We start from the raw sequence: 57,671 nt of genomic DNA, 5'->3' as shown, positions 1-57,671 counted from the left end.
TTCATACATACACCATCCTTTTTCATTCTTTCAATTTTTTGATCGTTCTATTAACTATAAAGACGTAACAGCAAGGCACTGTTATCAAACGTTCATTACATACCCCCTTGTATCATTTAATAATCCCACACGGTACACTTCTATATTGCAATAATCATGCCATAAATTTGAAACGGGAGTACATTAAAAAAGACAGAAAATTATAAATATTAGCTTTAATTCTAGCTATTATAAGATATAATGAATTAAATTCGTTTCAACCGATTCAGAAATGGTTCATTCTTTTCACTAACTCACATCTAATTTGAACCGCTTATGGTTCAAATTAGATGTCTTTATAGGAGGATTCACGTGATGTACGACATTCCTGTCCAAATTGAAAGCAAATATCTTTTAAAAATTCTCGATAGTCTTGAAAGCGGGATGAATATTGTTGACAAAAACGGAACGATTATATGGGTAAACCAAGCATGTTGTAAGATTTTTAATAAAAGGAAGGAAGATTTAATTGGTAGGAATATTTTCGTTCTAAAAAAGGAAGGTGCGTTCACTCCATCGGTAATCGAAATGGCTTTACAAAATAAAAGCACTGTAACTACTGTGCAAGAAATTATCGGTGGAAATAAGATGACAGTAACAGGGGAAATTATTTTGGACGAACAGGAGAACCCTCTTTATTTTGTAGCACATGGTCATGATATAAGAAATTGGATAAAGAATATTTCCCAACTAGGGTGGGAAGAATTAGCTCCAGTATTGAAGCAGCATTTACTAGAAATTAAAAAAATAAATACCCAGTATATTATAAGCAAGGATGAGCAATTCTTTATTGGCCATGGCAAAGTAAATCATTTGCTTGCTGAAATCATAGACAGAGTGGCAAGTGTTGATTCAACTGTTCTCATTAACGGAGAAACAGGAGTTGGAAAAAACGTAGTTGCGAAGCGTATTCACGATTTAAGTGAACGAAACAATCAACCTTTTGTCCACATAAATTGTGCAGCAATTCCTGATTCGCTTCTCGAATCTGAATTGTTCGGCTATCATAAAGGAGCCTTTACAGGTGCTAATTCAAAAGGTAAGTCCGGGCTAGTGAAAATAGCCGAAAAAGGAACGATTTTTTTGGATGAAATTAGTGAACTTCCGCTACACCTTCAGCCTAAGCTCCTTCAATTACTGCAGGATAAAACCTATATGCCAATTGGCGGTTCGCAGTTGATAAAGGCTGATATTCGCATCATTACAGCAACAAACCGTAAGATTGAGGACATGGTACAAGAGGGAAAATTCCGTGCCGACCTATATTATCGACTACATGTCTTACCAATAAACATTCCACCATTACGCGAGCGGAAAGAAGATATATTTCCGTTTCTTCATTTCTATTTACAAAAATATAACAAGAGATTTAACCAGACACGTACCTTATCGAGGCAAACAATAGATGTTCTACAACGTTATCAGTGGCCAGGCAATATACGCGAGTTAGAACATACTGTTGAGCAGCTTGTTATTATGGCTAAAAAGGAAGAAATTTCAATTCATGATTTACCAGAGCGTTTTGTCTCAGTAAACATAGAGACAGAGGCTTTAGAGTCTCTGAAAGAAGGTAACAATTTAAACGAGATTATCGAAAGGATAGAGAAAAGAATGATTGAACAAGCAATGAAGGAAAACAAAACTACACGTAAAACTGCAACAGTTCTTGGAATTACTCAAACCTCGCTAATCCGTCGATTAAAAAAATACAATATCCGTAATGAAAAGGAGTAGCTACATATACACATCTGGATTTGTGATTCCAAAATATATCACTTTCTTTCATAACTTTCTAGAATCAATATAAACTTTCCGTTATATCTTTAAAAGTGAAAAAAGTGTCACGATTAATCGTGACACTTTTTCTTGTCCTTGTATAAAAAAGTTCTTTACTAATAAGTAGTGTAATTACTGCGTTTTCAAATTAGTAAAGAACTTTTTTATCTTTTATTTATATAGCTACATTCCGTTTCGAAACTTCCTTAAGTAAAGAACTTTTTTATTTCGACTCAATTTTTCGAATTTCATCAAGATGTTCATAACTATATAATGTTTCTTTTATTATGCAAGTATATCCTACAGAGTGTACTCAATATTTTAAATAAAAATTAATATTTAAGATCGTTACTGTATTCATATCGATAGAAACGAAATAGCCATACAGTCACATTCAAGAGGTTGTAGATTCCCATTCTTAATTAATAAGCTGACTGAACCTACATTAGAGAACTAACCACCTCTTTATAGATTTTACATCTCTTTCAGACAAAACAACATCGATTAGTTTTTATTCATTATATCCGCATTATTCTTTTTCAAGGCCCCCCTGTAACCTATTATGCGATTTGACTTGCTCTTCTAGATAGTTATAAACCTCTGAATCCAATGGCCTCTGATAAAGGCCTGCTATCATTTTTATTTTAGAAACAGTAACTATTTCAGTACTGAATTTATTATCTAATAAATGTTTAATTCTCCTTTTCTGAAAATCCTCCCTAGTTTCTAAAACAGAATCTACAAATGCCCTAAACATAGGATATTTCTCCCCTCTTTTTGATAACACCTCACGACTTGCACCTATTTGGGTTAAAAGAGAATTCATCGTAATTCTCTTTAAACAACCCTTCTCTTTCTCAAATAAAGCCCAATTTAAGATAACTTTTTGAGCTACTTGTAAAAACTTATTGTCCATTTTTGTATAGTAGTTATCGGTGCATCTATACCCAAAATTCGCCGGTGGTATATGTTTTTCTAACCATGTCCTATCATATTTTCGTATCCAATGGAATGCTGCCTGGTTTAATGCTTTTAGTTGAGTACGACTTAGGTGGGGGGTTTTCTTAAAAATAATTTCCCACTCTTCTTTATACTTTTGAGTTTTCTCTTCCTTGGCAAGTTCTTTATTTCTTCTCTTAGTACGAGTATATATATTTTGTTTACCACTAATAATGCGTTTTTTTATTTCACTCACTGTCCTGCGGCTCATTTTTGTAATTCGGCTGATTTCTGCTATAGATACATTTTTTGATAATAATTTTTGAAATTCATTGTCCCATAAATCCCCTCTGTCAATAATACGCAAAGCAAATTTAGTAACCTCAAAAGGAGTTTGTTCAGGTAAAATCAATCTATATTTGAATCCGCAACTACAAGTAAAATCCCCCTGCAATCTTCTATAACTCATATGAGAATCAGTTTTTAATGTTTCTACACATTTTTCTAAATAATGGTCTGCTAAGGGATTCATACAAATCCACGGCCCTGAACCAAATGGTTGATAAACATAATTATTCTCATAGAATTCTCTCGCACTACCGCATAGCAAACGCATTATTAATATATGCCTTACAGGATGTAAGTACTTAATACTAGCCGGCTCGGTAATATATCGTGTCCAAGGGGGAGGGTTACCAGGACTTATATATGAATTAAATAATTCTAAAACTTCCTTAGGATAAAAATCTAGTAACTTCTCTACTAACAAATGTTTTCTTTTAACTATCGGATAACCAATTCCACAAATTTTTAAGAGCTCCATGTATTTATCATGATAATAATGAAGTGGGTGAACTGTTAATTTTTCACCAAATACATATTCAATATCCTCAGCAATAGCTAGTAAGATTTCAAGTGATTTGTTACTGACCTGTATTCCTTCTATACTTGATTGCACATCATTAATATTAGGTATAATAAAGTGATTCCATTCTTTTTTAAAGTTATATCTAGGAAGCTTGGTTAAACAAATTTTATGTTTTGTACAAACTAATACCCCTGGTACCTGATGAAATCTATTCCAGAACCCTTCACCATACATTTCAAATTGGTCTTTTAGACATTTTCTACAAAAATATATGTGTTCTTTTCTTTTTACATCGTCATCAAGTTCTCGAATTATACGCGTACCATACGAAACTCCAGATTGTCCTTTGACCTTAAGTAAAATTTTATGATAACAATTCGATTCTATAAATTGGCGAAAGAAAGGTAATATAGAATGATTTTCTATAAAATAGTCTGAGGTTAACCCTTTAGATATACCTTTTAGTTTTTCTACAATTAAATTAACTCCACTAGGAGCATCAACATCAAATTTTTTTGCACCACTTCCCAATAATCTTAGCAGCGTTTCACGTTTAGATTTATGTCCAGAGTGATAATGATAACGAGCTACAATACTATACAATAACTCATTTTCGTATGGAGTTGGAAAATAGCAAATCATAATAACTCCTTTCTAATAACATTTTTAAACTTTTTTCTTGTTAACTTATTTACAAATTAGTTGTATCCTACACTTAATAATTGAGAATTTATGTCCAATTCTTTAGAGATTGTTCAATACATAAGTTTTGACTTTGATCCAAATTTAATTTTTTGCTTTAATTATATTTTTTCATCCTGTATGTTTTCTACTAATCCATTTGATAAAGCCAAAGATGCCGATTGCTGCAATAAAAATTTAAAGCTTTTCTTTTCTCCATATTCCTCTAATACTTTTTCAACAGAAACTTTAGCAACTTCGTAGTCAATTTCCATACTTTGCAATTTTTGAATAATCCTTATCTCTAAATCATCTTTAGAATTTGGATTACATAAGGCTTCTTGCTGATCCATAAAATAGTTTACATTGACTACGTTAGTTACTTCGTTCAGTCCATAATCTAATGTATCGTCTAATGTACTCAATACTATATCTTCATACCTTGCCATATTAGATTTCTTTCCTGTTTTCATCGCTTTAAGAACTGGTTGAAGTGACTTTAAATAATTCTCAGAAACACGCTTAATGATATTAGGAGTTATGACTTCCTTTTTCTTTTTCATGGTTTCCATTTGTACCAGCATAAACAACTTCACTGCAATTGCAATAATTCCTTGGCTATACTCATACATTACTTTACTTAATTCGGGAGTTAGTTCTGTATACTCTAGATTCCATTGATAACGCCATAACCCTTTTAACAATAGCTGCCACTCTCTATCGGCCTCTTTATGATGCATCCAAATTAGATCCCCTTGTCCACACATTCTACGGATTTGTCTCAATGCTTTTTTATACAACACTTCTGTTTTAGGAGTCCCTATAAATATAATCGGGATTTTACAAGCATTGTTTAAAGTAACAAAAAAATTCAACATCATTTCTTCTTCATGATTTTTTGCTATACTTAGATGTTGAATTTCATCCACAATTAATACTCCTATACCATGTTGGACTATATGACTTTGCATAGCTATAATGAGTTTAGAAACCGTCATATTTGATTTATTATAAACTTGTTACAAGTATTCAGTTCCTAATGCAATGTCGAGTTTTTTAAAAAATGCACCTACTAAACCTTTTAATGTGCCATCATGAGGACAATCTATTTTTAGATAAACAATTTGTTTTCTGATAAATGGTCGACCTTTATATTCAGTATGCTAAATGACTTGTGGATAAGTAGAAAGTAATCTGTTTAAACTCCTTGATTTTCCAATCCCAGAAGTTCCAACAATCATAAATCCATCTCCTGGTGTTTCACAAATATTCGATAAAGATATTTCACCTTTTTGTAAATTATCATAAATTTTCCTTAGTAAAACCTTTTCTTCTTTATCCATAGGATTTCTACATAAATATCCTTGTCTAAGCGCTCTATCAAATAGATTGTAAAGAGCTATCTGTCTACCATACGGCTGAAAAAAACTATTTAAGCGCATTACATAATGATAACGAAGCTCTTTAGGATGTGATCTTTCATCTTTGTTAAAGTGCGGATAAACCACTGATATTTTATAAAGATTTTCGCTACTAATTATTGGTGGTAAAGTCTCTAGGAATGGATTCCCTTCGTACTCCTTAATTTGTTGAGGTAAATATACTGCCTCAGGATGAAAACAAATTTCTTCTATGTAGTTATGACTAACCATTTTCTTCTCCATTGTTCCTCTCCTCCATCAGTCTCTCATATAATTCTAGTTGCTCCATCTCATATTCATTCAATTCCTCATCTTCTTGTTCATACCCTGAAACACGCAATCTTTCATTTAATGTACTATTTCTTTTCTCTTTATCCTCAATTAAAAACACCTCTTGTGGTTGCCTCTCAAAATTTTCTTCTGTTCTCCTGTCCCTAATATTTTTTATTTTAGCTGCGTTACTTTCTTCAAACAGTGGGGTAATACTTTTTGTTCGTTGCTCTGCATCAGCAACAACTTCTTCCACCCTAGATTGATAAGTTAATTTTCTTTCTAAATTCTCTTTTATCTTAATCTGCTTTAGCTCTCTCTCTGTTTTTTGTAGATATTCTATTTCACTTAAACTTTTACCATAATACGCACTAGTCCTATCCATTTCACAAACTATATAACCGCTTTCATTTTCATCTTTAATATAAATAAACGTCATATTTCTCGGATCAAAAAGCAATCTAATTTTCCATCCTTTATTTCTTGCTTTTTCAAACCAATGTTCTTGTATTGCTTTTGTACATGTATATCTGATGTTTTTATATTTAATCCCTTCACCAGAAACCCTTCCTACATCTACTGACATAAAAGCAAATTTTAATTCTCCCTTCAGAAATGTCCCTAAGACACCTGAACATTTGCTAATTCCCCAATTCCAAATATTATTTGGAGTAGGAATTACTTGATCTCTTAACATCGCTTCACTTAATTCATAGTGTTCAAGGATTTTTTGATTATGCATTCTTATATATTCAATAATAATTTTTCGTATATCTTGAATTGTAAGAACTGCCTTTAAACGGTAATCTGGCGCCCCTCGTTTCCCAAAATTTTTTTCAACGTATCCTGGTAATAATGGTTTAGCATTCTGTTGGAGAAGCCCCAATGCACGCTCTACAATACCTTTCAAATCAGCTCTATATGGAGGGGTATTTTCAAGACGAATATTAATTCTATCCGCTAGCTTTTGGGCTTCTTTTCCCATTAATTCTCCTCGGTCGGCTAATAATGCTGCTGGCAAATTAGATGCTATCCATTCACCTGGCTTAATTGAAATCCCCAGGCTTTTGCAATATTCTACTTTATCGCTAACAGCACAATAAAGTGCTAATCTGGCCATCTCTAGTGAAGCAGATCTGGTATCTACATGAAAACCCACTATCATTCTGCTAAATACATCAACCACAAGATATAAAGTTGGTCGTCCTATTATTGCTTTATAATTATTCGAAGATACAACATATACGTCTGCAATTGTAGAATCAATTTGATATAAACTACCTGGTCCATAAACATTATCGTTTGATTTCCCTAGGATAGCTCTTTGGGTTAAATTATGTTCTTTTTCCCCCAAGCGTTTTATTGATACCTTATGTGAACTGGTTAATTTTTTAGCCCAATAAACAAATTGAACATATGAAGGTGGATTTGCATCTTCTTCAAACTTCAATACAGTCTCGCCACCGAATTTTAACTTATTCATAAAATTTTCCGCTAGAAACCTTTCATATGTATAACGTAGGGAATTTTCTTTTTGATTCATATAGTATTTTTGAAACGCATTAATGATAAGTTTTTTACCTGCTGAGTTATATTAATGCCTTCTCCATGAATTTCTTTATCTTTTTTTGGTCTACCAACTTTCATATGTCCAAGAATCTTTTCTTTTCCTTTTCCACCACAATTTTTATAATTAGGAACTATCGCTCCTTTATTTTGACCATTTTTCCAATACATTCTTAATAACTTATATAGAGTTGGTTTTGTATGTCCTTGCTCAATATATGGTTTTAAAATTCTTCCTCTTGCCTTGCTGTCAAACATAGCTGGAATATTCTCTTCTGATAGTAACTGTTGAATTAAGTTCCAACTTTTTTCTATTCGTACCCTTTGTGACGCATTTAACTCCTCTTCCATATATAACTTATAATAAGGATCTGATAGACTTACTCTAATCATGTCATTTTGAATATCACTTATAATATCAAGTACATTTACCTTGATNNATCAAGGTAAATGTACTTGACTTCTTGTTTAGAATCTATCCATAAAACTCTATAGTAGATTTTATCTTCATCTGTATCTTCTTCTAAAATCATATTATGGTATAAAACGGTCATAAAAGGCCTCCTTATCTACATAAAAATCATCCCTTTCTAACATATGCATTTTAAAATCTTGTTGTAAGTTAATCTTTATAACATGGTGAAAAACCAAAAAATTAAAAAATGTTAATACCGTTCCATTCCTTAAATTATTTTCTCTTGTAAAAGCTTCTAAAGAATGTTCAAGACATACCGTAGATTTATTTAGATACACTACAAACTTCTCTAGTAGATGAATCATTTCTTTAGTTAACTTAGGATAACTTATAACTATATTTGCATTTCTAATTCTTTTTAAATTATTAACAAGTGGAAGAGGTATATCTTGTTCGGTTATAATTCCCCAATCTATATTTTTTTGTTCCCAATAACAACGTTCAATTTCAAATTTCTCCTGAACACGCTTTTTTCCTAATTCATTTGAGGGTTTAACTGTCCTTGCAATTATTTTTTCACAATGATTTTCATTTATCGTGATTATAAAATCTGTACTCATGACATAAGGTGTATTGCTTCTTCTATCTGTTGGATATTTAATCTTCTTTTCCTTAGCAATCTCCATTGCTAATTCTAAATCTAGTAGTGGATATTGCTCCCGAATATCGATAACATGCTTTGAGTAATCTAAAAATAAAAAATAGTTATACTCAAGACGAGATAAAAAATGGTGCATTCTTTTTGTTTTAAGACCTAACTCCCTAGATACAATACCGTTTGATGGAAAGTCATTTACTGTTATCCAAGGCAGGTATTCTGAACCTTCTCCTAATCCTCTGCCTTCATCAATCCATTTTTTCATCTTTTTCCACGTCCACATTCTTCCTCTCTTCATGATTAAACCGTCCTCTCGTAGTAACAGCTTTTATTAGGGTTAACAATATACAAAATATTCAAACGTTTGAACCGGAAACTCTATTGAGAAAATCTATTACTTAATAAATTATGTGAATTTTTTATCCATTTAATTTAAAAAATAGAAGGCATTCGTANNTACGAATGCCTTCTATTTTTATTATTGATATAAGTTTATTAATACTTGTTTTAACTCTGGTTTTATTGCAATAATTGAGCGAACCGCCTTTACTTGTTGTTCCGCATCTTCAACATTAGAAGCATGACCTAATTCTAACAATAGTCCAGTTGCCACTGTACCAGTGCGATTACGTCCACCTGAACAATGGAAAAATACTTTTTTTCCCTGTTCAACAGCCTCTTTGACTGCTCCAATTGCACTTCTTACTGATTCATCCTGTCCTTCTATACTTTCTACTATTGGGTAAGCATGACGATTAATTTCAACTGGAAACCCTTCTGGTTCTTCTCCTCCAGCACGCAAGTCAAATACCTCTGTAATTCCATGCTTTTTTACAGCTTCTTGTATAGCGTCAACTCCACCAATATATACTTTTCCTTTTACGAGTTCGTGATAGTTAGTCATGTTTGTTTGACTCCTTAATTAGTATTTAGCCACAATTTGAACCGCCACTTATTCCAAGACCTGCACCTTGTTGATCTTCTACATAGTCTAGTGTCAATGTATTTACAATTCCAACGACCTTTGGATCCATGGCAACTTCAATACCATTTACTGTTTCTGTTACATCATTTTCTTGCGCTTCTCCTAAATTAATACCGTAGCTTGGTCCACAGCATCCAGCACCCTCAAATGTAAAACGTAATGTTGAAATACCATTTTCTTTCATAGCATTTTCAATAAACTCTTTTGCTTTATCTGTAATATTCATTTTCATTTCTCCCCTTCACAGTAACTAATTAAAAATGTTTTATTTTACTAAAGCTTTAAGCTTCTCATATCCTATAATATCTTCCGATTGCCAAGGGATGATAACACAGTTATTTTGTGATTCCTTTTGCACCGCTTGAATCCACTGTACTTCAGACTGCGCCCTTCCTCTTAACACTGGATCACTTGTATGTGTGGCATAAAAACTTTGATTGATAACCCACCATTTTGGAGTAATATCTGCACGTTTTAAGTCTCCTTGTAGGCGGCTTGCTTCATGTACTGGCGTAGCCTCCGCTAACGTTACGATGACAACACTTGTTTCCTCTGGATTACGAAGACGTGGTAATAAGTTTTTCACAGACCGTGGTACCTCACCGGAAGAGCGTGCAATCTCCTTATGATACGTTTGTGCCGCATCCAGTAACAATAATGTATGGCCTGTTGGTGCTGTATCAATTACCACAATTTCATCATTTGCTTTCTCAACAATGTCGGCTAAAGCACGGAAGACTGCAATTTCCTCTGTACAAGGGGAACGTAAATCTTCTTCTAAATAAGCTAAACCTTCTTCATCTACCGTTTCTTTTGCTTGCTCTATGACTTCCTTACGATAGTTTTCTACTTCCACTTTGGGATCAATTCGACTTATTGTAATGTTCCCTTGTTCCCCATGCATGACATAATCAATATGGGCTGCTGGGTCAGTTGTAGTTAAATGTACATGATGGCCTTTTTCAGCAAGACCAACTGCAATTGCAGAAGCCACAGTTGTCTTTCCTACTCCACCTTTACCCATTGTGAAAATAACTTTTTTTCCCGTTTCAGAGAGATTTGTAATCAATGCTTGAAGAGAAGGCATAGAAATACCTTGTTTTTCTTCATCCGAGATTAAAATATTTTCCATTGGTTTAACAAGTTTTCTCATATTCTCAATTCCTGTAACATTAAACGGTACTAATGGGATTTCGTAAGTTGGAAGGCTTTTTAATTCTTCCGCCATGTTTTCTAAAGCGTGTAATTGTCTTGTAAACAACGCTTTAGAGACAGCATCATTTTGCATAAAATCTCTGAGCATACCATTAACAAGTAGATATTGATTGGTGACCCCAATTTCTTTTAACTCTTTTGCTGCACGTTCCGCTTCTTGTAATGGAGAATTATCCGGGCGTGTAACAAGCAATAATATTGTTTGTTTCGGATTAGATAATGCTTGAACTGTTTGACTATATAACTCTTTTTTATCTCCAAGACCTGCTAATGGTCCTAAACAAGAAGCTCCATGTGTACTTTCTTCTAGAAAACCACTCCAAGCCGTTGGGAGTTGAAGAAGACGTAACGTATGACCTGTTGGTGCTGTATCAAAGATAATGTGATCAAATTTCGATGTTAATTCTTTATTTGTAAGTAACGTAGAGAACTCATCAAATGCTGCAATTTCTACTGTACAAGCTCCGGATAATTGCTCTTCCATCGTAGCAATCACCGTATCTGGCAATTTTCCACGGTATGGGCCAACAACACGTTCTTTATATTCATGGGCTGCTGTTTCAGGATCTAAGTTCGCTACTTGTAGATTTGGAACACTTGGAATTTCTTTAGGTTTATTCGTAAGTTCTATTTCGAACACATCTTGTAAGTTAGAGGCTGGATCAGTACTTATTAATAAAACTTGTTTCCCCATATCAGCTAATGTAATAGCTGTTGCACATGCAGTAGATGTTTTTCCTACTCCGCCTTTACCGGTAAAGAATAAAAATGGTGTGAATGCTATTGTGTTTGGATTGTATAAGTTTGTCATTGCCTTTCACTTCTTTCTCTATTTTTTCACGTTTAGCTTTAAACGTACGACTGGCTTTTGACTTAACTCTTCTTCTGTAATATCTGTTAACTGTGCAAGCTCTTCATTTGTAAGGTGACTTTTTTCTTTTACTACTTTTCCATCTACCAAAGTCACAGGCAACACGTCTGGTCCTTTATCCATTAATAGTTGACTGATAACATTATTATTAGCGAATGCATCTGGTTCACTTGCAAGATTATAACGAGTAACATTCATGCCTTTATTCTTCAAATTATTCACAGCAACTGAAATACGAATTAATTCTGGATCAACACTTGGACCACAAACTCCAGTAGAGCAACACATTGCAGGATCAAAAATTTCAATCTTTTTCATCTCTGATTTCTCCCCTTCTTTACAAAACAAGCCGAGAATTTTTTCTCGGCTTATTTTGTTTTCAATTATTCTCCTGTTTCAGCAAACTTTTTAATACGTCCGCCAATCTCATCACGAACCTTTTGGAATACAGACCACTCTTGACCAGCTGGATCATCAAATCCCCAATGAACACGTTTTACATGTGGAGGTGTTGTTGGACAAACATCATTTGCATGACCACAAAGTGTGACAACAAGATCAGCTTTTTCCAAAATGTCGCGATCAATAATATCAGATGTTTGATCAGTGATATCGATGTCTACTTCTTTCATTGCTTTAATTGCATTCGGATTTACTCCGTGCGCCTCAATACCAGCAGAAAGTACATTCCATTTGTCACCTAAATATTTTTTGCCCCAAGCTTCTGCCATTTGGCTACGACAAGAGTTTCCTGTGCATAAGAAGTAAATTGTTTTTTTGTTTTCCATGGTAATTCCACCTTTTTATGAATAGTTATTTTGGTTGTGTTTGAAAGTATTTACGCTGGAACCAAAGCGCCACATTTACAAGTGCTATCATAACTGGAACCTCGACTAAAGGTCCGATAACTGCTGCAAACGCTGCACCTGACTGAATTCCAAATACACCTACAGCTACTGCAATCGCTAATTCAAAGTTATTACTTCCAGCCGTAAACGCTAATGTTGTTGATACCCCATAACTTGCACCGATTTTTTTGCCCATAAAGAAAGAGACAAAGAACATGATTACAAAATAAATGAGTAATGGAATTGCAATACGTACAACATCAAATGGTACGCTAACAATCACTTCTCCTTTTAGAGAGAACATCACAATGATTGTAAATAGTAATGCGATTAAAGTAATTGGACTAATCTTTGGAATGAATACTTTTTCATACCATTCTCGTCCTTTTGTTTGTACAAAGATAAAACGTGTTAACATTCCTGCGATGAATGGAATTCCTAAATAAATAAAGACTGATTTTGCAACCTCTGCCATTGTAATATCTACAACAGCCCCTTCAATTCCTAACCATTCTGGAATAACTGTTACAAACACATAAGCATAAACTGAGAAAAATAACATTTGGAATACAGAGTTAAATGCTACTAATCCTGCCGCATATTCTGTATCACCTTTTGCTAAATCATTCCAAACAATAACCATCGCAATACAACGAGCTAAACCAATCATGATTAAGCCCACCATATATTCTGGCTTATCCTGTAAAAATATAATTGCCAAGGCAAACATAAGAATAGGACCAATAATCCAGTTTTGTACAAGTGATAATACCAATACTTTTACATCTTTAAAAACGCGCCCCATCTCTTCATAACGAACTTTTGCTAATGGAGGATACATCATTAAAATTAACCCAATCGCAAGTGGTATAGAGGTTGTTCCTACCTGTAGACTATTCATTCCATCAACGAATCCAGGTGATAGATATCCAACTCCAATCCCTACTGCCATTGCGAGAAAAATCCAAAGGGTTAGATATCGATCTAGGAAAGATAGACGTTTTTTCCCCGTGTTGCTCATCCTTCTCACTTCCCTTTCTAACTATTTATTAACAACCACACCGGAGTGTAGGATTGCTCTTCACAATTTGTTTAATTTTCTCTGTTTGGTCTGGTACATGTGCTAAAATATCTTCTAAAAGCGTGTATAAATCACTTGCTTGATTTAAAGAATAATAAATCCACTGACCTCTACGCTCTTCCTGCACTAAACCTAAATCCTTTAACTTTCGAAGATGCTGACTGATAGAAGGTTGACTCATATCAAATACTTCAAGAAGTTCACAGACACAGCATTCACGTTGTTTAAGGATTGATACAATTGTTAATCTTGTTTTATCTCCTAATAGTTTCAGTAATTGGGATGCTCTTGTTACCTCTATAACTGTTTTTTCCATATCTACACCTACCTCGTTATAATTATATAAGCATATACTTATATGTTGTGTAAAAATAAAATGTATTATTCCTTCAAGTTACTTTATTCTTACTTTCAAAATAAGTATATAACTATTTACTTATATGTTCAACTAAAAACTCTCACCTTTACAGAATCTTTACATTGAATTTCCTTATTTAAAATTTGTACTCTTTTTCTTATCCCAAAAGATATAATAGAAGAAACTCATTCAAAATGGAAGAGTGGCGAAATTACTGCTGTTATGTTTATGGAAATGTTAGAACTAAAGAAAAATACCTTTTATAAAATTATGAAGGAATATGAAGAAGCAAAGTAGCATCTGGTCTATTGGAAATGCTACTTTGCCCCCAGTTGTAGGAACGCTGGTACTACCTCTAATAAATATAACAATATAAGAAACAAGAAAAATAGTTATTTTTAAATTATTTAGTGTTCTAGACAAAATAATTTTAAGTAATAATAGTTTAAATAAATATACTGATCATAAAGCGTGTATATTTTTATATGAACTTGGAAATACAAGTGGGGATGTAACTATTTTATTTAGGACGGTGTACTTGAAATGGATCTACAAGCTGGAAAATTATACTGGAACACAACTTTTCTCAATTCACCTTCTTATCCTTGTTTGGAAAAAGACATAATTTGTGATGTTTTAATAATAGGTGCTGGAAGCTCAGGTGCTCAATCAGCCTACTATTTATGTGATTCAAATTTAAATGTGGTTATAGTCGATAAACGGAAGGTTGGACATGGAAGCAACCTAACTAATACAGCGCTCATACAATATTTGGGTGATAAAATGTTTTTTGAACTTGTTAATACATTTGGTGAAGATTATGCAGTAAAACATATGAAATTATGTGAAGAAGCAATTAATGATATTGAATTTGCAAATCAAAAATTACCTTCTCAGTCTGATTTTATACGACGTGATAGTTTATATTATGCAAGCTATGAAGGGGATATTAAGAAATTAGAAAAAGAGCTTTATTACTTACAAAAGCATGGTTTTAAAGCAGATTGGTTATCAGAAAAACAAATTGGACAGAAATATCCTTTTAAAAAATATGCCGCCCTATATACGTATAACGATGGCGAAATAAATCCCTATAAGTTTACACATAATTTATTAAAACAAGCTTCTAATCAAGGAGTACAGATTTATGAAGATACTGAGATTGTTGGTAAAAAATTCGAAAACGACTTTGCTACTTTTTATACCAAAAATGGTAGTTCTATTACTACCAAGAAAGTAATTGTAGCTGCGGGTTATGAAGGATTAGAATTAAAAAAGGAAAAGAATGCTACTCTAATTAGCTCATATGCAGTTGTCACTACCCCAGTTGAAGATTTTTCTTCTTGGCATAAACGTACTCTTATTTGGGAAACTGCTAGACCTTATATATACATGAGAACCACAGCAGATAATCGAATTATTATAGGTGGTCTAGATGAAGATACAAACATTGCTGAAGAAAGAGATTCAAAATTAATCCATAATAAAGAAAAGCTATTATATGAATTCAATAAGCTCTTTCCTAATATTACAGTTAAACCTGAATTTTATTTAAGTGCTTTTTATGGTGGTACTCATGATGGTTTACCTATAATCGGAATGTATGAAGATTTTCCTAATTGTTATTTTATCTATGCGTATGGAGATAATGGATTAGTGTATAGTATGGTACTTTCTAAAATTATCAGTGATGTAATTATAAAAGGTTCTAGTCCTAATTTAAATTTATACTTGCAGTCCAGACCTAATTTAAATAAATAGACTGTATACGTAAATAAAAAATTAGAGATTTAGGAATTAATGTACTTAATGATATGGAAACTATATATTTATAGTTGTAGGTATTGTAAGGAATAAGGAGAAATAACATTTGTAAATAATGAATTTAGAATGTAAATATTTCGGACAGACCTTTGGTCTTACCACCGTCAAGTAGAAAACTGTAAAAAAGACTATTCAACCATCGAAATTCGATATTCAAATGAAGCTAGATGGTTAAGTCTTTTTGAAATCGTAGTTAGTTATACGCTACATAAGTAGAAGATTTTATGAGCCATTAAGCTAAGGTTATCATATACCCCCTAAATGAAAAATTTCTTTCTCTACAGATAGTTACTCTGAGAAGTCAGCTCATTTTTTCGTTTTGGGGGTATTTATTTTTCTTAAGTTGATAGGTATGTTGCCATATCCCTATTATGTAAAATATTCTAATTTTGCATTGGGAAAGAACTTCTTCATATAAGAATAAAGATAATTTTTTATATCCTCTTCTTCTTCTTTTTGATAAATATATTTTCCAATCCCATATTTCCCCCATTTATATCTTCTCTTCTCTTCATTTAATTCCAATTTTGTCATTGGGTAGTTTTTTTCAATCACCCTCTTAGCAGGCTTTGTAAAACGATGTTGAATAAATTCAAATGTAATATCATCTCTTACATCAAGGGGTAATTCAGCATCAAGGCGTTCAAACATATGATAGTACCCATCCTGCCAACCTTCATGAAGATAAATAGGAGCTACTATGAACCCTAGCGGATATCCTGCTCTTGCTACTTTCCCTGCTGCTTCAATTCGTTTAGCTAACGGAGAGGTACCAGGCTCAAAGTTTTTAATAACGTAATCAGCGTTTACACTAAATCGAAATCTTGTTTTCCCATTATGTTTTGCATCAAGCAAATGGTCTACATGATGAAATTTTGTAACAAATCTCAGCTTACCATATTCAGATTCTCCAAAATGCTCAATTGCCCGTTTAAGAGTATGCGTTAAGTGATCAATTCCAACAATATCTGATGTACAGGAAGCTTCAAACCTTGTTAATTCAGGCTCGCGATCCTCCATATATTTGTCAGCAGCTTCGAGGATTTCGTCAACATTCACATATGTTCGGATATATGGCTTACTTCCCATTGTTGTCTGTAAATAGCAATAATGACAATGTCCCATACACCCTGTTGCAAAGGGAATAGCATACTCTGCTGAAGGCTTTGAAGTATCAAATTTCAGTGTTTTTCTAACACCAACAACAAGAGTAGACTTTGCTACTCTATACTTTTGAAAATCGTTTTCGCCTGGCAGGTCTCTCACTTGATTATGAGAAGTAGTATGCCGAATTTCAACATCCATTTTTGAAAATTTTTCATAAAGTTCTTTCCCTAACGGATAATCTAATGCTTTAGGTTCAAAGTATACAAGCTTAGGCATAAAGGGGTTCATTCTAACATCCCCTCTGAAACATCCCCATAATAATACGTGTAAGCTTGGTTTGCCTCTTCCTCAGTAGAATAAACAGCCATCTCATTTGTTAGTGGATAATACGTTTCGTAAAGAAATAAAGCTAACTCATTTGGCCTCTCAGGATTATTTACAACTGCTGCAGCTTGTATATTTGCTACATCCTGAGTGTGGGGGTTTCGGTAAAAAATATAGACAATATCTCCAGCATGATAAGTTGTACTTTCATTAGAAAATTCCATTCAATCACCTTTTCTTTTTATGAAATGCAATGTGCAAAGTAATACATTCTAAATTTTTTCCTATAGTCCATAAAAATATGTCTTCTTTTATCAAGGAGAATTTGCGTTCTAATAATTACAATCTTATTTGAGGTGGACAAAATAGAAAAAAACTTTTTTTGGATTACATTTATGATTCAACCTATGGCGGGGTACCATCACATGCTCATCTGCTTAAGAATATTTTCTAATAGTTTAAATTTATTACACCAGAACCAAATTAGTTGAAATTAATGGTGGTTGACATTTTTAAAATAAAAATTTTTACATAGAAAATAAGAAATTGTACAAATTAAGTATCATTCTATTACTTAATAGTGAGGTGATTAATTATGTCAGTACTAGACAATTTTGATCAATGGAAAAGCTTTTTAGGAGAGCGCTTAGAACAGGCACAAGGGAAAGAGATTGCTGGTAATACAGTTTCAGATATGGCATTCCGTGTAGGTGATTATTTGGCGAATGAAGTTGAGGCGCGAAATGATCAGGAAAAACTATTAGCTGAACTTTGGAAAGTTGCTAATGAACAAGAACAACATACAATTGCTAATTTAATGGTAAAGTTTGTGCAACATAAATAAATAAGCATGACTTTTTAGTCACACTTCTATATAAAAAGGGTGTGACTATTTATTTTTTCAAATCTTCAGTACTCTTTACATAGATAGATGTTTTAGTACGTGAATTGTTATGTGTAACTAGATATTAATTTTAAGTTCATCTTAATAGTTGATCTTTTACAAAAAAATAATATCTAAATAATTAAAAACCGATTCCTTAATAAAAGGGATCGGTTCATTTATATCGAAATGATAATTATATAATTAGAATAATTTATTGTTGTTGCACTAACCATTCTTCAATTACTTTAGCTGTCTCATCCCTTTGAGTTTTGGGCGTAATTAAACTTGTATTGTCCCCTTTTTGCTTACCATACATACCAAAATTCGCATGATTCCCACCTTTTATCATGTGCATGGTTGTATTCTTAGACATTAACTTCTCACTGTTCTTTATTTTTTCTACAGTTGCTAAACCATCTACTTCACCATAAATTGATAACATTGGAATCAATTTGGTAGAGAAATCGTCTGCTGGATAAGAAGCTAAGAAAATAATCCCGTCTACTTTTTCTTCATGGTGAAAAGCATACCTAGAAATCATAGCCCCACCCATTGAATGTCCAGCAACATACCATTGTTGAATTTTAGGATATTTTTCAATTATACTGTCTACTACATTGGTTCCAAGTATCGCTAAGTTTAATGGTAACTTAGGCATTACTACAAAATGTCCATCCTTTGCAAGTGCTTCCCCTAAGTAACTATACGACTCAACTTCTACTTTAGCACCTTGATAAAAAATAATCCCTATTTTGGCCTCTTTCTCTCCAAAGACCATATTATCTTCAGCTTTTTTATAATCTACTAGCGACAAAGCCTCTTTGGTTGGTTTGTAAGTAAACTGAGACCAAGCAAAAAAGATAATACTTCCCATAAGTAATATACCTAATACAGAGTACAAAATAATTCTTATCCATTTCTTCATACATATCACCTCACTAAAACATTTAAAATTTAAACCCTAAGTATTATTAATGTAATTTTTAATTAATCTTTTATTATTATTCCAAAACAAATAACGGTTAGGAAAAACAATAAGAGCCCTACATGCTATTTTGTAAACAATACCACTATATAAAAGGCGATCACTTTATACACAAGTGAATAACAAATCCCCCTTTATGTTAATCTTTGTGCTATGTTGAGGGCTTTGATCCAAAAGAATAACAATAAACACATTATTTAGTGGTTCCAGGTATGAAAAATCAACATATTAATTAACTAGTTAGTTAATTAAAGTTATATAAATATATAATGACATACTTACAACTGTAAATAGTACAAAAATTGTGAAGAAGTTGTGTATATTGCATAAATCTAAACTATTATCTCGCATAATTTTAAGGAAAAATGACAAACTAAGTATGTGCTATTAAATAAGTAGCTCAAATTATTGTTCGTTCAATGGGCAGATAATACATCTTATTATCTGCCAAATTCTATTTATCCTTTTTTATTTTTTAATAATTTATATGTTTGGAGGTTATATTATTGAATTTTTCACATTCTAACAAGGGAAAGACTAACTATTCTAAAGAAACAAAAAATTATATCAACCCTAAACTTCAACCCGTAGAACAGGCTATGAATGGATTGTATGGAATGCCAGAAACTGATATTGAAGACAAAGATCATCAAAAAGGAAATTTGAAAAATACTTAGCATTTCAATATAACCTTTATTGTCCATACATATTTTAATTGTAATAATAAACAAGGGAAATGAAAATTCCCTTGTTTATTAATTTTATTATATTATCAAGCATCTAATTTTTTTGTTTCTTTCTTTTTCCAAAGATTTCCTGGCCAAAATGCAAATCGTCCTAGAACCACTGTAATGGCAGGGACAAGAAGCGGCCTTACAATGAATGTATCTAATAGTACTCCTATTGCCGTAACAAGACCAAATTGAACAAGTACTTGGATTGGTAAAGTAGCTAATACTGCAAATGTTCCGGCTAAGATTAAACCAGCAGACGTAATAACGCTACCTGTTTGAACAACTCCGTTTTTGACTGCTTCAAGGTGTGGCTGGCTTCTTTTATTCTTCCATATTTCAGAAACCATAAATATATTATAGTCCTCTCCTAATGCTACCAAGAATACAAATGCATATAGAGGGATTGCTCCTTGTATTGCGGGTGCATCCATACCATAGTGAAGTAATAGCCAGCCTGCTCCTAATGCAGAGAAGAAAGATAATACAACTGTTAAAATTAAATAAATCATGGCAACAATAGAACGAAGATAAACAAGTAGTAATAATGCGATAATACCAATCATGACAGGGATAATTACATCTTGATCACGTTCGGTAGTTTGTTTTGTATCATATAATGATGCTGTTTCTCCTCCAATCCATATATGGTTCTCAGCATCATTTATTTCAAATTTTTTCATCATTTGTTTCAAACTTTTTCTTAACTCAGGGATTTTATTCATGCCCTCAATTGAATATGGATTCTCTTGTAAGGAAACCTCATACATTTGTAACTGACTATTCTGTTTCCCTTTTATAGGTTCCGTTACTTGATTTACGAAAGAAAGTTTTTTTAACTCTGTTGCTACAGGGATGTCTTTCCCTTTTGTATCAACAACAATTTGTACTGGCGCTAACTCTCCAGGTGAAAAATGATCTGATATTAAATCAAACCCCTCACGTGATGGCATATCTTTAGGAAATGATTCTAATAAATCGTACGTAAAATGAATTCGTGGAACAAATGATGCCAACCCACCCAATAGGAATAGTGTCAGCAAGATAATGGTCCAAGGTTTACGTATCACAAGGTCTCCAAGTTTTTTGCTCAGAAGTCCTTTCGATTCCTTTACCTTAATTGCTTTCTTTTTCTTCCTAGCACGTTCTTCATTCATCTCATTTGTTCTTGGTATGAACGGAAAAAACGCTACTCTCCCCAAAATAGCTAGTAATGCTGGTAAAAGCGTCAATGAGGCAACCCCCATAAGGAACACAGCCACACTAAATGGCACTGCAAATCTATGGAAAGAACCAATATGAGCAAGTAAAAGGGTACCCAATCCAACTACCACTGTAAGAGCACTCATGATAATTGCGCCACCTGATTCTTTAATAGCAAGTTGCAGCGCTTTAAATTTATTTTTTTCTACTAATAAAAATTCTCTATATCTTGAAATAAGAAATAAACAATAGTCAGTACCAGCTCCAAATAAAAGTACAGTCATAATTGAAATCCCTTGTGCATCAGCAGTAATCCATCCTTTATCTGCTAAAAATCCTAAAGTTGGACTAATTACCCCATAAGCAAATCCCACTACAATTAAAGGTAAGATTGCTAAAAGTGGTGAGCGATACAGAAGAATAAGTAAAACTAAAACAAGTAACACTGTTGCAACTAGTAATTTCACATCAGCCTGACTGAATAAGCTTACTGCATCAGTCTGAATACCAACTGGCCCCGAAAGACGAACATGCAGACCAGAATCAGAAATGTTTCTTTTAAAAGGATCATCTACCAAAGTATCCTTTATAACACGCTGCAATTCATTCATATTCTCTTGAAGAGTATCTGTCCCTGCTGTTGTGTTAAAGAATACAGGAGTTACAAGAGACGTACCATCTTCTGAAACACTCTTTGCTAATACTTGCTGTGGTATTGTATCAAATGGTGGTAACATTAATTGATCTTTTAATGGTGTGTTTTTAAGTTGTTTGTAAGTATCTTGAATTGCCTTAAAGTCATTTGCTTCTAAACCCTTGTCTCTATGCCAAACGATAAGGGCAGGGTTTCCAGTATCATTAGGAAACTCCTGTTTAATTAAACGACTAGCTTGTTGTGACATAGCGTTTTCAGGAAGGTTTGGAGCCGTCTCATCCTCAACGGTATTAACTGCTGGCCATGTAAATGATAAAACAAGGGTTAATAAGACCCACACCAAAAGAGTAATCCACCTTGCTTTTGGTCCCCCAACCAATTTCCCCCAAGTATATAGAGGGTGCTTTTTCATAAATATCCACCTTTCTAACTAAACTTTTTCATCAATTATATATACTAGTTAGTTAATTAATCAAGAACTATTATGTTAATATGCTATAATATTTTTAACTTTGAAAAGTCAGGAGCGAATGAAATTGGAACAAAAACAGCGTCCCTTGGGAAGACCACGTCAAAATAAAACTACAATATCTACAAAAGATAAAATTGTAAACATTGCTACAAAATTATTTTTAAGTAAAGGATATCAAATCGTTTCTATGGATGATGTTGCCAAAGAATGTGATGTGACAAAGGCAACCGTTTACTATTATTATGCTACTAAGGCCGATCTTTTTACTGATACAATGGTTCAAATGATGGTTCGAATTAGAGACAACATGGATAAGATTCTTTCCACAAAAAAGCCCCTTAAAGAGCGCTTACTTCATGTTGCACAAATACATTTAACTGCTACAATTGACATTGATATTAAAAGTTTTATGAGAGATGCAAAGATTTCTCTTTCTGATAAACACTTGAGACAAATGCAAGATGCAGAAGATAAAATGTATGAAATATTAGCACAAACTATAGATAAATCAATAAAAGAAGGAGAAATACCTAAAAATCACTCGCTATTAAGTGCCCATGCCTTTGTTGCTTTGCTGTACGTTGGTGGATACAGAGATGTTAATCAAAAGCCCCTTATCCCTAATATAGAAGATTTTGCAAAACAAATTGTTGATTTTTATTGGAATGGATTAAGTAAGTAAGTATGAGTGCTTCTTGATTATCTTTTCTATAATACTCTCCTTTATATATTTTAAAAGAGTGCCTTGAATTTTCAGGCACTCTTTTTTATTGATAACAATTCATTTCGGTACACTTTTAATTAATTCCTCCATATGAAATAAGTTTTAAACCGATTGTTGCTTCCAAAACCAAAGCAATACATACCATTCGCCTTCAGTCTTTGGATTCACTATACAGAAGTATACCTAATAGCGCTCCAACTGAAGTGCCAATCTTAAATCCAAATTGCATAAAAATTAAAGCTTTCCAACTATGATCCATATACAGTTTGTTTAGTATAGAAATACCAACCATATCGAATAAGCCAACTAAAATTAAAAACAATTATTTCATTAAGAATCAATCGCCTTCTCAACTTTATCTTTTGATAGCCCAATAAATACTTTAATTCAGTTTGTTTTCGTGTTAGTAACCCCGAAATTTTATTATTGCTAAAAATAAAAAAGCCTAAGAGAATAACTGAAATAACCAGTCTCCCCCACGCTTTGATCCTTCCGTGACACAACATCGCTGGGAGTCTTCTCTCAGACCTGAAAAACATAAAAATTATATAAGTAACGTATATTATACACATATTTAAAACTCATACAATATTATTAAATATAAATTATCGACTTCTAAACCTAATCCCTTAGATTAATGTTGACTTAATCAGTCTAATAAAAAAGAATAACTTCTGAAACAATGCATACATAATACATAGCTTTAAAGAAAATATTTTATTACTCTTTATCCCATGTATTTTGTTTGTGCTTATACGCACCCCTCGAATTCTCTGTTAAATCTACTATATCTGTTTCCTCACCAAATTCAGTACTATAATTAGGTTTTCCATATTCTTTACGATTCATCTCTTGATTCGCATCCTTCATTGGTTGAAACAACAGTGTTAAGCACATTAACCCACTTAGTCCAACAAGAGCAAAGATTACTCTTGCTAAAAAGGCATTCTGTCCACCAAATATTGTTCCTACTAAATCAAACTTAAAGAAACCAATTAGACCCCAATTAATAGCACCAATAATAACTAAAGCTAAGGCAATTCGCTGTATAGTTCTCATTCATATAACACCTCCTTCAGTCTCAACTTTTAAAAATATGGACAGGAATACTCTGTATCCTTCCTTCTTGAATCGTTAGCTTTGATTTCCAATCACAGTGGCAGCTCATAATTCAACATAAATACATTCCAGTACCATAATATAAACTTTGACTAACATTTTAATGTTTTTATTATTTAATATTGGGATAAGACTGCATGGTATTGCGTTTATCGATACTGTAATGATTAACCCTATTTGTACTTTCTGCATCATATAGCTATCCTGTTAGTTGCTAGGATGCAATCTTATCATTAGAAATCAACAATGGTTTCATACACAAAATATATAATACATATTCAATTTATTTTTTTGTTTCTAAAAAGGCTTCTTGATGTTACATAAACTAACCTTTTCTAAAACAACTTGCTTCTTTTATTTCGCATAATATACAACAATACGTTCATACTACACTTGATCCATTAAAAAGCTCCTATAAATGGCTAATGTTTCATAACAAGTGGGCAAAGCAGGCGTTTAATTAAACAGCCTGCTTTCCTTAAAGACTCATTCCAATTTCCAAAATGTCTTACATAAATAGATAAAGTAGGTATATTGGGATCTTTTAATATTCCTTTGGCAGTTGGTAACTTTTGATAGGAATGAGCCCATTCTTTTAACCTAGATAGCAAAATCCTTCTTGTATACATATGTAGCTTTTAACCGCCTTATCGACATAATACATTTAATTCGTTCTTAATTTATGGATTACTTTCAAAAAAATAAATACTGACGATATCAAAAAGGCAAGCACCAAAATATGCTTGCCTTTTCTTCTAACGACGATGTTCCACAAGATCAATTACACCTAAAACAACGTGAGCTAAACCAAATCCAAATACTGTATTTGCAATCATCTTATTAGATCCACGAGTTTGCTTCAAGGCATATCCCGCAGCTGTAACTGCTGTACCTAATGTAGTTGGAATTAATCCTTCACGAATATTCATAGTAACGTCCTCCTAGTATCGCAGTTAGTAATTCTGCTTTAATACTTTGGAATTAAAGTACTAAAACAAGTATTAGTATTTTCCTGTCTTATAAAAATATGTGGATTTATTTTAAATATCTTCATTTCATTATGATACAGCGTTACTAAAAATGTTAATGCGTAAGTTGTTTTAATACATTTACATGTTCCCTATCTTTATCTAAAATATCATGTATTAACATATGACTTTCTGGATCCAAATCACCTTGTACAATTTCTTCTGATATTTGAATGCCATAATAACCTTCGCCCTTTAACGCGCTACTTACAATTCCTTCTGTTGTATTTGGTACTGTAAATTGACTTATCAAACCTTGAACAGAGCCAATCATTCCTTCACTATCAACCGGTACTCCTCCAAGATTTTGTATTCTTTCTGCTACTTTTAAGGCGTGTTGTTTGTGATCTTGTTGTATTCTTTGAAATTCCTTTTTTATTTCTGTGTCTTTTAACTTCTCTATATAATGCTCATAGGCATGAATACCCATGTACTGCCCTTTTAGAAAGGCATTTAATGTATTGACTACACTCTTTTTTTCCATATCATCACTTCCTTTTTACGTTATCCTTTTACAGAAGCCGATGGATTATCCATATCTTGTGTGCAATACTATTATTTAATATCTTGTTATATTATTCCTCTAAATCCTCGCTCTTCTTTTACTTACCTTGATATACATATTATTTTTGTTTAATCACTTCCCATTAGGCTCATACTAACTTTTGTTTAAAAAATATGAGAAATGGAGCTGGATAAAACATGGAATTTGAAGGTAGAAATTCTACAGAATCTGCACTTCTTCATTATAAGTATGGCTTGGGTTTATTTACTGAAAAGATGCCTAAACTTGCCGAACAATTTAATTCCTTTACAGAGGAATGCTTTAAAGATGGCACCCTATCAAAAAAGCAAAAACAGTTAATTGCTTTAGGGATTAGCCTTTATTCTCAAGATGAATATTGTATCATCTATCACATTAAAGGATGTCTAGATCAAGGAGCTTCAGAACAGGAGATCTTTGAGGCGGTGGGAGTAACAGCTGCATTTGGTGGTGGTGGTACTATGAGTCAGGCAGTAACTCTTGTACAAGAGTGTATCCAAGAGTTAAAGCAGTAATAGGAATATATTTCTTGAGTTCCTGTCTTGCTATCTTTACACAATAAATAAAAACAAAAAACTTGAGCGTGTGTGAAGTATACTCAAGTTTTTTGTTTTTATCCTTAATTCATACTATAAATTGCCCATGATAAGTATGTAGCAAAGGTAGTCCATAACAAATAAGGGATTAGAAGCCATGCAGCTACTTTAGATAAGCGGAATGAATAAATGATAAGAAGAAATGCAGTAACAGCCACTAACAGACAACCTATCGTTGCTAAGAATAAATCTTTTTGGTGGAACTGAAAAAAGCTAAAAGCCTGATTTAAAATATAATTTAGAACAAATAAACTCCAAAATAATTTGGGCTTAAAGTTATACTTGTTATGGATAATTGTAACAGATAAAGCAATTAATCCGTATAATACTGCCCAGACAATTCCAATTGTCATACCAGAAGGTGTCCAAGACGGTTTGTCTAGAGAATTGTACCAACTACGATCAATTGGAAATAGGATACTTGAGACGTAAAATAATCCATATGTGATGAAAAACACTAAGATACTAAATTTCTTCATGACTTCCTCCTTTTTGCTAAATATATTTCTGTTATTAGAGATCGTATTATATTTTGCATTCTTTCCGTTTTACAGAAAGTTATTAGGATTTTTACTTATATTATGCTCGTTTTTGATTAAAATCCTTAGATTTTTCAATAGATCCCTAGTATTTAGACTAGCGACTCTCATTCCATTAATTATATCTATTAGGGTAAGTTCCCATCATATTCCTTACTATTAATAAAAACTATGCACATTAATAAAAATCAAATAAATGGAAGGGATATAGCAGTTTTCACTCATTATTGTAATGATTCTCCACTCGGATATAAATATATCCCCAATATAGTTATATCCGAGGTGATTTCACTGAGCTTCTGATATAACATGATTATAAAATAGACGAAAATCTTTTTGGATTCGTACAATGAGTTATTATATATCCTTTGTGATGTTTAATACATAACATATTTCAACTTACCATAAGACTTCATCCAGCTCTTACGATTTCAAATGATTTGCTCTCTATAATCATGAACGAATTCTTCCATGGTAATTGGAATTCTACCTAGTAATTCTAACAAGTCTGGCGTAACTCTTTTGGCTAATCCTAATTTAGCTGTTGTATATATACCAATCATCACCATGATAAAATCAGGTTTGATTCCTTTTTGAATCATCTTTTTTCTGAATTTCCATATACCGGGATTCGTATAGGTTATTTGTTCGTTCGTTTCCTTTGAAATAATTTCAGCAACTTCATAATACGTCAATGCTTTACTCCCTGTTAAATCGTACGATTGGAATTCGTGACCAGCTTCTGTTAATACTTTTGCAGCCACTTCTCCTATATCGCGCACATCAATAAAACTTGTTTTCCCTCTACCTGCTGGTACCTCTATTTTTTTTTGATTTCTTAACTCTTCACCATGTTGTGATAATAAGTTTTGCATAAAAAAGCTCGGTCTTAAAAATGTATAAGGGATTCCTGAATCTTTTATTATTTCTTCTATTTTTGCATGTGGTACTATAGGATTCTTTTCTACACCTAGTAAAGATAGAAATACAATATGTTGAACACCTACTTCTTTCGCAACATCAACCACAGGTTGAAAATACCTCTTCCCATCAGCAAGATGTGGGGGACGAAGAAGAAATAATTTTGTTACCCCAGTTAAAGCCGATTTAAAGGATGAGGGATTTTCAAAATCAAAATATATCTCTTCTTTGTCTCTTTGACGAGTAGCAATATGAAATTCAACATTTCTTTTTATTAACCCTTTTACAACTTCTTGCCCTACATTTCCCGTAGCACCTGTTACTAAAATCATGCCAATGCCCCCTATTTCGTTTTTAAATTTTGAATCATATTCTGTAACACATGGATAGTCGTTTCCACTTCATCTTTTGGAATATTTGTTACTGCACTCTTTATAACATCATCACTAACGTTTTTTATTTCTTTTATTAACTTGCTTGTTTTCTCTGTTAGGAATATTAGGTGAGATCGTTTGTCTTTAGGATTATGCGTTGTGAAAATAAAGTCTTTTTGCAATAAACGCTGGATAATCCCTGTCACAGTTGGTCGGTCTGCTATCAGTCTCTCTGCAATCAGGGCCGGTGTCGTTCCATTGGGATGAAGAGATATATCTTTTAAAACTGACCATTGCTGTGCTGTTATCTTATATATTTTAAGTTGATTTGATAATTCTGTTTTTGTCATTACGCTAACTTTATGCAATAGATATCCTAAATTATCCATATACAACTCCTTTTAGTTAGTACACTAATCATATAATTAGTGTGCTAACTAAAATCTCAAAAGTCAAACACTCATATAGTATATTTAAAGAAATACGATGTACTTCAAAAACATGATTTTTTAGTGAACTCTATATTTCTTAACCAAATTACAAATCTAAACCGATCCCTGACCCATATATTTGGCTAGAACGTGATTTAACCACGCGGTAAATTCTATTTAGTTCATTTGATTCTTCTATTTGTAATATGAATAATCGCCTTATTTTGTTCTTTTCTAGGCTGTACAACTACTATTGAATCCCGATAACTATACCTTTATAAACAACTATTTACTTTTCCTATTGTCGAAGGGAATATACGGGTTAACATTTAAAAAATATAGAATTCCCAGCACTAAATATCCCTTATTTCAAAGAAAAAAAGTCTAAACGTACAGCAAACCCCTTAAAATTTGTCAAAATTGTGTCAAAACGTATAATTTTCTTTTTTTGATATGGTGACCCCATGCCCATCAAGCTAAGTTTGGAGTTATCTATGAATTTCCGTTCTTGTTGCCTAAACTTGATATTTTGTTTATTTGTTTTAAAAATACGCATAACAAATAAACCTTATTAAGGTTTATTTTTTTAGATTATGCAGTTTTTTTCTCTTGATTGGATACAGTGTACTGATAAACGACACCTAAAATATCAAAAACCGTCTTTTTCTCATATCGATGGGATTTCCGTCCGTTTTTCTGTAAGAGGTCAAACAGGCGAAGGAGAATTTTTGATACTTCTTGGGTGTCTTTTCGTATAGCTTCATACACTAGATACAGATGATCTTGAATCATATAAATTGCTTTATATTCACTTAATTCTTTTTGTTTTTTCTGTAGTAACAGCTGTCGCATTTTAAACATAGTAGAGGAACAAAGAAAGATAGCGATTAACTGTCCATAAAGATGACATTCTAGACGCTCTTGCTTGATGCTGTGACAATGATTGATACCAAAAAGAGATTTCCATGTTTTAAATACAATCTCTATTTGCCAACGTAGAGAGTAGATATCATGAATATGTTCCATCGGAACAATTTCCCATGGGATGTTGGTAATATAAACATTGATTTCTGTTAAACGTTTACTTCTTTCAGAGTATGTAACTCCTTTTTTCTTTTCAACATAAGTTTGTTGTTTCCTACGTTTATGAATTTGATTTGATGTGAGTCTGTATATTACAACTCTTGAGGGTAATTTTTGTTGTCCAATATAAGCATTCTGAATTTCATAAGTATCTCCTGGTTTTATCTGATGCATAATATCTTCAAGGTTAAGCAAAACATATAAAGATTGCTTTTTTACTGTCCCATCCCGAAAGAATTCTGGAGATTCATTTTTTACATATACTCTATTATTTAATTTCAACCGTGAAATATAGAACCCTCCCCGTTGATCCATCTGGTCTAAATCTTTTAGAGAAAAGTATCCTAAATCTCGAATACATAAATCTCCCGGGCGTAAGGTATCCAAACACTCTGTACCAAAGGTTTTATCATTATTTTTACCTGGTTCCATTTGAAAATTGAGGAATTTCCCACTATGTAAATCGTACTCTAGCTGAATCTTAATACCGGCTGTTTGTGCGCAGCCTCCTGAACCAGGGTAAATAGTGGCCAAATGATTGGGGACTTGAAAAATAGTAGCATCTAAAATACGTATACGTTGAAAATAAGAAATGTATTGGTTTGAGATTTGAGAAGAATCGTTTAGTTTGCTTTTGATTAAAAGGGAAAATACACGCTGTAGAAATAAAACAGCACATCAGTTAAAGCGTTGATTAAGTCCTTCTGGACTCATAAGTGTAGCTGTATTTGCATAAAGCTGACTACATAATCGAGTAAGAGAATCGCTTGCTACATGTTGGCTAATCCAAATACATAAGGCAGCCAAATCCCGTGCGCCATATTTACTTTTTCGTTTTACAAAACCTGTCTCTTGTGCAAGTTGTTGAAGAATATGTGGAGACAGATATCGCTGTAATTCTTCAGCCAATAAGCCAAACTCGTCTTGAATAGATATATTCATACAAAAACGCCATCCTTTCTGTATATTTCTACATAAAGAATAACGTTTTCTGTAAATTATGGGTATAAATCCATCTTAATTTGAAGGTGATGGAGTAGCGCAATCAAAACGCGAATTTCGTAAGCTAAGAAAATTTCTATAAAGAAAAAGCCGATTTCCTGTACGCTAAGGAATTAGCTATTTTAATTTATTTTACAATTTCACTCTTAAGTGAAATAAATATATTTATTGACAAGCTCCTAGAGGGTTTCCGTCAGGATCAAAAAATGTAAAGAATTTGGTAGACCCTTCTTCATCAATAGGATTTACTTTGACACCACGTTCAATTAACAGTCGGTAAGTCTCATTAATATCTTTAGGGATAAAGTTATAGTATTTTCCTACTCCAAAGTTATTCTCAGGAAACTTCATTGGTTGATGATTAACAGTTTTTACAAGACATACTACTGTTTGTGATTCTTCTTCAATCTTCATAACTGCGGCTTCTTTCTCGATATAAATAAGTTTAAATCCTAATTTTTCTTCATACCATTCAGATGAAATTTTTGGGTCTTTGACTGGTATAAATACGCCTTCCATACCAGTTAGTAATGACTGTGACATTCTACATCCTCCTTAAAAATCTTTTCTTGTTTTATTCGCTAATATTAAGCTCAAGCCTTCTTTTTCTTGCTCAAGCATCTAGTCCTTTTACTAACAAAAATTATAAAAAATCCTTAGCGTAACAATATTCGCGTTTTGTTGGTGAAACTCCAGATGAAATTTTTGTTTTGGGGGTGCTTCAAAATCTTAGCTTGATGGGCATGTATGGTGACCCCTATGAGAGTTATTTCACCTCTAAAGCAAAAGAATATGACATATATCATGTAGTTGTTTTTCTAAAGTACATTGATAGATACTAATAATTTTTTTAGGTGATTTTTAAAATACAAAATCGTATCCAATTACATACTAAAGGTATTTACATATTCATTGCATCTAATGTGTAAATACCTTTACCTTTTCAACTTTTGATACAACGTTATTTATTCTACAGATAATAATTTCTCCATAATCATCACATCAACATGTTCCCCTTCCATTACCCCCTGCTTTTCAAACACTCCTACTTCACGATAACCCATTTTACGATATAACCCTTGACCTAGATTATTAAAAGAAAAAGTAAACAAAACAAATTTATAAAATTCATTTTGCTGTCCGGTCTTTTCTAAAGCTAAAAGTAACTTTTGTCCCAAACCTTTTCCACGATATTCTCTCTTTATGTATATAGATAGCTCTCCTACTCCTCTATATGCGCACCGATGACTATACGGATTAATTGACGCCCAACCAACGACCTGGTCATCCTTTTCTAAAACAATTACTGCGTATCTTTCATCACGTTGAAGCAACCATTTCACAACATATTCGTCAGTTTTAATCTCTGTTTCTAAAGTAGCAATACAATCCTCAATTCCCTCATTATAAATAGCTGTAATTTCCTGTACATCTTGTTCAGTCGCTATTCTTACTCTCATATTTCCCATGCCCCTTTTGAAAATTTATTTACCAACAAATTATACATAAGATTCTGAATCTATTTTACATATTGTCAGAACAAATCAACCTTCGTTTTCCTATCGATTTTTGTTATTCCATTCACATAAACCAAAAACCATATAAGAGCTAACATTATAAAAATACTGGATCCACCCCAATAAAGGTATATAAAACCATCATCCAACATTAACAAAGCATAACTTATAACAGGTCCTACTGCTGCACCTATATCTTGAACTATTGAATATACAGTTAAAAATGAAACAGCATTAGATACCTTTGCGATATCTGAAGCTAATGCATCAGTTAAGGTTGTTAAAGCTGTAGCTCCTAGCATTACTAAAAGAATTACAGTGAACCAGATTATAAGTGAAACATGATTTGATATAATTCCGAATGGTACACCTACAAATGCTAATGAACTAATGTAAAGAGGTAATCTTCCTTTTTGTCCATCAGACCAATCACCAAATTTACTCCCTAAATATGGTTCCCACATCCAACGTATCGCTTGAATAACACCAGATAAGAATGTAACACTAATGACAATCCCAAAAAGTGTAATGTTTTGACCGTAATAATGTGCAATAATAGCACTAAGTGTAGAAGTAAAAATCCCTTGAAATATTAAAGTAATAAAAAATCCGCTCGTAACAACAAGGATTTTTTATTTTAAACTGCTACAAATGGATATACTGCCTTCTACTTTATGTTCCTTACTATTTTGTTTAGTAAGTCTAGTTTTCAATGATTTGATTACTAATAAAATTCCTATTAGTGAAAGACATCCAAAGAAAATTGAAATAAATTTCAATCCTACAATTGGTACAAAAATCCCACCAAGTAACATTCCAAACAAGCTTCCTAAACGAAATAACCCATTATATAATCCCATTAACTTGCCGCGATTATTATCGTTAGCAAAATAAACAATTGTTGTAAGACCACCAATACGAAAAAATGACCACGCTATTCCCCATAACCCTCGTAAAACTAACCAAAAAACAAAGCTTTGCGCAATGCCATAACCCAATGTTGTTATGCTTCCAAGTATGATGGCCAGTATTAACCCTGTTTTTAGTGAAATCCTTTGATATAACCATCCTACGAAAGGGTTAAAAGGTAATCTAATAATACGGTTTATGGAAAGTAGTATTCCAACTTGCCATATAGAATTAAGTCCAGCTTCTTTCCAATAGATTGGCAATACAATATATAGCATTGAATCGCCCAATAAACTTAGGGCTGTAGCGAGCGCTACCATAATAATAATCTTAGTAGAATGCGATTCATTTTGTATAATCCGCAATCTCTAATCACCTTCTTTGAGAACGAAGAAATAAATGAACTTAAAAGTTTTGATAACTCCCCCTCAAATTACTTCTTGAATTTGTTTCATTCAAACCTGAAAGAATGTTTCTCATTCATACCTTTTAACTCATCATATGCATTAAGAAAATTTCGGTATGATATTTCCCCCATACTCTCTTTTTCTAATCCAAATAATCGTTGAAAAGTATATTCTTTTGCCCTATCCACATTATACTGACATGCATTCATAATTAACTTCATATAGGCTACAAAATATTCTTCACTCAAGTTACCCGCATGGTTAATTGTCATTTCACTCGTCTTCCTTTCCTACACAAATTCATAGAAACAATTTACTAAAGAAGAGAGTGAATGTATCATTCTCCTCTTTAGCTATCATATCTTTTAGCAACAAGAATCCTGCTCACCACATGAGTTTTTCACATTTAAATTCACACTACAAACACCTGTTTCTGGCAAATCAAGTTCTACTTTTTCTGCTGACTCATAGTCTCCAGTAAGATATGCAACGATAGATCTAACTTGTTCATAACCTGTTGCCATTAGAAAAGTTGGTGCCCTGCCATAACTCTTCGAACCTACAATATAGAAATCTTTTTCCGGTTGGCGAAGTTCTTTTTCACCGTGAGGCCGAACTGTACCACAGCTATGCAAATTAGGATCAATAAGTGGTGCTAATGCTGCCATGCTTTCAGTAGCAGAATCTATAGAAGTACGTATTTCACTTATCATAGATAAGTTAGGACGATTACCTGTATTTACAATCATCTCATGGACATCAGTAATTTTTATTTCTTGTTCTTCTTGATGACCTACAATGTCCATTCCATTTTTTGTTCTAACTACGTATTGGATTTTATATGGTGTGATTACTTCCACGTTTCCTTCATCAACTAATTGATGAATATGGCTACCTAAGGCACCGCGTGCTTCAAGAGCATCTTTTTCCTCTCCCCATATGCTTCTTCCACACGTTGTTTCCTCATAACCCAAACAATATTAGTTTCCGGATTTGATTCTTTTAATTTAGCTAATTCTAATAAAGCATTGATTGCAGAATGACCACTTCCAACAACAGCTACACGCTTATTGGCATATCGCTTTTGTTCTTTTCCTAAAATATCTGGAATACCATAAAAAATATGCTCGTTAAGGGATTGTTCCTCTTTCAACCAAATACCATTAGAATTTGCCGGATTCGGATTTCCCCAAGTACCAGAAGCATCTAAGACAGCTCTAGCTTCATAAACCTGAAATGCCCCTTCTTTTTCTGTATAAATCATAAATGGCATGTTTTCACGATTGGCAGTTTTCATTTTATCTGTATCTTTTCTACCTATGGATAAGACTTTTGTATTCAAGTGAATATATGGTAGGATTTCTGGAAGATTGGCTAATGGCTGTAAGTATTGTTCAACAATTTCTTTCCCTGTTGGTAATACGTTTAAGTCTGGCGATTCCCAACCATGTTTTTCAAGAAGAGATAAAGCTTCTTTGTCTATGTTATATTGCCAAGGTGAAAATAAACGTACATGTCCCCAAGTAAGAATATTTGATGCTATATTTTTCCCAGCCTCTAATAAGATAAATGATTCTCCACGTTTCGCTAAGTGTGCTGCTGCTGCCAACCCTACAGGTCCTCCCCCAATAATAGCTATTGGTAACTGTTTTAATCTCTGCATATCAATATTGTTTTGTAGCGATTTGTTTTCCGTTCCACAACACTCTTGTACCTTGAATGGAATCTGAATAGGTTTCATGAAAAATCCCCCTTATTTTCTTAAAAATTATTAAATGTAAATCGTTTATTCAATTAGATACATCAAAAAAAATTGATTAAAAGCCTACAAAGCTGCTATTTCGTCCCATCAAAATTATGACATAGGACGAAAGATACAGCACAATTGCTCAGATAATAGTGCATCAACTTCTTTTTTATTAATGTTATAGTAACTCCATGTTCCTTTTGTTTCTTTTGTAATAAGATTCGCATCAAGTAAAAGTTTTAAATGATATGAAAGCTTCGATTGTGGTAAACCAAGAACATCTGTTAAATCACACACACAAGTTTCTCCGCGTTGACATAATTCATACAAAATATGTAGCCTTTTTTGATCTGCCAATGCTTTGAACTTCTTTTCATATGTTTCAAAAGTTCGAGTAGTTGATTGATTATACAATTTTATTTCTTTCATGGTGGTTTCCTTTCATCAATTTTTTTTGATATTTTTAATATATACGACTTTCGATACCTTTACAACCAATAANNTTATTGGTTGTAAAGGTATCTTTGGAATAATGTTCGATTAAAAAATACCCTTCCATCCTCATTTAACGACAAATATAAAAACTCCATTTAAAAAAAGATTAATCAAAATGGAGTTACTCTTTTTAGCTAAGTATGAGATTTTCATAAAAAAGTTTGTTCATTTTAACATTCTAATAACTTTTAGGAAACTCACAATATACAGCGTGTACTGTTGAGCGTCCGTTTCTTCACGGGAACGGCACTATACAACAGGATTATAGAATTCAAATAATGGTTACAAAAGAGTCCCCAGCCTATTTAAGAAGAAGGAGGCACATATTCTTCTTCACTCTGCAAACTTTTATTAATTTGCTATTACTCTTTAGGCTTGTTATTTTTCTGAATTTCTTTATTTAAATTCTGCTGATTATTCCTTTTAAATCTTTGTTTTTGCGTGGCCCTACCTTTTGTATTTCCTTGAGTGTTCCTTTTTGCTCTTCTTATTCGTCTTTGTCTGATTTCTTCCTTACTTTTTTCAACATCCCGATATGACCGATTTAGCTTATCAAAAATATAATCAAATACTAAAATTGCTTTTAAAGAATTAATTTTTGTTCCATATTTTAAATCTTCCCCGTGTAAAATTGCATGACGACTTAAATCGGATTTGACTTCTTTTCCTCTATCAAATCGAGCTAAAATTGTCTTTATGTAAAATGTTTCAATCTGCTTATCAAAAGAAAATGAAGTATTTCGTCCTAATAAAAATTGGCGTAAAAAGTCTTTTTGATTTATATATCCAATCTCTTCATCTAAATCAACTGCTTCCAGCCTTAGCATACCATCTACTAAAATTCCTTCAGTTTGTGCAAGAATAGTAGGTATTGTCAATGAATAGTAAGAATTAATATGACCGTCAATAGCATTTTCCAAAATCGGCATACGTTCTTCTAACCATTTTGCACGTTGCCAAGAATTACGAATTTCCTTCAAAGTATTATTATTAAAAATAAAAAGAGTCATGTACCTTGTAACAAAGCGCTTTGTATATTCCATACCTTTGTTCTCATATAACATAACGATTCGTTTCATACCTGACAATGGTATATTATCATGCGGAGGAAACTCCATTTTTAGCATAATAGTTTTAAAGTTTATAGTGGTTTCTTCTGCTATTTTAGCTTGTTCACGTAATACTTTTAATTCTTCTTCAAAATCAAAAGTTTTCAAAGCTTCACGAATAGTTTGTCCTACCGAGCTAACGGAATTAAAAGCATCTCTAAGTGTATGGATAGTGTTTCTCAATTCTGCTCCTATAGAGGGCATAGCGAGTTTTATTTGTTCTCCGACAGATGCAACTTCTCTTAAAGCTTTCGTCATTTCGTTCTGAACCAATTTTGTTGTTTGGAACATTCCCCTTAATTTAGCACCTATTTGTATAGGCTGTAAGATATTTTTTAAAGGTGATTCGAATTTAAAAATTTCAGGAAACAAACTTGTTAATGGATCAATATTTTCTTCCCTTCGTTCAATTTCATGCTCTATACTATCTTGTTTATCTGAACTTAATTTTTCACTTCCCTCTACGTTTTCCATTACTTTAAGTTCTTTCGTTTCCTTTACTTCAATTTCCTCTACTGGATCTGTACACTCTCTGTGTTCTTCTTTCTTTTCATTTCCCTCCATACTCCCAAAACCTCCGTAGTGAATCTTCCTTATTTCTTCCAATATGATTTTACTACAATTTAACGCTTAATGTATTAGTGTTGCTTTGAAATAACGTTTAATCAAAACACATTTAGAATTCTTAATTGAAAAGATAAAGTATCGCAACTTTATTCAAAACTTCGCGTCTTTCTTATAAACATCGTGATTTTATTTCAAATCCATAATAAAAGTATTAATATGTAAACTAAATTAAAAAGACATTTACTAAAATCATCCGTAAATGTCTTTTTATTATTAACGTACACCATTACTAAACATTTAATGATTAACTTTGTTTGAAGCATTGACTTATTTACGAAACCCAACTATTCACTAGATTTACAAATTGGCCAATCTTAATAGCAAGTTGGGATCCACTTTCCGCTGCTGAATTAATGTCCGTCAGAGCCGTTGTTGCTCTTCTAAGAAGAGAGGGTTTCGGCGTCTGACCTTCCTCGATATTCTGTACCACCTCTCCAACAAAATCTATAGCATCTTCTTGAACATCTTTGTTTTCCATAGAAGTTCCTTTTAAAAGTTCGATTAGTTCTTGAGCTACTTTTTGGAGTTCCTTACCTTCATCTTGGTTATTTGTTTGATGAGCTTCAATATTTCCTTGCTCTGCATAGTTAAACTGTCCGACATTACCTTGAATTAATATTTTTGCATTCGGTTTTTCATCAATTCCCAATTCAATTGCCATCTCCTCTAAATAGTCTGTAATATGATTCACTAAAAGTCTTACAACTTGATAATTAAATTCACGTACTTGATCTGAAAATTTTGCTCCCTTATAGAAAGCATATCCAAATGTCAATTCATGATAATTATTTAAGTGCACTATCGCATATTTTAAAAGTTGATAAATAAAGCTTATTTCTTCATTATTATCAATGGGAATGTCATACTTTGATCCATACGTCTTTAACTTGATAATTTCTTCTATATTATATTCTTGCGTATGACATTTACGTATAAAGTCATAAATAATAGGTTCACCTTCAATATATGTAATAAACTTTTTAGCTAATCTCATAGTCTCATGCCCATCACTTGCATTCAACAAATCTCCAGAGACTCTTCTAAAATTTTTAGATATAATTTTAAATTTTTTAATAGGAATAAGAACTGATGCTTCCAACTAATTCACCCCACAGTATGGACAAAATGGAGAATGTCCTGCTTTAGTTAGTATAGTTAATTTAGCTTTTCTATCACAACATACAAACTCCACTTCATCTAAATCATCTTTTTCATATAATGCTCTTGGTTGTTTTGTTACCATTGGTTTCCCAGCTTTAAATTTTATACCTTTACTTCTTTTAAAAGACTTTTCTAATCCTTTGAATAGATCATTTACCATATGCGCCATTTCATTATCTGCTAATATCATAGCATTTCCCTTAATATCCTCAGTGTAATATGCAGAAACTGGACTAGGAATACCACAACTAGGACAAAATAACTCAATAACATCATCTTCTTGTACTTCATCAGCTCTTAATTTAAATTCTTCTCCACAAAATGAGCACCTAAAAGATGAAAATCCAGTCATGTCGCTTTGTTTAGAAATTATAAATTTTTTGGGCATTACAATAGCTCCTTTATTATTTCTTAACATAATAAGTTAATTATTTTATATATAATGATACAAAAATAAAGTCTTAAATTAATAACTAGTATACCTCTTCAAATTTTCATTTAATGTATAACTCAATAATCAAAATGATTTTATCATAGCAGAAGACTAACCTTTATTAATTCTTTACCCTCACCTAAAATTCCTTTTTTGTACACAAAAAAAGCATGACATAAAATTGTCATGCTTTTTCTCATATAACCTAACAGTATTTTAAGTGTACATCTTTGTTGTCATTTCACATCAGTAAAGAACTTTTTTATTCAGTAAAGGACTTTTTTATTTGTTGACATTTCTTACTTTTCAAACACAAAGTTAATTTTATTCTCTTTCCACTCTAACTTCGCATCAAACGTTTTATCATTCTTCTTAAAACCTTTAATTAAATCCGTCTGTTCACCTTTTAATAGCTTCGTCATATTTTTTTGTGAAATTGTTTTTCCTAATATTTTTTTGGAGATTGTAAAATCACATTGGGTTGTATTATAGTTTGCACAACCATAGAAAGTCGATTTATCGATTACATCACCATCACACTTTTTACAGTTCCCTACTTTTTTACCTGTTGTAAATTTCGATCCTTTACGTTCAATCGATTCAACGTGTAATCCCGTAAAGTCCCACTTCTCAGACATTTCAATCGCATCTTCAATGATTTTCGCTGATAATTTTTTCGTTTGTTCCATAAAGGTTGCTGGTGAGGCTGTACCTTCTCCAATTTCCGCAAGGCGCTGTTCCCACTTTGCCGTCATTTCTGGAGAAGCTAAAATTTTATCCCCAATTGCAGTAATTAATACTTTCCCTTTATCCGTTGCGTATACTTGGTTTTTCTTCACATCAATATACTTACGATCTTTCAGCATCGTAATGATGCCTGCACGAGTTGCTTCTGTCCCTAAGCCCTCTGTCTTCTTTAATACTTTCTCAAGCTCTTCATTATCTAGGTACTTTCCAGCCGTCTTCATTAATGTAATAAGTTGTCCTTCTGTGTAACGCTTTGGCGGCTGTGTTTTCCCTTCTTTCACTTTCACCTTTACGACTTTTCCTTGTTCACCTTCTGCTACGATCGGAAGAATCGTTTCATCATCTTTATCATCTTGAAAAATAACTTTGCGCCATCCTTCTTGAATTTGTTGTTTCCCTTTTGAAATAAATTCCGCACGTCCATCCACAAGCGTTGTAATGGTTGTATAGTCAAAAATTGCAACTTCATAATGTGCTGCAATTAATCTTCTAACGATCATATCGTAAATTTTCTTTTCATCACCAGATAGTTTACTTGGATTTGTTACTTGTTCCGTTGGAATGATGGCGTAGTGATCCGTCACCTTTTTCTCATTCACATACCGCTTATTATTCATAATGGACTCAATCGGTGCCGGTAACAAACCTTTATAGTCATCAAACTGGCTTAACTTCTGCAAGATATCAGGAAACGTTGCTGCTTCTCCTTGTGTTACATAGTTAGAATCAGAACGTGGATACGATACGATTCCTTTTTGGTACAAAGCCTGTGTTATATCAAGCGTCTTTTTTGGCGAGAATTTAAATGCTTTATTCGCTGTTGCTTGCAGTGATGATAAGTTAAATAAAAACGGTGGCTGAAACTCTTTACGTTCCGTTTTCATTTCCTTTACTTCAGCCGGTTTATTTTGGCAGAATGCTGCAATTTTATTCGCCATATCAGGATCTTTTAAACGGGACTCATTATCTTGTTCCCATTTTCCTTCATATTTCTTTCCTTCGATATTAAAAGTCGCAAATACTTCCCAAAATAGTTCTGATTTAAAATTCTCAATTTCCTTTTCACGTTTTACGATTAGGGCTAATGTCGGCGTTTGTACACGGCCAGCCGAAAACACATCATTCATCCCTTTTTTCTTTAATAAAATACTAAAAACACGCGATGCATTCATCCCAACTACCCAATCAGCACAAGACCTTGTATATGCTTCATAATACGTATTGATTGTGTCGGATTCATCAAGTAAATTTTTAAATCCTTGATAAATCGCTTGTTTCGTTAAGGAAGAAATCCAAAGACGTTTCATCGGTTTTTGTACGTCACACAAGTTGATAATATTTCGTACAATTAATTCCCCTTCTCGCCCCGCATCGCCTGCATGAATAATTTCCGTCACTTGCGGATTATGTAACAACTGTTTCACAACATTAAATTGCTTATATTTTGATTTTGTAACTTCAAATTGAAAACGCTCCGGAATCATTGGTAATGTATTTAACGACCATTTTTTCCATTCAGTGTGATAATGCTCTGGATTACACAACTGTGTCAAATGACCAATTGCCCATGTACAGTAAGCTCCATCTGGAAATAGCTCATTTGCTTCTACTTCTAAATAACCGTCTTTTCTTCGATATTTAAATTGAGAAACAAGAGCCAAACCTTGATCTGGTTTTTCAGCGATTATTAATGCGACCATATTTTTCAAGTCACTCTCCTTTACCCCTTATAAAATAAGGTATTAACGCTTCTCGACTTTTTTATAGTCAAAAAAATATTCAAAACGAAGATTTTTTACCAATCAAAATCATCTTTTTGAATATTTATACTATTTTCGGATTTTAATTGTATAATGTCATCCCGCTCTTCTTTCGGATTACTCATATCTACATTTTGACTAAACTTTTCAACATACGTAATAGGATTACCAAAAGTTTCTGTCAAAGCATAATTTATTTTTTCACACTTCGCTTCCCCTGTATGTATTACTTTTTCAATTCTTTTTCTAATCGAACAAGCAAAGAAAAATCCATCTCATAATGTGTTTCATTTTTCATTTTCATTCTCCAAGTTTTTTATTATATCATTTTTCTGATCCCATTGCCTTGAAATATTTGCTAAATCACTTTGTAAAACCCCTATTTTCTCTACCAATCTATCCACTAAATTGTTATATGGAAGAAGACCTTTCATTCACAACAATTGATAAGGAAGAAATGATGCTAGAAGACCTGAAGCTAAAAAAACGACTTAGCTTTAACTTTTTGTGTCCAAAATATTGACTCAAATCCAAATGATTTAGAAAGAAATAGGCAGTGTTTTTACGTAATGAAAGTACTGTTTTTTTCTTTTAGTTATACAAGCATGATTCATGCAGTGGTGGTTGATATATATCATTTTAGCTTTGTAATATTTTAACAATTAAGATTTTTTAAAAAACAAGGAAAATAATATTGTTATATGCGAAAAAAATCATTATAATACTACTTATTAATAAGATAGTTATTTTTATGGAATAAAATGTGATAAAAGAGGCCATCCATCAAAATAATTATCTGAATTTTTTTATTATAAAAAACCTTTTGATATATCCCGGAATAGTGTAGAAGGATAAAATCAAAAGCACAACCCTAGGATGGAAATTGACTTTCATAAACGTCATCTATTATTCAACGGAATCTATGTGGAATAGATTTGTAGGGTTGTGAGAAATGAATAGCTCTATAGCAGCAATGTTGCAATTTTATCTTCAATTGATGGGGGAGTATTTATGAACAGTATACTGAAAAAGTGGAATCAAGTGAGTATAGTAAAACAAATCATTGTAGGGTTGCTTATTGGTATTATTCTATCTGTGACAATCCCAGAAGTAGCAAAACCTATTGTAATTTTAGGTACTTTATTTGTAGGTGCTTTGAAAGCAATTGCACCTGTGCTTGTACTTTTCTTGGTTATGTCAGCCATCGCACAACATAAGAGTGGTCAAAAAACGAATATGAAGTCCGTTATCTTCCTATACCTTTTGGGAACATTTTTAGCTGGATTAATCGCGGTTATTGTAAGTTTTATTTTCCCTGTAACTTTAACACTTGCAAAGGGTGCTGAAGGTGTGACTGCTCCTGGCGGTATTACAGAGGTTCTCAAATCCTTACTGCTGAACATCGTTGATAACCCAGTTAAAGCAATTTCTAATGCGAACTATATCGGTATTTTAGCTTGGGCGACACTCCTTGGTTTAGCTTTACGAAATGCCTCTGATACGACAAAAACGATGATTTCAAATTTTTCAGATGCTGTATCCAAAATGGTTACATGGATTATTAAACTTGCACCATTAGGAATCATGGGTCTAGTAGTGGATTCTATTACTACAAATGGAATTGAATCATTACTAAGCTATGGTAAATTACTTGCTGTTTTGATTGGTTGTATGTTCTTTGTAGCGCTGATTGTCAATCCAATCATTGTGTTCGCATTTATACGTCAAAATCCTTATCCGCTTGTTTTTAAGTGCTTAAAAGAAAGTGGTATTACAGCATTCTTTACACGTAGCTCAGCTGCAAATATTCCTGTAAATATGCGATTATGTGAAAATCTAGGTTTGAATAAGGACAGTTATTCCGTATCTATCCCATTAGGTGCAACAATCAATATGGGTGGTGCCGCTGTTACGATTTCTGTTTTGACACTTGCAGCGGTCCATACACTTGGTATTCAAGTAGACCTTCCTACTGCAATCATCCTTAGCGTACTGTCAGCTGTATGTGCTTGTGGTGCTTCAGGGGTTGCTGGTGGATCTTTATTACTGATTCCTCTAGCATGTAGCTTATTTGGAATCTCACCTGATATTGCTATGCAGGTAGTTGGAGTAGGCTTTATTATAGGTGTTTTACAAGACTCTTTTGAAACGGCACTTAACTCATCCACAGACGTACTTTTCACAGCAACAGCTGAATTTAAAGAGTGGCGTAAAGAAGGGAAAAACATAAATATTCGCAAAGTATCGTAAAGAAGAAATCTAGTTTTGCAACAATAGTTATGTTGTTTTCAAAATTCCGATCAAAAAAAGGTAAGCTCAGATTAGTCATTTCTAATACGAGCTTACCTTTTTTTATATAATTTCATAGAAGCTTCTTTTATCACTAAACAGACGCTTATGAATCAACTATTTGACTTTTCAGCGTATCTAATCCAAAACGATTAATAAATTTAAAGAAAGGTTCTCTCTTTTTACCGTGTTCAGAGTAGATATCAATGATTTTTTCTACCACCTCATAAAGTTGTTCAGGAATTAACTGCTCCATAAATAACGTTCCAACTTGTGCATTCATTCCTTTTGCTCTACCACCAATATATAAATTGTATCCGTTTCGTATTTTCATAATCCCAATGTCATTAACGAGAGGTTCCCCACACCCAATTGGGCATCCAGTATATGCAGGGCGCAGTGTAAAAGGGACAGGTTTCCCTGCTATTTTCTTATTTAACTCAATTGCAACTGGCATACCCTCTTCTTCTGCACCTTTGCAAAAATTACATGTTCTTAAACTTTTCACGAAATTCCCTATCGGGTAACAAGATAAACCAACTACCTGAAATCTTTCTTTCACTAATTCTAGCTTACTTTTAGGTATTTCAATGTAAAGTTGTTGAAAAGTTGTCAACTCTATCTCATCGCCATCATCCATATACTCAGCGATTACAGAAAGTTGTTTCGCATTTAATTTTGCACCAAATGCTATTCCACCGTTTATAGCTAATTTCACCATTGTTTCTTTTGATTCCATTATAAATTTCACATCCTTCTTTCCTATTCAGTTATCCTTTATACATTACCCTTGTTAGGTATTTAGAAGTCGTTACTTTCTGGATTCACCTTATTTTAAAAATAGGACTGAAAATCCATACAAAAAATTTGCGTGGCTTTTCAGTCCTTATTTTCTCTTTATAACAGATCCTTTTCTGTATCCTAATTACCTGTATGATTTGTATGTTCATCTGCTTTTGAAGTCATGTTGTCGTATACACTATATCCCCCGATAACTGCCCCAAGATACACTATACCCGCAATTGCCCAAATCATAATACTTCGTTTCATATGCACACTTCCTTCTTTCATTAAGCTTTCAACTTAATTCTCTGTAGTCTTAATGCATTGAGAACAACCGATACAGAGCTAAATGCCATTGCTGCACCAGCTAACCATGGAGCTAAGAAGCCTGCCGCTGCTATCGGAACACCGATACAGTTATACGCAAGAGCCCAGAAGAGATTTTGTTTAATATTTCTAATCGTCATTTTACTCATATAAATAGCATCTGCAATACTATTTAAATCGCCTCGAATAAGTGTAATATCTGCAGCCTCCATCGCTACATCAGTACCTGTTCCAATCGCCATACCAATATCAGCTGTTGCTAATGCAGGAGCATCGTTAATTCCATCCCCTACCATAGCTACTTTTTTACCAGCTTGCTGCAATTTTTTCACTTCTTCTGCTTTACCTTCTGGTAAAACTTCAGCAATAACATGCTTAATACCAACTTGATCAGCAATTGCCTTCGCTGTTTGAGTATTATCCCCTGTTATCATCACTACTTCTAAGCCCATTTTTTGTAGTCGAGCAATTGCTTCTTGTGATGTCTCCTTCACTGTATCTGCTACCGCCACAATACCTGCATATTGATGATCGATTGCAACTAGCATTGCTGTCTTACCTTGCTTTTCTAAATTCTCCATTTTAGCTAATTCGGTTTCTACATTGATGCTATTTTTCGCCATCAGTCTACGTGTACCAATGAACAGCTCTTTCCCGTTAACTGTTGATTGAATGCCAAAACCAGGAATCGCTTCGAAAGTATCGGAAGATCCTAACTCAATCCCTTTTTCTTTAATACCTTCGACTATTGCTTCAGCAAGTGGGTGTTCTGAGTTTTTCTCAGCAGCACCCACTAGTTGTAAAAACTTATTTTTATCGATACCTTCTGCTAAAATAACATCTGTTAAAGTCGGTTTCCCATTTGTAACTGTACCTGTTTTATCAAGAATAATTGTATCTAATCGATGTGTCGTTTCCAGGTGCTCTCCACCTTTAAATAAAATACCGAATTCTGCCGCACGACCGGACCCAGCCATAATCGAAGTTGGTGTCGCAAGTCCAAGTGCACAAGGACAAGCGATAACTAATACTGCAATGAATTTTTCTAGCGCAACTGCAAACTCTCCTGGACTAACAGCAAAATACCAAACAAGAAAAGTTACGATAGCTATCCCAACAACAATTGGGACAAATATACCTGAGATAACATCTGCTAAACGTTGAATTGGTGCTTTTGAACCCTGTGCTTCCTCAACAACCTTAATAATTTGAGCTAATGCGGTATCTTTTCCTACTTTTGTTGCTTTTATTTTTAAGAAACCATTTTTGTTAATCGTTGATCCAATAACGGTGTCTCCAACTGTTTTATCGACCGGAATACTTTCACCAGTTAGCATGGATTCATCGAGTGCTGATCTTCCTTCAATAATTTCACCGTCAACTGGTACTTTTTCACCTGGCTTCACATAAACGATATCGTTTGCTAATACTTCTTCAATTGGAATCACCATCTCTTGGCCATTACGAACAACTATTGCATTTTTCGCCTGTAATCCCATTAGTTTCTTAATTGCTTCAGATGAACGACCTTTTGCTTTCGCTTCAAACAATTTACCTAATATAATTAATGTAATAAGAACTGCACTTGTTTCATAATATAAATCTACCATATGAGCATTTGAACCAATTGACATGAAACTTAAATAGAGACTATAAAAATAAGCAGCTGATGTACCTAGTGCAACAAGTACATCCATATTTGCACTCTTATTTCTTAATGCTTTAAAAGCTCCTACATAAAATTGTTTACCAACTATAAATTGCACTGGTGTTGCAAGTGCTAATTGTACCCACGGATTCATAAACATATCTGGTAACCAAATAAAACGCGTAAATTCAAAATGGCTTACCATCGCCCATAACAATGGAATTGACAGAATAAGAGAGAAAATAAATTTCCCTTGTTGCTTTTCAATTTCTTTTTGACGATGGTCTACTTGTTCTCCCGCTTGTTCTTGCTTTTGTTCAAGTCCATATCCAAGCTTTTGGATTACATCTTTCATATCAGAAGTAGAAACCTGATTTGGATTATACTCTACAAGAACTGATTCTAATGCAAAGTTAACACTTGCTTTTTCTACCCCATCTAATTTATTTAAACGTTTTTCAATTCTATTTGCACATGCCGCACATGTCATTCCCGTAATATCAAATTCAGCTTTTTCACTTACAATGTCATACCCTAACGATTGGACTTTCTCTTTAAACTCTTTTACGCCCACTTTATCTGCGTTATATTTAATTTGAGTCTTTTCAAGTGCAAAATTGACATTCGCCTCTTCCACACCTTCAATTTTTTTCAATCCTTTTTCTATTCGGTTTGCACATGCCGCACATGTCATTCCTGATATTTGAAGAGTGGTCTCTTTTTGTCCTTGCATTTCATTCACTCCTACCTCGCATACCCATTAAGGGTATATTTTTCATCGAAAGAGATCGTACCATGATAGTACGATCCCTAGAGCATATAGCGTTGTATTATTGAACGTCGTAACCTTGGTCTTCAATTTCTACTAAGATATCTTTCAAAGTGATAACTGAAGAATCAAATTTTACTTCTACAGTTCCTTTATCTAAGTGAACCTTTACATTTTCTACACCATTTAAAGCCCCAACATTTCCTTCAATAGAGTTTACACAGTGTCCACAAGACATACCTTCTACTTGTAATGTTACGTTTTCCATTATAATTCCTCCTCGGAGTAGTTAAGTTATTGTTTATAAACTAATCTTACCATACCCCCCTAAGGTAATCAATAGGCGTTTTTAAATTTATTTTGTTATTTTAAAAATTGTTTTCAAAAGTTCATTTTTAATTTCTAGAGCATCTTGCTTCAATCTTTCCGGCACATATCATCACAATCGTGTTTTTACTCCCGCATTAACGGGAGTAACCCCCACTGATTAAAGTTTCACCTTATTTTGTCCCTTTTATTGATAATCATTAACTAACACATTAGAAAAATAGAACCGAATGCCTTTCTAAAACAAATACACTATACCCCTATCATGTATTTAAAAATTAAAAACAAACCAGCTAATAAACAGCCTTGCTACATTATGATTTTGAGAAATGTTCAAATACTGTCATTAACTCTTCGATTGCTTCTTGAAAGCAAATCATTACTCTACAAAATACTGTATAGAGGTATAATATATAAATATTAAAATAAGAAGTGCACGTATCTCATACATGAAGAGCATATAGAACTGTATGAGATACGTCTCAAAAATAGCATTTATATAATCAATAAAGTACATAATACGAAGTAAACATTACTCCGGCATATTAGGAATATTAGGGTTTGGAACATAATCAGATTTATAATCTTTATATTTCACTTCTGTTACCATACCTGCAGAAGCATGATGTAAATCATGACAGTGGAACATCCATTCACCTGGATTGTCTGCTACAAAGGCTACTTCATATTCTTCACCTGGTTTTAAGTTTAATGTATCTTTCACAATTGGCGAACCTTCAATTGGTTTTCCATCTTTACTTAATGCTTGGAAGAAGTGACCGTGTAAATGCATTGGGTGATCATCCATTTTAGAACGGTTTATCAATTTCACCTTTATTAAATCACCCTTTTTCACTGGAATTGGATCAATATTAGGGAATGTCTTCCCATTAATTGTATATACCATTTCATTACCATTCATTTCTGTGTTCAAATCCATTGTATATGTCGCATTATACTGCTGATTTAATGTGAACTCCCCTACTTTCTTATCACCATATCTTGTCATATCTAATTTTGAAAGGTTTTCTTTTTCATTCGCTTTATCATTCATCTCTTTGCTGCCTTCATACTCAATAACAGCTTTCATGCCTTTTGAAGCTTTTCCTTCACCATGATCTTCAACATACCATTTGCCAGGATTATTCGCCATAAATTCAATATCATAACGTTCACCTGGTGCGATTGAAATAACTTGATCTTTGATGAATTTTGGATTATTGATTGGCTGACCATCTGTTGCGATTACTTTTATGTCATGACCATGGACATGAATGTTATGTGATAAATAACCAGCATTGACCAATCGGAGTCGAACTTTATCTCGTTTGTTCACTTTCAATGGCTCTACTAATTCTCCACTCTTACCATTGATTGTAAATAAGTCATACATACTCATATCATGACCTTCCATTTTCATATTTCCATGATCCATGCTTTCCATATCATCATTCTTGTTCATGTCTCCATGATCCATCCTAGATTTATCGTCATCTGGTTTTTCTGTTTTCCCTTTTGCCATTTCTTTAATTTGTTTATCAATTTCTTTCTTATCTGTTACCCATTCATCTAACATTAATGTGTAATCTGTATCATATTTTTCGTCTGTATCTTCTACAACAAATGCACCATACAACCCTCTATCTAATTGATTAACAGAGTCTTGGTGTGAATGATACCAATATGTTCCAGGTATATTAGCTTCAAATTCATAAGTGAAACTTTTTCCTGGTTCAATTGCATCTTGCGTAATTCCTGGGATTCCATCCATATTGTTTGGAACGGGATATCCATGCCAATGAATAGATACAGGGCGGATAGTTCATTTTTTAATATAATCTTAACTTTTTCACCCTTTTTCACACGAATCTCTGGCCCAGGAGACGAACCATTAAATGTCCATACCGGAACCACAACACCATTACTTAATTTTTGTTTCTCCTCTTTTGCCACTAACGTAACCTCAGGTCCTTTTACAACCTTTAATGGTTTTATTGCTGTTGCAGTCTGAGTTACCTTTTTATCGTTCATATTTTTATGATCACTGACTGTATTATTAGTAGTCGAAGAACATGCAGCAATTAAAGCGAGCGCTGAGACTGAAATCACAGTTAATATAGACCTTTTCATGTAAAACGCCTCCTTCTGTTTGTTCACAGTAATTATATAGAACGATTCTCAAGAAATTATGGAGGTGAAAAAATAACAACGGCTACATCATCTTTATCATTCTTTTAGCGTTTCGCTTTCTAAATTATGCAGATACTTTGCAGGTATAAATAGGCATAAGTATTCTATACCCACTCATATGATGAAGTGAACAAAAGGACAGGGAGGTATTCCTATATTTACTTATACATTAATCATCTTAACGCTTTGTTTTATCTTGGTTCTTTTGGCTTCTTATAGTTCTAAATCTAAAGGTACCCTAATGGAGTATATGGTATTTATTATGTCTTTTAGTATGAGCATAGGATTAAGTATTGGATTCTATTTTGGCATTCTCTTTAAAGGAGACTTGTTGTACTCTACTTTATTTTCTATTTTGATTAGTAGTATAATTGGTTTTTTAATTGGTCTCCGCTTCCATCTATACTCTGCTTTAGAAGGTATGTTCTCTGGGTTAATGGCTAGTATGATGGGGGCTATGATTACAGAAATGTTAAATGCTCAGCAAGCACACAGTATACTACTTATTAGTATCTTGCTCACGATAGCCATTTCCACATCATGTATCATTCAATTTTTATCAGAAAATTTTTCTTTCTACATTCATCGCTGGTTCCCATTATTACTTTCAATTGGAATAGCAATTGTTCTGACTGTATTTGTAACATTCCCAAAACATACCTCTTCACTCCCGAATAAACATGAACAACATATACATAGCAATTAACACTTATAATCAAATCTCGAAACAATAAATAATATGTACAAAGTGTTTCGTAACTTGTCCATAAGTAATCATCCACATCTTGTTCGTTTTATGGATTAATGAATCACTCATGAAATGTTTTACTAAAGATGTAGTTAAAAGAAACAAAAATGAGCAATTTCGATATTGTCATTTCGAAATTGCTCATCTATTGTTCTCCATTCTTATATGGTAATAAACGTATATCAAATATTGTATGCCTTGTGTTTTGCACTGCATAGCATCTGTTAATTGATGCCCATGCTTTCCTGAAGTGCTATGAATGCAACAACACCCAAATATTACATATTCAAAAATTTAATACATACCGGATCAGGTACTACAATATTAGACTGCACAAGTTTTAACTTCCCAAGAGACTCGTCTCTTGAAAAAAGCACAAGATTACTACTTCTTTCATTTATAACAATAAGAAATTTCTCAGTAGGATCTAATATAAAATCTCGAGGCCAATCCCCCTCAGTATATACAGATTCAACAAAAGTAAGTTCCCCTGAGTCTTGATTCACACTGAAAACAGCGATACTATTATGCCCTCTATTTGCTGCATACACAAAACAACCATCAGAAGATATATGAATTGCACTCCCTTGATTATTTCCACTACATTCATTTGGAATAGCGGAAATATATTGAATTTCTTTAAATCCACCATTCATAGCATTATATGTTAGCACAATTACCTGTGAAGTCAGTTCTGTCATCACATAAACGTATCTTCCATTTGGATGAAATACGAGATGCCTTGGACCACTCCCAGGTTGAACTGATAATCGATTAACTTCGGTTAACATCCCTTTACTTGCTCGATACGTAATTAATTGGTCAATGCCCAAATCTACAGCTATCACATATTTATAATCAGGCGTAAATCCAGCATAGTGTGTATGTGCCTTCTCTTGTCTTTCTTTATTTGGGCCTGAACCTTTATGCTCTATAATAGATGTCGCCGAATCTAAAGACCCATCTTCTTTATTTACCATATACGATTCAATTGTTCCTTTATGGTAGTTTGCCGTAACTACCATTTGATTTGTTTTATCAATACTCACATGACATGGCGATGCCCCATCTAATATTTGGCTATTTAATGTTCCAAGACTGTTCGTATGATGGTTAATAGAAAAAGCTGCTACTCCACCTGATTCACCTTTTTTTATGACAGAATATAGAAACTGATTATCTTCGCTAATAGCTAAATATGTAGGGTTATCTAATTTTGCTGCTATATTTACCTCTTCAATTGTGGCTGCCCTTGTATCCAATATAAATTTGTAAATCCCTTCGCTATCTCCTCGCGTATATGTTCCGATATATCCAAGCAATTTACCGTTATTCATTCTTTATATCCTCCTTTGAAATAATTTAACCTGCAATAACGAATAAGAAGCCTCCCTCCGTATTAATTGTAATCTAAATACAAACAGATTAAAAAAACTATCTATATTTTATAATTTCACAAGCTATAGCTTTTACTAATCAATTTCTTTCCGACTCCAATAAAAAACTGGTCTTCAAAATTGAAGACCAGTTTTTTAACTCGCTTTAAAACCACCGCCTAACACATCACGTACATCGTGAATGACAACGAATGCATTTTCATCTTTTTGGCTCACAACTCTCTTTAATTGCACGAGTTCCTGTTTATTAATGACGATATATAATACTTCTTTGTTATTTCCTGTGTAACCACCTTTTCCCTCTAATACTGTTACACCACGTGTCATATTCTTCATGATAGATTCTCTGATCATGTCTGGATAGTTTGAAATAATTGTTACGGCCGTTTTTGTATTCAATCCTTCTACGATAAAATCAATAACCTTTGCACCTATAAAGACCGCTACCAGCGTATACATAGCCTTTTCCTGCCCGATAATAAATACGGACCCCGCAATAACTACAATATCAATAATTAATACACCTTTTCCAACACTCCAGCCTAAATATTGATTTGCTAATTGTGCTAGAATAGCAGATCCACCTGATGTACCACCTGCACGGAACATAAATCCTAAACCAACACCAACGAAAACACCAGCGAATAGAGCCGCTAATAATGTATCATGATTTACTGGAGTCGCAACACCTTCTGTGATATATAAAAAGAAAGATGAAGAGACAATACCAAGTATTGTATACACCATTGTTTTTTTATCAAAAAACTTATACCCAATTGCAAGTAATACTGCATTGATTAAAAGGTTTACAGTACCTGGTGACCATTCAAACAAATAATATGTAATAACCGTAAGGCCGATAATGCCACCTTCAGATAATCGATTTGGAATAGCAAAAAAGTTAATTCCAATCGCAAATAATAATGATCCTATTACGACAAGTGCTACTTCTTTTACTCTCTCATTCATTACTCTTTCTCTCATTACTTTTCCCCCTATCTACCCCAATATATATTTACTTTCGAATCAGAGAATCACGCGAATTCTTTCCATTTCTCTGCATGCTTTTCTATCATATTAATTAATTTCTTCATTGCAGGATTTAACCATTTACTTTTATGATATGCCAATTCAGTTGTAACGAAATCTTCGCTATACGTCCATGGTAGTACACTTAGCTTGCCTTGCTCGATTTCTTCTTTTACCGTTATAAACGGTAAATAAGATATCCCTAGCCCACACATAACAGTTTGCTTAATCGCTTCAATACTCCAAAAGTGAATATGAGAACAATTAATACCATCTTCTTTAATCCGTCTTTCTAACAAATCTCGGTAACTCCCTGGCTCTGTAAGTAACAACATTTCTCCTTCTAAATCTGCAGGACTAACGCTTACCTTTTTGGTTAGTGGATGCTTTGGCGGAGCAATAAGCACAATCTTCTCTTGCACAAGGGAATGAGTAACAATATCTGTACCTAGTTGTTCCGGATGTGTAAATAAAGCGAAATCAAATTTTCCTGATTTTAGTTCATTGTGCAATTCTTGACTCTCTGATGGTTGTAAAATGATATGTACTTGCGGATACTTTCTTTTAAATTCATATAACACAGCGGGCAATCGATAAATCATTAAAGACTCATTCGCTCCAATGCGTATTGTCCCTGAAAACTTTCCGTTCATTTGAGATGATTCCAATGCTTCATTTGATAATTCCAATATTTTATGCGCATAAGAAAGCATATGCTCTCCTACATCAGTTAAAACTACCTTTTTTCCAAGTCGATCAAATAATGGATTTCCGATCTCTTCTTCTAATGACCGAATATGATTCGTAATTGTCGATTGCGTATACCCAAGTTGCTCTCCAGCTCGTGTAAAGCCACCGCTTTCAGCTACAATAATAAACGTCTTCAAATGGCGCAGCTCCATACTTACTCCCCCTGTTGTACGACCTTATACCTTCTTGATGTTTTTCTTTTTATAATCATATCTCTATAATAATGCGAAAATGAACATGTAAGCTATACCGTTTTCCATTTACTCGAAAACATACTCCATCATTTAACAAGGCTCCAGCAAAAATAATTATTCTTATGATTTTAGTTGGTTTTACTACCTCACATATTTTCACATTAAGCTAGTTCTGAAGAACGTTTATTCTTTATTTTCATGATCCATGAAACAGTCGTTTCTTTACACTCATCTAATCGCTATTATATATTTAGAACGTAAATAAATAAAATGAATTATTTTAATAGAAATCATTTATAAAAATGATGGATGAACTGACTATCATACAGTTAGAACGATTGACATAATCAAAAAGAAACACTATAATAACTATAGATTAGTAAGTTACTAATCTAATTTAACAAAGAGGTGAACGTAATGAAAAAAATATTATTTCGTCTTAATGAACTAGCAAAAAAAGAAAGAACTTCTGGGCTAAAAGAAACTGAAAAACAGGAACAGCAAATGTTAAGACAACACTATATGAAAGAATTTCGTGGGAGTTTAGATTCCATTTTACTAAATACAACGATTGTAGATCCTAACGGAGAAAACGTAACTCCACTTGCTTTACAACATGCACAAAATCATATGAATCTAAAAAAATGAATCCTAAAATTAATTCAAACAAACAATTTTACAAAATAACCTCAACATAAAAAGAGCCGAATTTCTATCTTTAGAAATCCTGGCTCTTTTTTCGCATGTAATCTTATTATCTCTACTTCCTATTACCCCATAATTGAAAACCCTTTACACTCAAGATAAATCCGCGATTGTAAAAGCACCTGGTAGTAATTGTTCAACCGTTACTTCTTTTTCATCACCTTTTAAATTTGTTAGCAATACTGGCATTTTCGGATCACAAAACTCTGCAATGACTTGTCTACAAGCCCCACATGGTGAGATTGGACCATCTGTTTTACCTGTGATTACTAAATAACTGAAATCCCGCTCCCCTTCTGATACTGCTTTGAATATAGCGGTTCTTTCCGCACAATTACATAAACCATAAGAAGCGTTTTCTATATTACAACCGGTATATACTTTACCTCCCTTCGTAACTAACGCTGCACCAACAGGGAATTTAGAATATGGGATATAAGCCTTGTCTAACATCTTTGTCGCTTCTTCAATGTATCTTTTTTTATCCATTCTATTTCCTCCTCAAATAACTTCTTTTAACATTTCACGCTCCAATATATCCGATTACATTTTTCAGACAATAAAAGCAATAGATACATCATAGCTTGTACTACAATGTGTATCTATTGCTACTAATTTTTACTGATTAATAATTGTCGGAAATGCCTTCTTTATCATTTAAAACAATTGCAACACTAGCACTTGCTCCAACTCTAGAAGCTCCAGCTGCAACCATTTTCTCTGCATCTTCACGTGTACGAACGCCACCAGATGCTTTCACACCAACATCCGGTCCAACTGTTTTACGCATTAATGCGATATCTTCAGCAGTTGCTCCGCCAGTTGAGAATCCAGTTGAAGTTTTTACAAAATCAGCTCCAGCTTTAACAGATAATTCACAAGCACGTACTTTTTCTTCATCTGTTAATAGACAAGTTTCAATAATAACTTTTACAAGCGCTTTTCCTTTTGCAGCTTGTACAACTTCACGAATATCATTTTCAACGAATTCATTGTCGCCATCTTTTAATGCACCAACATTGATTACCATGTCTACTTCAGTTGCACCTTTTGCAATTACATCTTTTGTTTCAAATACTTTTGTTTCAGTTGTATTTGCACCTAAAGGGAATCCGATAACGGTACAAACATCCACATCATGTCCTGCTAATTCTTCAGCAGCTAACTTTACCCATGTAGGATTAATACAAACAGAAGCGAAATTATATTTCTTTGCTTCTTCTAAGACTTTCATCACATCTTCTTTTGTTGTATTCGGTTTTAAAATTGTATGATCAATTAACTTTGCAATGTTCATTTTCTTCACTCCTTATATCTTGTAACAATTTCATTTTAACTCCACTTTGAACAAATGTAAATATACTTTTGAAATTTTGTTCATCGTTTTTTTAAAAGGAATATATTCATACTAAAACGAATTTTACTTTGTAGTATAAAATGGGAAACAAAGGATGTGAGTCATTTGCTAAAATCGAAACCCTTTATACTAGCATTACTAATATGTATCGTGCTATCTATATTTGTCTTTCAAAAAAGACAAGTAATTTTTCAAGAAGGGAACCCAATACCATTTGCTATAGCTATTTCAAAAATGGTTATTCAAGATAAAGAAATGGTAGCAGTAGAACCAACAGATAATGAATATCCTTACTTAGTAAAACGTGGAAAATTAGAACCGTTTATTAATATGATGGAAGAGGATGGTTGGACTTTTGTGAAAAGAGATATAATGGCTAACTCCCTAACTTTTGAAAAAGGAGATCAAACAAAGAGTATCCCTTATAAATATTATACGAGATACTATACCCTTATTTACTCATACTAAAATAGACAATATATTTAAAAAGGCTCTCTCAAAAATATTATTTTGAGAGAGCCTTTTTTTACTCTTTTTAATAATGTAACAACTCTTTTGCAGTATGCTGATCTATAATTAATACATTCGCATATCCACCGCTTAACGCACCGTCAATTGCTTTCACTTTTCTAGAACCTCCGGCAACGAGAACAGAACGTTTTTTTAAACGTAGTTCTTCTAAATCAATTCCAATTGTACGCTGATTAATTTCTTCACTACAAATATTTCCCTCTCCATCGAAGAAACGTGAACAAATGTCACCCACAGCTTCTTTTTTCAATAAATCCATTTCTTCCTTATCTAAATAACCTAACCGAAATAGTAGTGCTTCATCTCGAACAGTTCCAACAGTGAAAATGGCAATGTTCGCTTGTTTTCCCATTTCAATAATGTGATGAATATGTCGATCTTGTTCTACTAATTCCTTTGTAACTGCGTTATCAAAAATAACCGGAAGTGGTAGATTTCGCGGTGTTGTTTGAAAGGCATCTGCAAATAAAGCAATTGTTTCATTCGCATAGGTATTAACACTTGAATGACTAATACCTCCTTTTAATTGAACGACCTCTACCCCTTTTACATGCTGGGGCACAATTTTCCTTGCAATTTCATACATAGTTGTTCCCCAACTCACACCGACAATATCACCATTTGCAACAGTCTTCTCCATATATTCTGCAGCATACTTACTAATGTATTCCGTAATAGCCGCATACTCTGGTACTGGAGTAAATGCGATATGTGCTTCTAATAAATTATATTTTTCTTTAAGTAGGTTTCCTACATTATCTAAATCCGCAAATGGATCTGCTATGTTAATTTGAACAAACCCTTTTTCTTTCGCATATTTTAACAATCTTGAGATGGTCGGTCTGGAGATATTCAACTTATTAGCAATTTCTTGTTGACTATAATCCGATTGATAATATAATCTTGCAACTTCTACACTTAATTGTTGTTTCTCTTTATCCATACTAACTATATATCCTTCCTTACATTTTCTATACGCAAATACATTATACTTACAAGCATTATACCGCTTTATTCCAGAAAATTCGACCATCTAACCTACTTATCATTATTTTCATCAACAAATATCACACATAATAAACGAATATAAGGTAGCTCTACATAAGTAAAGCTACCTTAGAAATTGCTTGTTCTATAAAGTGAAACTTTAATCAGTGGGGGTTTTCTTCATCCCCC

General features: G+C 33.2%; 55 protein-coding genes and 4 pseudogenes (1 of these 59 running past the window's edge). 11 read left to right on the top strand and 48 right to left on the bottom strand.

Features of this window, described 5'->3' with window-relative positions:
• Positions 1-5 carry the 5' end (the start) of an amidohydrolase gene (locus CN373_RS18510; protein ID WP_098359864.1) on the bottom strand. Its footprint begins 1,621 nt before the window's first position, so the window shows 5 of its 1,626 coding nt (coding positions 1-5); it begins with the start codon at positions 3-5; its stop codon lies beyond the left edge, outside the window.
• 349 nt (positions 6-354) lie between these two features.
• Here CN373_RS18510 and CN373_RS18505 point away from each other — a divergent pair, with 349 nt between their 5' ends.
• On the top strand, positions 355-1,773 hold the full coding sequence (locus CN373_RS18505; RefSeq protein WP_098359863.1) for a sigma-54 interaction domain-containing protein: 1,419 nt from the start codon (positions 355-357) through the stop codon (positions 1,771-1,773).
• Positions 1,774-2,344: 571 nt separating this feature from the next.
• On the opposite strand, the gene CN373_RS18500 is transcribed toward CN373_RS18505, so the two are convergent.
• From CN373_RS18500 to CN373_RS18450, 13 genes are all read right to left on the bottom strand, one after another.
• On the bottom strand, positions 2,345-4,264 hold the full coding sequence (locus CN373_RS18500) for a TnsD family Tn7-like transposition protein (protein WP_098359862.1): 1,920 nt from the start codon (positions 4,262-4,264) through the stop codon (positions 2,345-2,347).
• Between the two features lie 161 nt (positions 4,265-4,425).
• The gene (locus CN373_RS25915) at positions 4,426-5,301 is read right to left on the bottom strand and encodes an AAA family ATPase (protein ID WP_272952038.1); all 876 of its coding nucleotides are present in this window, start codon (positions 5,299-5,301) and stop codon (positions 4,426-4,428) included.
• A gap of 165 nt (positions 5,302-5,466) precedes the next feature.
• Positions 5,467-5,967, bottom strand: coding sequence for an ATP-binding protein (locus CN373_RS25910; RefSeq protein ID WP_235674852.1), 501 nt, complete (start codon positions 5,965-5,967; stop codon positions 5,467-5,469).
• Positions 5,948-7,477, bottom strand: coding sequence for a Mu transposase C-terminal domain-containing protein (locus CN373_RS18490; RefSeq protein WP_235676733.1), 1,530 nt, complete (start codon positions 7,475-7,477; stop codon positions 5,948-5,950). Before CN373_RS18490 ends, CN373_RS25910 begins: the two co-directional genes overlap by 20 nt.
• 56 nt (positions 7,478-7,533) lie before the next feature.
• Positions 7,534-7,953: a hypothetical protein gene (locus CN373_RS25905; RefSeq protein ID WP_240519087.1), complete on the bottom strand. Its 420-nt coding sequence runs from the start codon at positions 7,951-7,953 to the stop codon at positions 7,534-7,536.
• Between the two features lie 141 nt (positions 7,954-8,094).
• Positions 8,095-8,931: a heteromeric transposase endonuclease subunit TnsA gene (locus tag CN373_RS18485; protein WP_053329701.1), complete on the bottom strand. Its 837-nt coding sequence runs from the start codon at positions 8,929-8,931 to the stop codon at positions 8,095-8,097.
• A gap of 180 nt (positions 8,932-9,111) precedes the next feature.
• Positions 9,112-9,537 (bottom strand): protein-tyrosine phosphatase family protein, encoded by a 426-nt coding sequence (locus CN373_RS18480; RefSeq protein WP_000186249.1) that lies wholly within the window; start codon positions 9,535-9,537, stop codon positions 9,112-9,114.
• A gap of 25 nt (positions 9,538-9,562) precedes the next feature.
• The gene (locus CN373_RS18475; RefSeq protein WP_098359861.1) at positions 9,563-9,844 is read right to left on the bottom strand and encodes a HesB/IscA family protein; all 282 of its coding nucleotides are present in this window, start codon (positions 9,842-9,844) and stop codon (positions 9,563-9,565) included.
• A 39-nt stretch (positions 9,845-9,883) separates the two neighbouring features.
• Positions 9,884-11,644 (bottom strand): arsenical pump-driving ATPase, encoded by a 1,761-nt coding sequence (arsA, locus tag CN373_RS18470; protein ID WP_000183543.1) that lies wholly within the window; start codon positions 11,642-11,644, stop codon positions 9,884-9,886.
• An 18-nt stretch (positions 11,645-11,662) separates the two neighbouring features.
• Positions 11,663-12,022 (bottom strand): arsenite efflux transporter metallochaperone ArsD, encoded by a 360-nt coding sequence (gene arsD, locus CN373_RS18465; protein WP_000717837.1) that lies wholly within the window; start codon positions 12,020-12,022, stop codon positions 11,663-11,665.
• 65 nt (positions 12,023-12,087) lie between these two features.
• On the bottom strand, positions 12,088-12,492 hold the full coding sequence (arsC, locus tag CN373_RS18460; protein ID WP_000428329.1) for an arsenate reductase (thioredoxin): 405 nt from the start codon (positions 12,490-12,492) through the stop codon (positions 12,088-12,090).
• Positions 12,493-12,517: 25 nt separating this feature from the next.
• Entirely contained in the window at positions 12,518-13,573 is a 1,056-nt protein-coding gene (gene arsB, locus CN373_RS18455) for an ACR3 family arsenite efflux transporter (protein ID WP_000072356.1), read from the bottom strand.
• 28 nt (positions 13,574-13,601) lie between these two features.
• Positions 13,602-13,949, bottom strand: coding sequence for an ArsR/SmtB family transcription factor (locus CN373_RS18450; protein ID WP_098359860.1), 348 nt, complete (start codon positions 13,947-13,949; stop codon positions 13,602-13,604).
• Between the two features lie 210 nt (positions 13,950-14,159).
• Between CN373_RS18450 and CN373_RS25900 the strand changes: the two are divergent.
• Positions 14,160-14,288 (top strand): annotated as a pseudogene (locus tag CN373_RS25900) (recombinase family protein); the annotation flags it as partial.
• Between the two features lie 246 nt (positions 14,289-14,534).
• A complete protein-coding gene (locus CN373_RS18440) occupies positions 14,535-15,752 on the top strand; it encodes an NAD(P)/FAD-dependent oxidoreductase (RefSeq protein WP_000365511.1) in 1,218 nt (405 codons plus the stop codon).
• Positions 15,753-16,184: 432 nt separating this feature from the next.
• Here the strand turns inward: CN373_RS18440 and splB are convergent, their stop codons facing one another.
• Positions 16,185-17,210 (bottom strand): spore photoproduct lyase, encoded by a 1,026-nt coding sequence (gene splB / locus CN373_RS18435; RefSeq protein ID WP_001067895.1) that lies wholly within the window; start codon positions 17,208-17,210, stop codon positions 16,185-16,187.
• Positions 17,207-17,470: a transcriptional regulator SplA gene (locus CN373_RS18430; RefSeq protein ID WP_000396004.1), complete on the bottom strand. Its 264-nt coding sequence runs from the start codon at positions 17,468-17,470 to the stop codon at positions 17,207-17,209. The genes splB and CN373_RS18430 overlap by 4 nt, the downstream gene beginning before the upstream one ends.
• A 371-nt stretch (positions 17,471-17,841) precedes the next feature.
• Between CN373_RS18430 and CN373_RS18425 the strand changes: the two genes are divergently transcribed.
• Positions 17,842-18,090: a DUF3243 domain-containing protein gene (locus CN373_RS18425; RefSeq protein WP_000114452.1), complete on the top strand. Its 249-nt coding sequence runs from the start codon at positions 17,842-17,844 to the stop codon at positions 18,088-18,090.
• Between the two features lie 253 nt (positions 18,091-18,343).
• On the opposite strand, the gene CN373_RS18420 is transcribed toward CN373_RS18425, so the two are convergent.
• On the bottom strand, positions 18,344-19,057 hold the full coding sequence (locus CN373_RS18420; RefSeq protein ID WP_000758866.1) for an alpha/beta hydrolase: 714 nt from the start codon (positions 19,055-19,057) through the stop codon (positions 18,344-18,346).
• A 566-nt stretch (positions 19,058-19,623) separates the two neighbouring features.
• Here CN373_RS18420 and CN373_RS18415 point away from each other — a divergent pair.
• On the top strand, positions 19,624-19,794 hold the full coding sequence (locus CN373_RS18415; RefSeq protein WP_098359859.1) for a DUF4021 domain-containing protein: 171 nt from the start codon (positions 19,624-19,626) through the stop codon (positions 19,792-19,794).
• A gap of 95 nt (positions 19,795-19,889) precedes the next feature.
• Here CN373_RS18415 and CN373_RS18410 read toward each other — a convergent pair whose 3' ends face one another.
• Complete coding sequence (locus CN373_RS18410; RefSeq protein ID WP_098359858.1) at positions 19,890-22,118, bottom strand: MMPL family transporter; 2,229 nt, start codon at positions 22,116-22,118, stop codon at positions 19,890-19,892.
• Positions 22,119-22,242: 124 nt separating this feature from the next.
• Here CN373_RS18410 and CN373_RS18405 point away from each other — a divergent pair, with 124 nt between their 5' ends.
• Positions 22,243-22,860 carry a TetR/AcrR family transcriptional regulator gene (locus CN373_RS18405; protein WP_000436045.1) on the top strand — a complete coding sequence of 206 codons (618 nt, stop codon included), beginning with the start codon at positions 22,243-22,245 and terminating at the stop codon, positions 22,858-22,860.
• A 762-nt stretch (positions 22,861-23,622) separates the two neighbouring features.
• Here the strand turns inward: CN373_RS18405 and CN373_RS18395 are convergent.
• The 4 genes from CN373_RS18395 to CN373_RS18380 form a co-directional block, all read right to left on the bottom strand.
• Complete coding sequence (locus CN373_RS18395; protein ID WP_001259247.1) at positions 23,623-23,961, bottom strand: DUF378 domain-containing protein; 339 nt, start codon at positions 23,959-23,961, stop codon at positions 23,623-23,625.
• 482 nt (positions 23,962-24,443) lie between these two features.
• Positions 24,444-24,650 (bottom strand): homing endonuclease associated repeat-containing protein, encoded by a 207-nt coding sequence (locus CN373_RS25730; protein WP_098359857.1) that lies wholly within the window; start codon positions 24,648-24,650, stop codon positions 24,444-24,446.
• Between the two features lie 126 nt (positions 24,651-24,776).
• Entirely contained in the window at positions 24,777-24,950 is a 174-nt protein-coding gene (locus CN373_RS18385; RefSeq protein ID WP_001025956.1) for a hypothetical protein, read from the bottom strand.
• 154 nt (positions 24,951-25,104) lie between these two features.
• A complete protein-coding gene (locus CN373_RS18380; protein ID WP_098359856.1) occupies positions 25,105-25,533 on the bottom strand; it encodes a ferritin-like domain-containing protein in 429 nt (142 codons plus the stop codon).
• A gap of 218 nt (positions 25,534-25,751) precedes the next feature.
• Here CN373_RS18380 and CN373_RS18375 point away from each other — a divergent pair, with 218 nt between their 5' ends.
• Positions 25,752-26,108 (top strand): carboxymuconolactone decarboxylase family protein, encoded by a 357-nt coding sequence (locus CN373_RS18375; RefSeq protein ID WP_000393937.1) that lies wholly within the window; start codon positions 25,752-25,754, stop codon positions 26,106-26,108.
• Positions 26,109-26,212: 104 nt separating this feature from the next.
• Here the strand turns inward: CN373_RS18375 and CN373_RS18370 are convergent, their stop codons facing one another.
• The 15 genes and pseudogenes from CN373_RS18370 to topB all read right to left on the bottom strand — a co-directional run bounded on the left by CN373_RS18370 (position 26,213) and on the right by topB (position 41,391).
• On the bottom strand, positions 26,213-26,668 hold the full coding sequence (locus CN373_RS18370; RefSeq protein WP_000714565.1) for a TspO/MBR family protein: 456 nt from the start codon (positions 26,666-26,668) through the stop codon (positions 26,213-26,215).
• Between the two features lie 491 nt (positions 26,669-27,159).
• Positions 27,160-27,981, bottom strand: a complete 822-nt coding sequence (locus CN373_RS18360; RefSeq protein WP_000604779.1) for an SDR family oxidoreductase — start codon at positions 27,979-27,981, stop codon at positions 27,160-27,162.
• Between the two features lie 11 nt (positions 27,982-27,992).
• Positions 27,993-28,412, bottom strand: a complete 420-nt coding sequence (locus CN373_RS18355) for a MarR family winged helix-turn-helix transcriptional regulator (RefSeq protein WP_098359855.1) — start codon at positions 28,410-28,412, stop codon at positions 27,993-27,995.
• A gap of 633 nt (positions 28,413-29,045) precedes the next feature.
• Positions 29,046-30,479 (bottom strand): annotated as a pseudogene (locus CN373_RS18350) (IS4 family transposase).
• 225 nt (positions 30,480-30,704) lie between these two features.
• A complete protein-coding gene (locus CN373_RS18345; RefSeq protein WP_000083516.1) occupies positions 30,705-31,082 on the bottom strand; it encodes a VOC family protein in 378 nt (125 codons plus the stop codon).
• Positions 31,083-31,504: 422 nt separating this feature from the next.
• The gene (locus CN373_RS18340) at positions 31,505-31,999 is read right to left on the bottom strand and encodes an arsinothricin resistance N-acetyltransferase ArsN1 family A (RefSeq protein ID WP_098359854.1); all 495 of its coding nucleotides are present in this window, start codon (positions 31,997-31,999) and stop codon (positions 31,505-31,507) included.
• A 74-nt stretch (positions 32,000-32,073) separates the two neighbouring features.
• On the bottom strand, positions 32,074-32,520 hold the full coding sequence (locus CN373_RS25890) for a hypothetical protein (RefSeq protein WP_235674849.1): 447 nt from the start codon (positions 32,518-32,520) through the stop codon (positions 32,074-32,076).
• A 168-nt stretch (positions 32,521-32,688) separates the two neighbouring features.
• Positions 32,689-33,330 carry an MFS transporter gene (locus CN373_RS25885; RefSeq protein WP_235674848.1) on the bottom strand — a complete coding sequence of 214 codons (642 nt, stop codon included), beginning with the start codon at positions 33,328-33,330 and terminating at the stop codon, positions 32,689-32,691.
• A gap of 86 nt (positions 33,331-33,416) precedes the next feature.
• Positions 33,417-33,644, bottom strand: coding sequence for a hypothetical protein (locus CN373_RS18330; protein WP_098523414.1), 228 nt, complete (start codon positions 33,642-33,644; stop codon positions 33,417-33,419).
• 93 nt (positions 33,645-33,737) lie between these two features.
• Positions 33,738-35,113, bottom strand: a pseudogene (locus CN373_RS18325) (FAD-dependent oxidoreductase).
• A gap of 114 nt (positions 35,114-35,227) precedes the next feature.
• Positions 35,228-35,548 (bottom strand): ArsR/SmtB family transcription factor, encoded by a 321-nt coding sequence (locus CN373_RS18320; RefSeq protein ID WP_000658769.1) that lies wholly within the window; start codon positions 35,546-35,548, stop codon positions 35,228-35,230.
• 428 nt (positions 35,549-35,976) lie between these two features.
• Positions 35,977-37,287, bottom strand: a complete 1,311-nt coding sequence (locus CN373_RS18315) for a hypothetical protein (protein ID WP_098359853.1) — start codon at positions 37,285-37,287, stop codon at positions 35,977-35,979.
• A 334-nt stretch (positions 37,288-37,621) separates the two neighbouring features.
• The gene (locus CN373_RS18310) at positions 37,622-38,344 is read right to left on the bottom strand and encodes a hypothetical protein (protein ID WP_033664670.1); all 723 of its coding nucleotides are present in this window, start codon (positions 38,342-38,344) and stop codon (positions 37,622-37,624) included.
• 105 nt (positions 38,345-38,449) lie between these two features.
• A complete protein-coding gene (locus CN373_RS18305; RefSeq protein WP_165770755.1) occupies positions 38,450-38,899 on the bottom strand; it encodes a hypothetical protein in 450 nt (149 codons plus the stop codon).
• 344 nt (positions 38,900-39,243) lie between these two features.
• A complete protein-coding gene (topB, locus tag CN373_RS18300; RefSeq protein ID WP_098359852.1) occupies positions 39,244-41,391 on the bottom strand; it encodes a DNA topoisomerase III in 2,148 nt (715 codons plus the stop codon).
• A 1,071-nt stretch (positions 41,392-42,462) separates the two neighbouring features.
• On the opposite strand from topB, the gene sstT reads away from it, so the two are divergent.
• Positions 42,463-43,701 (top strand): serine/threonine transporter SstT, encoded by a 1,239-nt coding sequence (gene sstT / locus CN373_RS18290; RefSeq protein ID WP_001084668.1) that lies wholly within the window; start codon positions 42,463-42,465, stop codon positions 43,699-43,701.
• A 145-nt stretch (positions 43,702-43,846) separates the two neighbouring features.
• On the opposite strand, the gene CN373_RS18285 is transcribed toward sstT, so the two are convergent.
• The 5 genes and pseudogenes from CN373_RS18285 to CN373_RS18270 form a co-directional block, all read right to left on the bottom strand.
• On the bottom strand, positions 43,847-44,479 hold the full coding sequence (locus CN373_RS18285; protein ID WP_000444020.1) for a hypothetical protein: 633 nt from the start codon (positions 44,477-44,479) through the stop codon (positions 43,847-43,849).
• 182 nt (positions 44,480-44,661) lie between these two features.
• Positions 44,662-44,790 carry a hypothetical protein gene (locus CN373_RS26045; protein ID WP_255266972.1) on the bottom strand — a complete coding sequence of 43 codons (129 nt, stop codon included), beginning with the start codon at positions 44,788-44,790 and terminating at the stop codon, positions 44,662-44,664.
• Between the two features lie 20 nt (positions 44,791-44,810).
• Positions 44,811-47,231, bottom strand: a complete 2,421-nt coding sequence (locus tag CN373_RS18280; protein ID WP_098359851.1) for a heavy metal translocating P-type ATPase — start codon at positions 47,229-47,231, stop codon at positions 44,811-44,813.
• A 97-nt stretch (positions 47,232-47,328) separates the two neighbouring features.
• Positions 47,329-47,535, bottom strand: coding sequence for a copper chaperone CopZ (gene copZ, locus CN373_RS18275; protein ID WP_000432705.1), 207 nt, complete (start codon positions 47,533-47,535; stop codon positions 47,329-47,331).
• A 591-nt stretch (positions 47,536-48,126) separates the two neighbouring features.
• Positions 48,127-49,724 (bottom strand): annotated as a pseudogene (locus tag CN373_RS18270) (multicopper oxidase family protein).
• A 214-nt stretch (positions 49,725-49,938) separates the two neighbouring features.
• Between CN373_RS18270 and CN373_RS18265 the strand changes: the two are divergent.
• On the top strand, positions 49,939-50,490 hold the full coding sequence (locus tag CN373_RS18265; RefSeq protein WP_033664074.1) for a hypothetical protein: 552 nt from the start codon (positions 49,939-49,941) through the stop codon (positions 50,488-50,490).
• 320 nt (positions 50,491-50,810) lie between these two features.
• On the opposite strand, the gene CN373_RS18260 is transcribed toward CN373_RS18265, so the two are convergent.
• The 3 genes from CN373_RS18260 to CN373_RS18250 form a co-directional block, all read right to left on the bottom strand.
• Complete coding sequence (locus CN373_RS18260) at positions 50,811-51,869, bottom strand: lactonase family protein (RefSeq protein ID WP_098359850.1); 1,059 nt, start codon at positions 51,867-51,869, stop codon at positions 50,811-50,813.
• Positions 51,870-52,064: 195 nt separating this feature from the next.
• Complete coding sequence (locus CN373_RS18255; RefSeq protein WP_001209227.1) at positions 52,065-52,913, bottom strand: YitT family protein; 849 nt, start codon at positions 52,911-52,913, stop codon at positions 52,065-52,067.
• A 50-nt stretch (positions 52,914-52,963) separates the two neighbouring features.
• Positions 52,964-53,860 carry a LysR family transcriptional regulator gene (locus tag CN373_RS18250; RefSeq protein ID WP_098359849.1) on the bottom strand — a complete coding sequence of 299 codons (897 nt, stop codon included), beginning with the start codon at positions 53,858-53,860 and terminating at the stop codon, positions 52,964-52,966.
• 459 nt (positions 53,861-54,319) lie between these two features.
• Between CN373_RS18250 and CN373_RS18245 the strand changes: the two genes are divergently transcribed.
• Positions 54,320-54,550: a DUF896 domain-containing protein gene (locus tag CN373_RS18245; RefSeq protein WP_000721817.1), complete on the top strand. Its 231-nt coding sequence runs from the start codon at positions 54,320-54,322 to the stop codon at positions 54,548-54,550.
• 150 nt (positions 54,551-54,700) lie between these two features.
• On the opposite strand, the gene CN373_RS18240 is transcribed toward CN373_RS18245, so the two are convergent.
• Positions 54,701-55,096 (bottom strand): cytidine deaminase, encoded by a 396-nt coding sequence (locus CN373_RS18240; RefSeq protein ID WP_000358953.1) that lies wholly within the window; start codon positions 55,094-55,096, stop codon positions 54,701-54,703.
• A gap of 136 nt (positions 55,097-55,232) precedes the next feature.
• Positions 55,233-55,904 carry a deoxyribose-phosphate aldolase gene (gene deoC / locus CN373_RS18235; protein WP_001017453.1) on the bottom strand — a complete coding sequence of 224 codons (672 nt, stop codon included), beginning with the start codon at positions 55,902-55,904 and terminating at the stop codon, positions 55,233-55,235.
• A 165-nt stretch (positions 55,905-56,069) separates the two neighbouring features.
• Between deoC and CN373_RS18230 the strand changes: the two genes are divergently transcribed.
• Entirely contained in the window at positions 56,070-56,432 is a 363-nt protein-coding gene (locus CN373_RS18230) for a hypothetical protein (RefSeq protein WP_000920250.1), read from the top strand.
• A gap of 67 nt (positions 56,433-56,499) precedes the next feature.
• Here the strand turns inward: CN373_RS18230 and CN373_RS18225 are convergent, their stop codons facing one another.
• Positions 56,500-57,438, bottom strand: coding sequence for a sugar-binding transcriptional regulator (locus CN373_RS18225; protein WP_000356674.1), 939 nt, complete (start codon positions 57,436-57,438; stop codon positions 56,500-56,502).
• Positions 57,439-57,671 lie beyond the last annotated feature (233 nt).

The sequence above is a fragment of the Bacillus cereus genome (assembly GCF_002561295.1).
Lineage (GTDB): Bacteria > Bacillota > Bacilli > Bacillales > Bacillaceae_G > Bacillus_A > Bacillus_A cereus_S.
The sequence above is the reverse complement of the archived record's forward strand: the minus strand, read 5'-3'. Positions and strand labels throughout refer to the sequence as shown.

Bases quoted from the DNA above. Each gene is read 5' to 3' on its own strand.
- CN373_RS26045 (WP_255266972.1), bottom strand. From the start codon at position 44,790: ATGAAACGAAGTATTATGATTTGGGCAATTGCGGGTATAGTGTATCTT.
- CN373_RS18385 (WP_001025956.1), bottom strand. From the start codon at position 24,950: ATGAATATTCGTGAAGGATTAATTCCAACTACATTAGGTACAGCAGTT.
- CN373_RS18430 (WP_000396004.1), bottom strand. From the start codon at position 17,470: ATGGAATTTTCTAATGAAAGTACAACTTATCATGCTGGAGATATTGTC.
- CN373_RS18450 (WP_098359860.1), bottom strand. From the start codon at position 13,949: ATGGAAAAAACAGTTATAGAGGTAACAAGAGCATCCCAATTACTGAAA.
- CN373_RS18345 (WP_000083516.1), bottom strand. From the start codon at position 31,082: ATGTCACAGTCATTACTAACTGGTATGGAAGGCGTATTTATACCAGTC.
- CN373_RS25730 (WP_098359857.1), bottom strand. From the start codon at position 24,650: ATGTATACAAGAAGGATTTTGCTATCTAGGTTAAAAGAATGGGCTCAT.
- CN373_RS18425 (WP_000114452.1), top strand. From the start codon at position 17,842: ATGTCAGTACTAGACAATTTTGATCAATGGAAAAGCTTTTTAGGAGAG.
- CN373_RS25905 (WP_240519087.1), bottom strand. From the start codon at position 7,953: ATGATTAGAGTAAGTCTATCAGATCCTTATTATAAGTTATATATGGAA.
- CN373_RS18490 (WP_235676733.1), bottom strand. From the start codon at position 7,477: ATGAATAAGTTAAAATTCGGTGGCGAGACTGTATTGAAGTTTGAAGAA.
- CN373_RS18375 (WP_000393937.1), top strand. From the start codon at position 25,752: ATGGAATTTGAAGGTAGAAATTCTACAGAATCTGCACTTCTTCATTAT.
- CN373_RS18380 (WP_098359856.1), bottom strand. From the start codon at position 25,533: ATGGAAAAAAAGAGTGTAGTCAATACATTAAATGCCTTTCTAAAAGGG.
- CN373_RS18320 (WP_000658769.1), bottom strand. From the start codon at position 35,548: ATGAAAGAAATAAAATTGTATAATCAATCAACTACTCGAACTTTTGAA.
- splB (WP_001067895.1), bottom strand. From the start codon at position 17,210: ATGAACCCCTTTATGCCTAAGCTTGTATACTTTGAACCTAAAGCATTA.
- CN373_RS25910 (WP_235674852.1), bottom strand. From the start codon at position 5,967: ATGGAGAAGAAAATGGTTAGTCATAACTACATAGAAGAAATTTGTTTT.
- CN373_RS18440 (WP_000365511.1), top strand. From the start codon at position 14,535: ATGGATCTACAAGCTGGAAAATTATACTGGAACACAACTTTTCTCAAT.
- copZ (WP_000432705.1), bottom strand. From the start codon at position 47,535: ATGGAAAACGTAACATTACAAGTAGAAGGTATGTCTTGTGGACACTGT.
- CN373_RS18475 (WP_098359861.1), bottom strand. From the start codon at position 9,844: ATGAATATTACAGATAAAGCAAAAGAGTTTATTGAAAATGCTATGAAA.
- CN373_RS18260 (WP_098359850.1), bottom strand. From the start codon at position 51,869: ATGAATAACGGTAAATTGCTTGGATATATCGGAACATATACGCGAGGA.
- CN373_RS18485 (WP_053329701.1), bottom strand. From the start codon at position 8,931: ATGAAGAGAGGAAGAATGTGGACGTGGAAAAAGATGAAAAAATGGATT.
- CN373_RS18330 (WP_098523414.1), bottom strand. From the start codon at position 33,644: ATGACAATTAACCATGCGGGTAACTTGAGTGAAGAATATTTTGTAGCC.
- CN373_RS25890 (WP_235674849.1), bottom strand. From the start codon at position 32,520: ATGTGGGAACCATATTTAGGGAGTAAATTTGGTGATTGGTCTGATGGA.
- arsB (WP_000072356.1), bottom strand. From the start codon at position 13,573: ATGAGCAACACGGGGAAAAAACGTCTATCTTTCCTAGATCGATATCTA.
- CN373_RS18500 (WP_098359862.1), bottom strand. From the start codon at position 4,264: ATGATTTGCTATTTTCCAACTCCATACGAAAATGAGTTATTGTATAGT.
- CN373_RS18505 (WP_098359863.1), top strand. From the start codon at position 355: ATGTACGACATTCCTGTCCAAATTGAAAGCAAATATCTTTTAAAAATT.
- CN373_RS18305 (WP_165770755.1), bottom strand. From the start codon at position 38,899: ATGCCCAAAAAATTTATAATTTCTAAACAAAGCGACATGACTGGATTT.
- CN373_RS18360 (WP_000604779.1), bottom strand. From the start codon at position 27,981: ATGATTTTAGTAACAGGTGCTACGGGAAATGTAGGGCAAGAAGTTGTA.
- CN373_RS25915 (WP_272952038.1), bottom strand. From the start codon at position 5,301: ATGACGGTTTCTAAACTCATTATAGCTATGCAAAGTCATATAGTCCAA.
- CN373_RS18255 (WP_001209227.1), bottom strand. From the start codon at position 52,913: ATGAGAGAAAGAGTAATGAATGAGAGAGTAAAAGAAGTAGCACTTGTC.
- CN373_RS18355 (WP_098359855.1), bottom strand. From the start codon at position 28,412: ATGGATAATTTAGGATATCTATTGCATAAAGTTAGCGTAATGACAAAA.
- CN373_RS18420 (WP_000758866.1), bottom strand. From the start codon at position 19,057: ATGAAGAAATGGATAAGAATTATTTTGTACTCTGTATTAGGTATATTA.
- CN373_RS18285 (WP_000444020.1), bottom strand. From the start codon at position 44,479: ATGGAATCAAAAGAAACAATGGTGAAATTAGCTATAAACGGTGGAATA.
- CN373_RS18245 (WP_000721817.1), top strand. From the start codon at position 54,320: ATGAAAAAAATATTATTTCGTCTTAATGAACTAGCAAAAAAAGAAAGA.
- CN373_RS18225 (WP_000356674.1), bottom strand. From the start codon at position 57,438: ATGGATAAAGAGAAACAACAATTAAGTGTAGAAGTTGCAAGATTATAT.
- CN373_RS18370 (WP_000714565.1), bottom strand. From the start codon at position 26,668: ATGAAGAAATTTAGTATCTTAGTGTTTTTCATCACATATGGATTATTT.
- CN373_RS18480 (WP_000186249.1), bottom strand. From the start codon at position 9,537: ATGACTAACTATCACGAACTCGTAAAAGGAAAAGTATATATTGGTGGA.
- CN373_RS18395 (WP_001259247.1), bottom strand. From the start codon at position 23,961: ATGAGAACTATACAGCGAATTGCCTTAGCTTTAGTTATTATTGGTGCT.
- CN373_RS18280 (WP_098359851.1), bottom strand. From the start codon at position 47,231: ATGCAAGGACAAAAAGAGACCACTCTTCAAATATCAGGAATGACATGT.
- CN373_RS18315 (WP_098359853.1), bottom strand. From the start codon at position 37,287: ATGGAGGGAAATGAAAAGAAAGAAGAACACAGAGAGTGTACAGATCCA.
- arsD (WP_000717837.1), bottom strand. From the start codon at position 12,022: ATGAAAAAGATTGAAATTTTTGATCCTGCAATGTGTTGCTCTACTGGA.
- arsC (WP_000428329.1), bottom strand. From the start codon at position 12,492: ATGGAAAACAAAAAAACAATTTACTTCTTATGCACAGGAAACTCTTGT.
- CN373_RS18310 (WP_033664670.1), bottom strand. From the start codon at position 38,344: ATGAGATTAGCTAAAAAGTTTATTACATATATTGAAGGTGAACCTATT.
- deoC (WP_001017453.1), bottom strand. From the start codon at position 55,904: ATGAACATTGCAAAGTTAATTGATCATACAATTTTAAAACCGAATACA.
- CN373_RS18410 (WP_098359858.1), bottom strand. From the start codon at position 22,118: ATGAAAAAGCACCCTCTATATACTTGGGGGAAATTGGTTGGGGGACCA.
- topB (WP_098359852.1), bottom strand. From the start codon at position 41,391: ATGGTCGCATTAATAATCGCTGAAAAACCAGATCAAGGTTTGGCTCTT.
- CN373_RS18250 (WP_098359849.1), bottom strand. From the start codon at position 53,860: ATGGAGCTGCGCCATTTGAAGACGTTTATTATTGTAGCTGAAAGCGGT.
- arsA (WP_000183543.1), bottom strand. From the start codon at position 11,644: ATGACAAACTTATACAATCCAAACACAATAGCATTCACACCATTTTTA.
- CN373_RS18240 (WP_000358953.1), bottom strand. From the start codon at position 55,096: ATGGATAAAAAAAGATACATTGAAGAAGCGACAAAGATGTTAGACAAG.
- CN373_RS18340 (WP_098359854.1), bottom strand. From the start codon at position 31,999: ATGAGAGTAAGAATAGCGACTGAACAAGATGTACAGGAAATTACAGCT.
- sstT (WP_001084668.1), top strand. From the start codon at position 42,463: ATGAACAGTATACTGAAAAAGTGGAATCAAGTGAGTATAGTAAAACAA.